Annotated in this window: 51 protein-coding genes and 1 pseudogene (1 of these 52 running past the window's edge); 24 read left to right on the top strand and 28 right to left on the bottom strand. The window is 73.6% G+C overall.

Annotation, left to right across the window (positions count from 1 at the left end):
- Positions 1-309 precede the first annotated feature (309 nt).
- The 3 genes and pseudogenes from ACBI99_RS35145 to ACBI99_RS35135 all read right to left on the bottom strand — a co-directional run.
- A pseudogene (locus ACBI99_RS35145) lies at positions 310-552 on the bottom strand (zinc ribbon domain-containing protein); the annotation flags it as partial.
- 111 nt (positions 553-663) lie between these two features.
- Positions 664-726 carry a hypothetical protein gene (locus ACBI99_RS35140; protein WP_375074458.1) on the bottom strand — a complete coding sequence of 21 codons (63 nt, stop codon included), beginning with the start codon at positions 724-726 and terminating at the stop codon, positions 664-666.
- 504 nt (positions 727-1230) lie between these two features.
- Positions 1231-3969, bottom strand: a complete 2739-nt coding sequence (locus ACBI99_RS35135) for an AAA family ATPase (protein WP_375074421.1) — start codon at positions 3967-3969, stop codon at positions 1231-1233.
- A gap of 66 nt (positions 3970-4035) precedes the next feature.
- Here ACBI99_RS35135 and ACBI99_RS35130 point away from each other — a divergent pair, with 66 nt between their 5' ends.
- Positions 4036-5259, top strand: coding sequence for a GNAT family N-acetyltransferase (locus ACBI99_RS35130; protein WP_375074420.1), 1224 nt, complete (start codon positions 4036-4038; stop codon positions 5257-5259).
- A gap of 70 nt (positions 5260-5329) precedes the next feature.
- The gene (locus tag ACBI99_RS35125; protein WP_375074419.1) at positions 5330-6319 is read left to right on the top strand and encodes an aldo/keto reductase; all 990 of its coding nucleotides are present in this window, start codon (positions 5330-5332) and stop codon (positions 6317-6319) included.
- Here ACBI99_RS35125 and ACBI99_RS35120 read toward each other — a convergent pair.
- Positions 6254-7066 carry a DUF2637 domain-containing protein gene (locus tag ACBI99_RS35120; RefSeq protein ID WP_375074418.1) on the bottom strand — a complete coding sequence of 271 codons (813 nt, stop codon included), beginning with the start codon at positions 7064-7066 and terminating at the stop codon, positions 6254-6256. The two genes, ACBI99_RS35125 and ACBI99_RS35120, sit on opposite strands and share 66 nt — an antisense overlap.
- 155 nt (positions 7067-7221) lie before the next feature.
- Positions 7222-7704, bottom strand: a complete 483-nt coding sequence (locus ACBI99_RS35115; protein WP_375074417.1) for a VOC family protein — start codon at positions 7702-7704, stop codon at positions 7222-7224.
- A 226-nt stretch (positions 7705-7930) separates the two neighbouring features.
- Here ACBI99_RS35115 and ACBI99_RS35110 point away from each other — a divergent pair, with 226 nt between their 5' ends.
- Both ACBI99_RS35110 and ACBI99_RS35105 read left to right on the top strand, forming a co-directional pair.
- Positions 7931-8500, top strand: coding sequence for an RNA polymerase sigma factor (locus tag ACBI99_RS35110; RefSeq protein WP_219504127.1), 570 nt, complete (start codon positions 7931-7933; stop codon positions 8498-8500).
- On the top strand, positions 8487-9356 hold the full coding sequence (locus ACBI99_RS35105) for a CU044_5270 family protein (RefSeq protein ID WP_219504130.1): 870 nt from the start codon (positions 8487-8489) through the stop codon (positions 9354-9356). The genes ACBI99_RS35110 and ACBI99_RS35105 overlap by 14 nt, the downstream gene beginning before the upstream one ends.
- Before the next feature lie 19 nt (positions 9357-9375).
- On the opposite strand, the gene ACBI99_RS35100 is transcribed toward ACBI99_RS35105, so the two are convergent.
- From ACBI99_RS35100 to ACBI99_RS35090, 3 genes are all read right to left on the bottom strand, one after another.
- On the bottom strand, positions 9376-12522 hold the full coding sequence (locus tag ACBI99_RS35100) for a S8 family serine peptidase (protein WP_375074416.1): 3147 nt from the start codon (positions 12520-12522) through the stop codon (positions 9376-9378).
- Positions 12523-12615: 93 nt separating this feature from the next.
- Complete coding sequence (locus tag ACBI99_RS35095; RefSeq protein WP_375074415.1) at positions 12616-14268, bottom strand: ABC transporter ATP-binding protein; 1653 nt, start codon at positions 14266-14268, stop codon at positions 12616-12618.
- The gene (locus ACBI99_RS35090; RefSeq protein WP_375074414.1) at positions 14265-15893 is read right to left on the bottom strand and encodes an ABC transporter ATP-binding protein/permease; all 1629 of its coding nucleotides are present in this window, start codon (positions 15891-15893) and stop codon (positions 14265-14267) included. The genes ACBI99_RS35095 and ACBI99_RS35090 overlap by 4 nt, the downstream gene beginning before the upstream one ends.
- 115 nt (positions 15894-16008) lie before the next feature.
- Between ACBI99_RS35090 and ACBI99_RS35085 the strand changes: the two genes are divergently transcribed.
- Genes ACBI99_RS35085 through ACBI99_RS35070 form a run of 4 tightly spaced genes read left to right on the top strand, consistent with a single transcriptional unit; the run spans position 16009 to position 19731 of the window.
- Entirely contained in the window at positions 16009-17019 is a 1011-nt protein-coding gene (locus tag ACBI99_RS35085) for an ABC transporter substrate-binding protein (RefSeq protein ID WP_375074413.1), read from the top strand.
- Positions 17016-17996, top strand: a complete 981-nt coding sequence (locus tag ACBI99_RS35080) for an iron ABC transporter permease (protein ID WP_219504144.1) — start codon at positions 17016-17018, stop codon at positions 17994-17996. Before ACBI99_RS35085 ends, ACBI99_RS35080 begins: the two co-directional genes overlap by 4 nt.
- A complete protein-coding gene (locus tag ACBI99_RS35075; RefSeq protein WP_357583013.1) occupies positions 17993-18961 on the top strand; it encodes an iron chelate uptake ABC transporter family permease subunit in 969 nt (322 codons plus the stop codon). The genes ACBI99_RS35080 and ACBI99_RS35075 overlap by 4 nt, the downstream gene beginning before the upstream one ends.
- Positions 18958-19731, top strand: coding sequence for an ABC transporter ATP-binding protein (locus ACBI99_RS35070; RefSeq protein WP_375074412.1), 774 nt, complete (start codon positions 18958-18960; stop codon positions 19729-19731). The genes ACBI99_RS35075 and ACBI99_RS35070 overlap by 4 nt, the downstream gene beginning before the upstream one ends.
- A 22-nt stretch (positions 19732-19753) precedes the next feature.
- On the opposite strand, the gene ACBI99_RS35065 is transcribed toward ACBI99_RS35070, so the two are convergent.
- The gene (locus ACBI99_RS35065; RefSeq protein WP_219504152.1) at positions 19754-20104 is read right to left on the bottom strand and encodes a metalloregulator ArsR/SmtB family transcription factor; all 351 of its coding nucleotides are present in this window, start codon (positions 20102-20104) and stop codon (positions 19754-19756) included.
- Between the two features lie 144 nt (positions 20105-20248).
- On the opposite strand from ACBI99_RS35065, the gene ACBI99_RS35060 reads away from it, so the two are divergent.
- Entirely contained in the window at positions 20249-22129 is a 1881-nt protein-coding gene (locus ACBI99_RS35060; protein WP_375074457.1) for a heavy metal translocating P-type ATPase, read from the top strand.
- Here ACBI99_RS35060 and ACBI99_RS35055 read toward each other — a convergent pair.
- Positions 22126-24180 carry a M48 family metalloprotease gene (locus ACBI99_RS35055; protein ID WP_375074411.1) on the bottom strand — a complete coding sequence of 685 codons (2055 nt, stop codon included), beginning with the start codon at positions 24178-24180 and terminating at the stop codon, positions 22126-22128. The genes ACBI99_RS35060 and ACBI99_RS35055 overlap by 4 nt on opposite strands.
- Positions 24177-24569, bottom strand: a complete 393-nt coding sequence (locus ACBI99_RS35050) for a hypothetical protein (protein WP_219504156.1) — start codon at positions 24567-24569, stop codon at positions 24177-24179. Before ACBI99_RS35050 ends, ACBI99_RS35055 begins: the two co-directional genes overlap by 4 nt.
- Before the next feature lie 246 nt (positions 24570-24815).
- Here ACBI99_RS35050 and ACBI99_RS35045 point away from each other — a divergent pair, with 246 nt between their 5' ends.
- Positions 24816-25523, top strand: coding sequence for a sulfotransferase family protein (locus ACBI99_RS35045; RefSeq protein ID WP_375074410.1), 708 nt, complete (start codon positions 24816-24818; stop codon positions 25521-25523).
- 1 nt (position 25524) lies between these two features.
- On the opposite strand, the gene ACBI99_RS35040 is transcribed toward ACBI99_RS35045, so the two are convergent.
- The 3 genes from ACBI99_RS35040 to ACBI99_RS35030 are packed head-to-tail and all read right to left on the bottom strand — an operon-like array spanning position 25525 to position 27374.
- Positions 25525-26133: an NAD(P)H-dependent oxidoreductase gene (locus ACBI99_RS35040; RefSeq protein ID WP_375074409.1), complete on the bottom strand. Its 609-nt coding sequence runs from the start codon at positions 26131-26133 to the stop codon at positions 25525-25527.
- Positions 26134-26169: 36 nt separating this feature from the next.
- Positions 26170-26601, bottom strand: coding sequence for a nucleoside deaminase (locus ACBI99_RS35035; protein ID WP_246644556.1), 432 nt, complete (start codon positions 26599-26601; stop codon positions 26170-26172).
- Complete coding sequence (locus ACBI99_RS35030; protein WP_375074408.1) at positions 26598-27374, bottom strand: LLM class flavin-dependent oxidoreductase; 777 nt, start codon at positions 27372-27374, stop codon at positions 26598-26600. Before ACBI99_RS35030 ends, ACBI99_RS35035 begins: the two co-directional genes overlap by 4 nt.
- A 106-nt stretch (positions 27375-27480) precedes the next feature.
- Between ACBI99_RS35030 and ACBI99_RS35025 the strand changes: the two genes are divergently transcribed.
- A complete protein-coding gene (locus ACBI99_RS35025) occupies positions 27481-27927 on the top strand; it encodes an Lrp/AsnC family transcriptional regulator (protein WP_219504158.1) in 447 nt (148 codons plus the stop codon).
- On the opposite strand, the gene ACBI99_RS35020 is transcribed toward ACBI99_RS35025, so the two are convergent.
- Both ACBI99_RS35020 and ACBI99_RS35015 read right to left on the bottom strand, forming a co-directional pair.
- Complete coding sequence (locus tag ACBI99_RS35020; RefSeq protein ID WP_219504160.1) at positions 27903-28388, bottom strand: MarR family winged helix-turn-helix transcriptional regulator; 486 nt, start codon at positions 28386-28388, stop codon at positions 27903-27905. The genes ACBI99_RS35025 and ACBI99_RS35020 overlap by 25 nt on opposite strands.
- A 76-nt stretch (positions 28389-28464) precedes the next feature.
- Positions 28465-29493: a sensor histidine kinase gene (locus ACBI99_RS35015; RefSeq protein ID WP_219504162.1), complete on the bottom strand. Its 1029-nt coding sequence runs from the start codon at positions 29491-29493 to the stop codon at positions 28465-28467.
- A 121-nt stretch (positions 29494-29614) separates the two neighbouring features.
- Between ACBI99_RS35015 and ACBI99_RS35010 the strand changes: the two genes are divergently transcribed.
- Entirely contained in the window at positions 29615-30610 is a 996-nt protein-coding gene (locus ACBI99_RS35010) for a hypothetical protein (RefSeq protein WP_219504164.1), read from the top strand.
- Here the strand turns inward: ACBI99_RS35010 and ACBI99_RS35005 are convergent.
- Genes ACBI99_RS35005 through ACBI99_RS34995 form a run of 3 tightly spaced genes read right to left on the bottom strand, consistent with a single transcriptional unit; the run spans position 30585 to position 34872 of the window.
- Positions 30585-31379 carry an SGNH/GDSL hydrolase family protein gene (locus tag ACBI99_RS35005; protein ID WP_357582997.1) on the bottom strand — a complete coding sequence of 265 codons (795 nt, stop codon included), beginning with the start codon at positions 31377-31379 and terminating at the stop codon, positions 30585-30587. The genes ACBI99_RS35010 and ACBI99_RS35005 overlap by 26 nt on opposite strands.
- Positions 31376-31936, bottom strand: coding sequence for a PadR family transcriptional regulator (locus tag ACBI99_RS35000; protein ID WP_219504167.1), 561 nt, complete (start codon positions 31934-31936; stop codon positions 31376-31378). Before ACBI99_RS35000 ends, ACBI99_RS35005 begins: the two co-directional genes overlap by 4 nt.
- A gap of 41 nt (positions 31937-31977) precedes the next feature.
- Complete coding sequence (locus ACBI99_RS34995; protein ID WP_375074407.1) at positions 31978-34872, bottom strand: BTAD domain-containing putative transcriptional regulator; 2895 nt, start codon at positions 34870-34872, stop codon at positions 31978-31980.
- A 266-nt stretch (positions 34873-35138) separates the two neighbouring features.
- On the opposite strand from ACBI99_RS34995, the gene ACBI99_RS34990 reads away from it, so the two are divergent.
- Complete coding sequence (locus tag ACBI99_RS34990; protein WP_375074406.1) at positions 35139-36227, top strand: ThiF family adenylyltransferase; 1089 nt, start codon at positions 35139-35141, stop codon at positions 36225-36227.
- 3 nt (positions 36228-36230) lie between these two features.
- Positions 36231-37436: a hypothetical protein gene (locus tag ACBI99_RS34985; RefSeq protein WP_375074405.1), complete on the top strand. Its 1206-nt coding sequence runs from the start codon at positions 36231-36233 to the stop codon at positions 37434-37436.
- Here the strand turns inward: ACBI99_RS34985 and ACBI99_RS34980 are convergent.
- The gene (locus ACBI99_RS34980; RefSeq protein WP_375074404.1) at positions 37414-39726 is read right to left on the bottom strand and encodes a M20/M25/M40 family metallo-hydrolase; all 2313 of its coding nucleotides are present in this window, start codon (positions 39724-39726) and stop codon (positions 37414-37416) included. The two genes, ACBI99_RS34985 and ACBI99_RS34980, sit on opposite strands and share 23 nt — an antisense overlap.
- Before the next feature lie 111 nt (positions 39727-39837).
- On the opposite strand from ACBI99_RS34980, the gene ACBI99_RS34975 reads away from it, so the two are divergent.
- Positions 39838-40584, top strand: a complete 747-nt coding sequence (locus ACBI99_RS34975) for a PIG-L family deacetylase (protein ID WP_375074403.1) — start codon at positions 39838-39840, stop codon at positions 40582-40584.
- Here ACBI99_RS34975 and ACBI99_RS34970 read toward each other — a convergent pair.
- Positions 40499-42673: a polysaccharide lyase 8 family protein gene (locus ACBI99_RS34970; RefSeq protein WP_375074402.1), complete on the bottom strand. Its 2175-nt coding sequence runs from the start codon at positions 42671-42673 to the stop codon at positions 40499-40501. The two genes, ACBI99_RS34975 and ACBI99_RS34970, sit on opposite strands and share 86 nt — an antisense overlap.
- 47 nt (positions 42674-42720) lie before the next feature.
- On the opposite strand from ACBI99_RS34970, the gene ACBI99_RS34965 reads away from it, so the two are divergent.
- A complete protein-coding gene (locus ACBI99_RS34965) occupies positions 42721-43419 on the top strand; it encodes a phosphatase PAP2 family protein (protein ID WP_364183158.1) in 699 nt (232 codons plus the stop codon).
- On the opposite strand, the gene ACBI99_RS34960 is transcribed toward ACBI99_RS34965, so the two are convergent.
- The gene (locus ACBI99_RS34960; RefSeq protein WP_375074401.1) at positions 43395-43856 is read right to left on the bottom strand and encodes a DUF6194 family protein; all 462 of its coding nucleotides are present in this window, start codon (positions 43854-43856) and stop codon (positions 43395-43397) included. The two genes, ACBI99_RS34965 and ACBI99_RS34960, sit on opposite strands and share 25 nt — an antisense overlap.
- A 63-nt stretch (positions 43857-43919) precedes the next feature.
- Between ACBI99_RS34960 and ACBI99_RS34955 the strand changes: the two genes are divergently transcribed.
- Together ACBI99_RS34955 and ACBI99_RS34950 are read left to right on the top strand one after the other, a co-directional pair.
- A complete protein-coding gene (locus ACBI99_RS34955; protein WP_375074400.1) occupies positions 43920-44636 on the top strand; it encodes a MerR family transcriptional regulator in 717 nt (238 codons plus the stop codon).
- A gap of 19 nt (positions 44637-44655) precedes the next feature.
- The gene (locus ACBI99_RS34950) at positions 44656-45132 is read left to right on the top strand and encodes an MSMEG_6728 family protein (protein ID WP_219504193.1); all 477 of its coding nucleotides are present in this window, start codon (positions 44656-44658) and stop codon (positions 45130-45132) included.
- Between the two features lies 1 nt (position 45133).
- Here ACBI99_RS34950 and ACBI99_RS34945 read toward each other — a convergent pair whose 3' ends face one another.
- Together ACBI99_RS34945 and ACBI99_RS34940 are read right to left on the bottom strand one after the other, a co-directional pair.
- The gene (locus ACBI99_RS34945; protein WP_375074399.1) at positions 45134-46591 is read right to left on the bottom strand and encodes a multicopper oxidase family protein; all 1458 of its coding nucleotides are present in this window, start codon (positions 46589-46591) and stop codon (positions 45134-45136) included.
- Positions 46588-46956, bottom strand: coding sequence for a hypothetical protein (locus ACBI99_RS34940; protein WP_219504199.1), 369 nt, complete (start codon positions 46954-46956; stop codon positions 46588-46590). The genes ACBI99_RS34945 and ACBI99_RS34940 overlap by 4 nt, the downstream gene beginning before the upstream one ends.
- A 188-nt stretch (positions 46957-47144) precedes the next feature.
- Here ACBI99_RS34940 and ACBI99_RS34935 point away from each other — a divergent pair, with 188 nt between their 5' ends.
- From ACBI99_RS34935 to ACBI99_RS34925, 3 genes are all read left to right on the top strand, one after another.
- On the top strand, positions 47145-48296 hold the full coding sequence (locus tag ACBI99_RS34935; protein WP_219504202.1) for a sensor histidine kinase: 1152 nt from the start codon (positions 47145-47147) through the stop codon (positions 48294-48296).
- Positions 48293-48958: a response regulator transcription factor gene (locus tag ACBI99_RS34930; RefSeq protein ID WP_219504206.1), complete on the top strand. Its 666-nt coding sequence runs from the start codon at positions 48293-48295 to the stop codon at positions 48956-48958. Before ACBI99_RS34935 ends, ACBI99_RS34930 begins: the two co-directional genes overlap by 4 nt.
- Before the next feature lie 144 nt (positions 48959-49102).
- Entirely contained in the window at positions 49103-50500 is a 1398-nt protein-coding gene (locus tag ACBI99_RS34925; protein WP_219504210.1) for an LCP family protein, read from the top strand.
- Positions 50501-50503: 3 nt separating this feature from the next.
- On the opposite strand, the gene ACBI99_RS34920 is transcribed toward ACBI99_RS34925, so the two are convergent.
- The gene (locus ACBI99_RS34920; RefSeq protein ID WP_375074398.1) at positions 50504-50866 is read right to left on the bottom strand and encodes a hypothetical protein; all 363 of its coding nucleotides are present in this window, start codon (positions 50864-50866) and stop codon (positions 50504-50506) included.
- A 125-nt stretch (positions 50867-50991) separates the two neighbouring features.
- Between ACBI99_RS34920 and ACBI99_RS34915 the strand changes: the two genes are divergently transcribed.
- Together ACBI99_RS34915 and ACBI99_RS34910 are read left to right on the top strand one after the other, a co-directional pair.
- Complete coding sequence (locus ACBI99_RS34915) at positions 50992-51663, top strand: response regulator transcription factor (RefSeq protein ID WP_364183136.1); 672 nt, start codon at positions 50992-50994, stop codon at positions 51661-51663.
- Positions 51660-52889, top strand: a complete 1230-nt coding sequence (locus ACBI99_RS34910; RefSeq protein ID WP_375074397.1) for a sensor histidine kinase — start codon at positions 51660-51662, stop codon at positions 52887-52889. Before ACBI99_RS34915 ends, ACBI99_RS34910 begins: the two co-directional genes overlap by 4 nt.
- Here the strand turns inward: ACBI99_RS34910 and ACBI99_RS34905 are convergent.
- On the bottom strand, positions 52884-53693 hold the full coding sequence (locus ACBI99_RS34905) for an MBL fold metallo-hydrolase (protein ID WP_357582965.1): 810 nt from the start codon (positions 53691-53693) through the stop codon (positions 52884-52886). The genes ACBI99_RS34910 and ACBI99_RS34905 overlap by 6 nt on opposite strands.
- 28 nt (positions 53694-53721) lie before the next feature.
- Here ACBI99_RS34905 and ACBI99_RS34900 point away from each other — a divergent pair, with 28 nt between their 5' ends.
- Positions 53722-54153: a VOC family protein gene (locus ACBI99_RS34900; RefSeq protein WP_219504222.1), complete on the top strand. Its 432-nt coding sequence runs from the start codon at positions 53722-53724 to the stop codon at positions 54151-54153.
- Here the strand turns inward: ACBI99_RS34900 and ACBI99_RS34895 are convergent, their stop codons facing one another.
- Entirely contained in the window at positions 54154-54795 is a 642-nt protein-coding gene (locus ACBI99_RS34895) for a response regulator transcription factor (RefSeq protein ID WP_219504224.1), read from the bottom strand.
- Positions 54783-55911 carry the 3' portion of a histidine kinase gene (locus ACBI99_RS34890; RefSeq protein WP_219504226.1) on the bottom strand. It continues 26 nt past the right edge of the window, so 1129 of the gene's 1155 nt are visible here — the last part of the coding sequence; its start codon lies off the right edge, out of view; its stop codon occupies positions 54783-54785. Before ACBI99_RS34890 ends, ACBI99_RS34895 begins: the two co-directional genes overlap by 13 nt.

Here is a 55911-nt window from a genome sequence, read left to right as displayed (position 1 = left end):
TGGGATCAGCCCCATGACCTCCTTCTTACGGTTGACGGCCCGCAGGCTTCCTTCCGCTTTGAGCCGCTCGGCCCGGGTCTCGGCCATCCACCTGCCGATCTCCTCGGGACCTCCGCCCGCGTCCAGCGTTGTCCGGTAGCGGGCCATCCGACGGTCGCAGTCGTCGACGGTCCGCTTGGCCGTCTCGATCACGGCCCGGTCTGCCTCACTGTCCCGCGCATCCAACAGGGTCTCGACCGTTCGCCGGAGGTTTACGGGCGCGAAGACCTGGCACAGCCAGGTGTCCAGCTCGCCAAGGATGTGGTCCTCGCGGACGTAGACCGTACGCGGGTGCTCGATCTTGTTGGCCAGGGCGTACTCGGTGGGAAACTTGCACCGGTAGTGCGTGCGGCCGTTGTTCCATGAGGCTTCCATCCGGCGGGCACAGACACCGCAGTGCAGCAGGCCGCGCAGGACGTACGCTCTCGGACTGCGACGGGGCTTGCGCTCGACGGCGGGGCGGCCTTTCGCCGACAGCAGCTTCTGAACACGCTCGAACGTCTCCGTGTCCACGATCGGCTCGTGCGCGGTCTTCTCCGACCAGACCCACTGGCTCTCGGGATTCCACTTGAGCTTGGTGATGTGGCCCTGAGTGACGTCCTGGACGTCCAGGAGCTCTTCTTGCTAGCGCTGCTTGTTCCAGACCTGACGACCGGTGTAGCGAGGGTTCAGCAGGATGGCCTGGATGGCTGATTACGTGGTCCTCCAGCTCCCGTCGCCGGCAAAGCCATGCGGCCAGGTATCTTCGGTATCGTCCTTCTGCTACGGGCGTCAACAGAGATACCTCTCTCCGGAGATCAAGGAACGCAGCAATGCGACATTCAGCTCAGCTACCGAAGGAAACCACCCCCTGAGCTCCTAAAGCCCCAGGTGAACAAGTGTCGGCCCCGCGCATGCGGGGATGGTCCATGTTGGGGGGCAGCCGGAATACGGCAGAAACGGGCCGCCTACTTGGCAACAACTACCTTCCGCTGCTGGATCAGCACTACGGCTCGCACCGCTCGGCCTTGTTCACCCTGGTGGCCTCGATCGAGCTGGAGTCGACCGCCGTAGTGGCTTGTGCCCTCGTCGCTGCTTGTTCTTGTTGCATCGAACGCTTCTTGTCGTCGCCTGGCGTACCCGAAGTGGATGCCTCATCCTGTCGCTTGGGCCACCGCGAACGGGCGTTGGCGATGTGTAGGAGACGTCACTCTAAGAAGAGAAAGGCCCTGTCAACCCTTCGCGGAAGGCGATGGCCGCCGCCTCGGTGCGGGTTGCCGCGCCCAGTTTCGTCAGGATGTGAGAGACGTGCACGCCTGCCGTGCTCGGCGAGATGTGCAGCTGAGAGGCGATCTGCCGGTTGCTCAAGCCCTCGGTGATCAACCTGAGCACCTGGTGCTCGCGTTCGGTGAGCCCGTCCTGAGCCGGTCGGGGTCGTCCAAGCAGGGCGATCTCCCGGGAGAGCGGCGCGGCGCCCAGGTCCTCGGCCAGCCGGGCGGCTTGCCTTCCTCGGGTGGTCGCGCCGGGCTTGTCGCCCGCGGCCAGCGCCGCCCGCGCGCCGTGGTACAGGCTCAGCGCCAGTTCGTACGGCTGCCTCAGCTCCCGCCAGGCCGCGGCCGCCTCGTCCCAGCCGGTGTCCTCGATCAGGGCGTGCAGCATGATCTGCCAGGCGCGGTCGAATGGCCCGTCGACCCCGAGCGTCGCGTCGGCCGTGGTGAGTTCGGCATGACGTTCGGCGACCTGCCCCCGCACGTCATCGCCGGTGTCGTGGTCGAGTCGGGCCCGTTGTGCCAGCGCGCCGGCGACCAGGACCGGACGAGCGTCGCTACTGTAGACGCGGGTGAACTCCGGGTCGGCCAGTGCCCGCTCCAGGAGCCGATCGGCGCGTTCCGGGTTGCCCTGGGCGACGGCGAGCAGGCAGAACAGCTGATGGCGGGGGAACAGGCTTCCGCTGTCGGCGTGCTCCACGGCCGCCGCGGCGTCGGCTGCCGCGGCCACATCCCCGCGCAGCAGGGACAGGTAGCCGTCGAGGACGAGCAGGATCTGCCGCGACAGCGGTGGCGGATTCTCCGTGATGCTCTCACGCAGGATGGCGGCCGCTTCGTCCCACCGCCCGGCCAGGATCAGCGCGTGCCCGGCGTAGCGCGCGAGCTCGGCGCCCCGGCTGCGGCCCAGCCCGTACCTGCGGGCGTGGCGCATGCCGTCGCGGGCCGCTTCGATGGCGCGCTCCTGGTCGCCGGTCCTGGTGTACATCGTGGCCTCGTACATCGGGATGGTCATGAGCAGGTCGTGGCTGTCGAGCCGTTCGGCGAGCGTGCGGGCCTGCGCCAGCAGGCCGAGGTCGCCTGTCATGGATCCGACCCCTAGCAGTCCGCGGATGGTGACCGTGGGGTCGCCGGTGCTCAGGCCGACGGCGAGCGCCTCCTCGAACGCCTCGCGTGCCTTGCCCAGCTCGGGCAGCAGGCCCATGGCCAGCACCCCGAGCAGCCGCCCCCGCTGGATGCTGCCGGGGTCGGCGGGCAGGAGTTCGAGGGCTCGTTCCCAGTCGGCGACGCCGTTCGCGTTCAACCGGTGCCGCAGTCTGCCCCGCAGCTCCAGCAACTGGGCGGTGCGTTCGGGCTCGCGCCGTTCGTCGATCGCGCTCAGCCCCGTGGTGGCGTAGTCGATGCCGCGTGCGTAGTCGCCGCTGAGCATGCAGGCCTCAGCAGCCCTTGTGAGGATGTCGATCCTGTCGACGTCCAGCCCCGCGTGGGGGTCCCAGAGTTCGAGGACTTGGTCAAGCAGGCGCACCTGCTCTTCGTAGGCGTAGAACCCGTGTGCCTGGTCTGCGGCCAGGTAGGCGGCGCGCAGGGCCTGCCTGCGGTTCCCTGCGGCGTAGGCGTGCGCGGCCAGTTCGGCGTGGGCCCCGACATCGCGCAGGGCGTCGGCGTAGCGGGTGTGCAGGCGGGCCCGCTCGCCGGGCAGCAGATCCTCGTACACGGCCTGCCGGATCAAGGCGTGGCGGAAGTCGTAGCCGTCGCCCGTGGTGACGAGCAGGCCGCGGTCGACGAGCTCGCGCAGCAGGGTGTCCAGGTCGGGCCCGTCCTGCCCAGCCACCTGCGCCAGCAGCCGGTGGCTGACCCGCCCGCCCGCCGCCGAGGCCAGGCGGGTCAGCTCGCGAGCGGGGCCCGGCAGCGAGCGCGGTCCGTGCAGCAGCAGGTCACGCAGGCTGTCCGGGGTTCGCTCACCGGCGCGGGCGAGCGCCTCAACAAATAGCGGGTTGCCCTCACTGCGTTCGTGGACGCGGCGTGCCACGGCCGCGTCCGGCTCGTCGCCGAGGATCGCGGCCAGCTGGCGCCCTACGTCCTCCCGGTCCAGGCGTTCCAGGCGCAGCGTGGTCACGCGCGGGTGGCGGGACAGCTCGGACAGCGGCGTTTCCACGGGACGGTGGGTGATCACCAGGAGCACGCCTGCCTGGGTCACGTTCCTGGCCAGGAAACTCAGCAACTCGCGAGTGGCGGCGTCGGCCCAGTGCAGGTCCTCGATCAAGACAACCAGCGGCTGGTCCGCGGCCACCCGCTCGATCAGGGACAGGACCTCCTCGAACAGCCGGTGCTTGCCGCCTTCCCCGCCGCCCGCGTCGCCGAGCTCCGGGAACCAGCGTGCCAGTTGGCGGTAGGGGCCCGGCAGTATCCCTTCGACCCGGATCAGCCTGCGCAGCACCGTCACGAACGGCGCGTACGGCAGGCCGTCGCTGCCCAGTTCCGCGCAGGCACCCGCGACCACCCGCACCTCCGGCCCCAGCGTGCGCGCGAACTCGGCCAGCAGTCGCGACTTGCCGATCCCCGCTTCCCCGGCCACCAGCGCCACCGCAGGCCCCTGCTCGACCGCCGTGTCCAGGGCCGCTGCCAGGGCCGCGAGCTCCTCTGCCCGGCCGACGAACCTGGGACTGACCACGCGCTCCGCCACCACGGCACCAGCATAAATACCCAGATCGCCAGATGTGTCGGGGGTGTTTACCCGGCCAGGCTCGAACCCATGACAGCCACCTACCCGCTGCGTACCATCGGTGCCGACGAGCTCGACGCGTGGGCGCGCATGATCACCACGACCTACGGCCAGGACTGGGTCGATGGCGGCCTACGGAACGCCGCCGTCTCCATCGAGCCCGGTCGCACCCTCGCCGCCTACGACGGTACGGAGATCGTCGGAGGCGCGTCGATCTACGGCCGGGTCATGACCGTCCCCGGCGGGACGACACCCGTCGCCGGCATCACGCTCGTCGCGGTCCTGCCCACGCACCGGCGCCGCGGCATCCTCACCGCGATGATGCGCAGACAACTCACCGACCTGCACGAATCGGGCGGCGAGCCGATCGCCGCGCTCAACGCCGCCGAGGCCACGATCTACGGACGCTTCGGGTACGGCATCGCCAGCCACGTGGCCGAGGTCCGCGGCGAGAAGCGGCTCATGGCCCTGCGCCCCGGCACCGAACTCGGCGACGGCACGATCAGGCTGCTCTCCCGCGAGAGGGCGCAGCCGCTGCTGGAGAAGGTCTACGACACCGCCCGCCGTACCTCCGTGGGCTGGGTGGACCGTACGGGGAAGTTCTGGGAGGCCCGGCTGGCCGACGGCGAGGGCGCCCGCGACGGCGGGACGGCCCTGCGCTTCGCGGTCCATCTGGAGGCGGGCGGCGAGGTCACCGGCTACGCTCTCTATCGCTCCAAGCAGGACCTCGTGCACGTCGTCGAGCTCGCGGCCACCACCAGGCAGTCGTACGCCGCCATGTGGCGCTTCCTCATCGACCTCGACGCGCACACCGGGCTGGTCTACGACGGCGCCCTCGACGAACCCCTCAAGCACCTGCTCACCGACCCACGCGCGGCTCGCACCACGCTGATCGACAATTTGTGGGTCCGCCTCGTGGACATCGGCCGCGCGCTCACCGCTCGCCGCTACGCGACGCCCCTGGATCTGGTGCTGGAGGTCCAGGATCCGTTCTGTCCATGGAACGCCGGTCGCCACCGGCTGCTGGCCGATGGCGACACCGTCACCTGCGAACGCACCCGGGCACGGCCGGACCTGCGCCTGACGGCAGGCGAGCTGGGCGCGGCCTACCTGGGCGGCACGTCCCTGACCTCCCTGGCGGCGGCGGGGCGCGTCGAGGAATTCTGCCCAGGTGCGATCGCCGCCGCCTCGCTCGCCTTCCGCTGGGAACGCGAGCCCTTCCACCCCTCAGGCTGGGCTTTCCCCGCCTTCTGACCTGGCGCGGAGTCTTGCACAACACGCCTCCGGCCGGATGCCGGAACCGCTGACAAAGGAGACACACCACATGCGTACGCATCGGCTCGGACGCAGCACCACGACGGTCACCGAACTGGGCTTCGGCGGCGGGCCTCTGGGCGGCCTGTTCGATCCCCTGGACGACGACACCGCGGCGCAGACGCTGGAGGCCGCCTGGGACTCGGGAATCCGCTACTTCGACACCTCGCCGCACTACGGCATCGGGCACTCCGAGCGCCGCATCGGCGAGCTGCTGCGCGGCCGGCCGCGGGCGGATTTCACGCTGTCGACGAAGGTCGGCCGGCTGCTGATCCCGCAGGACCCGCGAGGGCGGATGGACGAGAGCTTCGCCGTCCCGGCCACCCATCGCCGGGTCTGGGACTTCTCCCGCGATGGCGTCCTGCGCAGTGTCGAGGACTCGCTGACCCGCATGGGCCTCGACCGGATCGACGTGCTGTATCTGCACGACGCCGAACAGCACTTCGAGACTGCCCTGCGCGAGGGCTATCCGGCGCTGGCCGAGCTGCGCGCCCAGGGTGTGGTCACCGCCGTGGGCGCGGGCATGTACCACCCTGGCAAGCTGGCCCGTCTGGTGCGGGAGACCGACGCGGACGTCGTCATGCTGTCGGGTCGCTACACCCTGCTGGACCACACCGCCTTGGACGAGCTGCTGCCCGCATGCGCCGCACACGGCGTCTCCGTCGTTGCCGCCTCCGTCTTCAACTCCGGTCTGCTGGCCACCGACAGGCCCGCCGAGGGAGCGCGGTACGACTACGGACCCGCCACCCCTGAGCTGCTGGAACGGGTCAACAGAATCGCGGACGTCTGCGCGGAGCACGGTGTGAGCGTCCCGCAGGCCGCGATGGCCTTCCCCTTGCTGCACCCGGTGGTGGCGGGCGTCGTCGTGGGCATGCGCTCGCAGGAGGAGGTACTGCGCAACAGGGAGGCGTTCTCGGCGCCGATCCCCGCGGGGCTATGGTCCGACCTGTGCGAGGCGGGCCTGCTGGACGAACGCGCCGTGGTGCACGCCGGACCGTGAGTCGATCGAGTCACAGTGCGGGCGTGCCGGGCTGACCACTGGGGATTGGCGTCGGCGGCCCGTTTCTGCCGTATTCCGGTGGCACCCGATGTTCTGCCTCCTGTCCGGGACAGCTGGGACGGTCGGCCCCGCGCCTGCGGGGGTGGTCCGTCGCATGCTGGGGTGGTCCCCCACTCCGGCGGCAGTGTGCCCGGCCTCACCTCGTTGGCCCGCCCTACATGAGGGTGGTCCCGCTGCGTATTTCCTCGGCTCATAGATTTGAAGTCCGCCCCGCACCCTGCAGGGGCTCGGCATCCGCGCCGTCTGGAGCACTGTGGCGGAAGCGAGTGCCTCTTGGGCGTGCGCCAGCTCGCCCGCTGCCCAGCGGATCTGGGACATCAGCAACTCGTAGCTACCGATAAGGGCGGCGCTCGGCCAGGCTGCGATGACTCTGCCGATCACACTCGGCTCCGCGACGGCGACGTTGGCGCCGAGCCTGGCCAGGCTGCCGACCACGAGCAGGGTCCAGGCCAGGGCACCACCGCGGGAACCACATCGGTTGGCCAGCAGTATGGACATCGAAGCGACGACGATCAGCCCGTCAACCGCTAGCGGAATGAGTACCGCCGCGAAACGGTCCTCACCGTGGCGCAGGCAGAGCTCATGCATATGCCTGAAGGAAACGACCGCCGCGACCAGCGCGAGGAAGGCAACGCCGGCAATGGTTGTCCCCTGAATGCGACGAACCGCGAGAGTGCGTGCCGCCATCGCTGTTCACCCCGTCCGATCAGGGAGAACGAGAGTGGTGGAGGCACTGAAGGGCATGTACGTATCGGCGGTGTCCCCCCTCGGACGCACACCTTCGTACATGATCGCCCGAGCTCAGCTTGGGCGATCGCTGCGTTTACGGGCCGGTTCACGGCTCAGGGCGCAGGCCGGTCTCGGTCTCGTTCCTCCGGGCTCGCCTGGGCGGCGCGGTGTGAGACGAAGACGCAGAACGGGTGGCCGGCCGGGTCGGCGTACACGTGGAGCGGCTCCTCGGGGTCGTCGGCGCGGTCCAGCAGCGGCCGGCCGCCGAGGCGCAGGACGCGTTCGTGCTGGGCCAGCAGGTCCTCGACCGAGGCCACGGTCAGGTCCAGGTGCAGCTGCTGGGGGATCCCGTCCTGGGGCCAGGTCGGCTCGGGGAGCCGCTCGACCTGCTGGAAGGCGAGTTGCGGAGCGCCCTCGGGGGTTCGCAGCACCAGCCAGTCGCGGCCCCGCTCGTCGTCGCCGCCCGCCTCGGGCGGCTCGTCGCCCGGCCGGTAGACCAGGCCGAGCAGGTGGCGGTAGAACTCGGCCAGGGCTCTGGCGTCGGTGCAGTCGAGCACCACCTGGCACAGCGTGGGCCTGACGTCCTGTCCGGTCAATCGAACGCGCCTCCTCGTGATGTGACGTGTCTTCTGCACCTGCCGCCCCGGTTCAAACGAGCGGCCCACCGCCGGCCGCCCGCGGCGCGGTCGCAGAAGAAGCGGTCGCGGGAAGAAGCGGTCGTGGGAAGAAGCGGCCGCGGGAAGAAAAGGCGCGGGTGCCGTGAAGGGTGGATGAAAGTAGCGTTCTCCATCCGGAAGGCACACTCATGACAGAGACGGCCACATGACCGCCGATGTGGGCGAGCAGGTGACCGATGCCGATCTCGTCGCCGGCTACCGGCGGAACCCTGAGCTGTTCACCGCCGTATATGACCGGTATTTCCACGACATCTACCGCTACGTAACGGGCCGCCTGGGCAGCCAGGCGGCCGAGGACATCACGGCGGAGACGTTTCTGCTGGCGTTCGACCGGCGTGACCGGTTCAACCTGGAGCGAGGCGGCCTGCGGCCCTGGCTGTTCGGCTTCGCCACGAACCTGGTGGCCCGGCATCGCCACAAGGAGGCCCGGCGCTACAAGGCGCTGGCCCGGCTGGATCCCGCGCCGGTCGTGGAGGGGCACGAGAACCGGGTCGTCGCCGCCGTGACCGCGCAGCCGTACCTGGCCGTGGCGCTCGCCTCGCTGAACGGCGGCGAGCGTGACGTGCTGCTGCTCCTCGCCCTCGGCCAGCTCAGCTACACCGAGATCGCCCAGGCGCTCGGCATTTCCCTCGGCACGGTGGGCTCACGGCTCAGCCGGGCCCGCGCCAAGATCCAGGCCCTCACCGACAAGGAGACCACCCATGAACGACCTTGACGAGATCGCCGCCCTGCTGAGCGGGCCGGAGCCGTCCGCGGCGGCGGTCGCGCGCGGGCGGGAGCGCCTGCGGCGCAGGGCGCGGACGAGCCGGATGCGCCGGCGGGCCGGGTGGTTCGTCCCGGGGATCGCGCTGGTCGCCGCCGGCGCCACGGCGGCGGTGGTGTTCGCGGCGGGAGCGCCCGCGAACGACGGCGCGCCGGTCACGGGCAGGGAGGTGCTGCTCATGGCCGCCGCCACGGCGGAACGCACGCCCCAGGGTTCGGGGACGTACTGGCACGTCAGGCATCAGCGGCTCCAGTCGGACATCCCGCCGATGGAGACCTGGACCAGGCGTGACGGCAAGCGCTGGACCAGGGGGGTGCCGGGGGATCCGCCCGACGCCGTCGTCCCGGCGCCGGCCTGGAAGACGCTCCGGCTCAAGGGCGCCGAGATCGGCTTCGAGGAGCTCGAAAGGCTGCCGACGGACCCGGAGCCGCTGAAGGCGTGGATCGCCGCGCGCACGGGCGACGAGAAGGACATGTTCGGCTCCGAGGTCCGGGGCGATCCCACCTTCACCCTGCTCGCGCTGATCACGGGCCTCCCGGCGCCGGCGGAGGTGCGCTCGGCGGCGTTCCGCGCGCTCGCCGCGACGCCGGGGGTGGAGAACGCGGGCCCGGCCGAGGACGGGCAGCGGGTGCGTTTCCCCAGCCCCGACGGCGGCATGGACATCGAGCTGGTCATCGATCCCGGGAAGGCCCGGGTGGTCCGTGCCAACCTGGTCATCGTCGACGACGGCGACCTGTCGTTCAGCTCCGGGTTCATCTCGGTGTCCACCGGGTGGACGGACGAGCTGCCTCCGGTGCGGAAGGGCTGACAGGGCTGAAAGGGGATCGTCAGCCGACGGCGTAGGCGCGGATCACGGTCTGGGTGACGGCGTTGCCCGCCCGATCCTTGACCGTCGCGCGTAGCGAGACGTGCCCGGGGGTCGCGGGGTTGGACAGCCGGGCCGTCCAGCCCGACCGGGTCACCCGGACGGGCGCCGGTCGCCACGTCTTCCCGTCGTCGGCGGACGCCTCCAGCCTGACGGACGAGACGGCCGCCCCTCGGGCGCCGGGGGCCCGCTCGACCCGGATCGGCAGGGTGGTCCGTGACCCCGGCTCGGCGCGGTTGGCGTCGTCGAGGCCCTGCGGCGCGTAGCGCACGGCCATCAGCGGCAGGGGCTCGGGCTCGGCCGTCCGGGCGGAGCGGAAGGTCCAGACGGCCTCGACGCCCGTGGACAGCGCCGCTTCCGGCCGTCGGGAGGAGGCGGTCAGCGTGTAGGCGGTGTCCGTCTCAGGCACCGTGGCCGTGAGCGTGCATTCCTCGCTCCGGTAGGGGAGGCAGCCGGTGATGCCGGTCGTGGCGATCCGCTTCCCGTTCGCAGTCAGGGTGAGGGCGCCGGTCGCGGCCGCGTCCATGCCGGTACGGCCGGCGGCTCCGCTGCTGTACAGGCCGACGGCGGGGAAGTCCAGCGTGTCGCCGGTACGGCTGCCGCCCGGCGAGGCGAACGACGGGCCGGTCACCGCGGCGTTCCAGACCTGGGTGAAGTCCTTGTCACGCACCGGACCGGTGCCGACCTCCGTCAGAGTGCCCGTGCTGAACTCCTCGTTCCACGCGAACCCCGGGGTCAGGTACCGCGTCCGGCTGCCCGGTTGCGGGATGTCCCACGTGCTCGCCCCTCCCCCGACGTCGCTGCCGGGCAGCACCGGCCCCGAGTGCAGCGCGCCCGTGGCGCCCGACGCGGCCGAGCGGAACGTCTCGGTCGCCTTGACCATGTCCCGGGTCCGCGCGGCGTACCCGGGGTCGTCAGGGAAGCCGTCCGTACGGTGGTCCACGAGGTCATAGCGGTACGGGCTGAACGCCGTGTCCTTCTTGACCCAGGCGACATGGGCCAGGTAGGCGAGGCCCGGCTGCCGCACCGGGACGACGTAGTAGCCGCCGGCGTAGTTGTAGGCGAACATCGCGGCCTTCCAGGGGCCGTTGACCAGGGAGAGGCCGAACGTGGGGTCGGGGACGGCGGTGGGGTCGTCGACCGTGAACGCGAACCGCTTCGCCTGGCGGCCGTCGATCGTCAGCGACACGTCGGCGTCGTCGATCTCGAACGGCTGGTGCGCGAACGTCAGGCTGTGTTCCGCCCTGCCGAAGACGGTGGTGGAGACGTTCCAGCGTCCCTTCGGCAGCCTGATCCTGGCCACGTTCCCGTGGAAGACGAGGCTGCGCTGCGCGCCGGTCTCCTGGTCGTAGACGACTCCCCGGATCCCGTCGGCGGCGGCCCCGTCCCTGCCCAGGACGGTCACCGTGGCGTCGTAGGACTCCGGCTCCACGTAGGCGCCGGCCGGGGTGCGGATCACCGTGTCACCGGCCGTGGCGGTGACGATGCCCGGATGGTCGCCGGGGCTCCTGCCCCCGGCGTCGATCGTCACCGTGACCGACGCCTCCCCGCCCGCGGGCACCTCCAGGCGCTGCGGCGACAGCGTGAGCACGTCCGAGTCGGCCGCGAGGTCCAGGATGACGGGCGTGCTCCCGGTGTTGGCGTACGTGATCGTCCCGGCGGCCTGCCGCTCGCCCGGGTGCTGCCAGGGGAACACGGCCCACACGCCGGTGGGCGTGGCGAGCACCTCCTGGGCCAGCGAGCGGGGCACGTCCACCCGCCCGGTGCCCTGCTGGTACGGCGTGGCGCCACCGGTCGGCCTGGCGCTGCCGACGAGCGCCGCCTTGAGCTGCTGCCCGCTCCAGCCGGGGTGGCGCTGGGCGAGGACGGCCGCCGCGCCCACCACGTGCGGGGTGGCCATCGACGTGCCGCTCTTGGCCACATGGGTCCCGTCGGCGGTGCCCGTCGCGGCGGCGGCCACGATGTCCACGCCGGGGGCGGTGACGTCCGGCTTGACCGCGTGGTCGCCGACGCGCGGGCCCGTGCTGGAGAAGTCGGCCACCTGGTCGGCGTGGTCGACCGCGCCGACGGTCAGCGCGGCGTCCGCGCTGCCGGGGGAGTACAGGGTGCCGACGCCCTGGTCACCCTCGTTGCCCGAGGCCACCACGAACAGGGTGCCCGTGTCGCGCGACAGCGTGTTCACCGCCTCCTCGACCGGGTCGAGGCCGGGTTCGTCGGGGCTGCCGAAGCTCATGTTGACGACCTTGGCCTTGACCTCCGTGGCGGCCCACTCCATCCCGGCCAGGATCGCGGAGTCGGTGATCCCGGCGGCTCCGCCCACCTTGCCGAGGGCGATGCGGGCTCCCGGCGCCACGCCTCGGTACTTCTCCCCTGCTCCGGCGATGATCGAGGCGACGTGGGTGCCGTGTCCGAGACGGTCCTCGATGCCGGGCTCGTCGGAGAAGTTCCGTGACTGGGTGACCACGTCCTTCAGGTCCGGATGCGTGGGGTCGTACCCGCTGTCGAGCACGGCGACCGTGACGCCCTGCCCGGTCAGGCCCTGCCGCCACGCCTCGGTCGCGCCGATCTGCTCGGTGCTGCGGTCCAGGGTGTACGAGCGCCGGCCGTCGACCCAGATCCTGCTCTTGCCCTCGGCCAGGGTGGACGCCCCGGCGAGCAGGCCCCGCCACGCCTCGGCGGCGCTCTTCTTGGCCACCCGCTGCGCCGTCATGCCCAGGCTGTTCAGCCGCCGGGTCGCCGCGGCGCCCTTCAGCGCGGGCGCCGTTCCCTCGGGCGACCGGGTGATCAGCGGGATGTCGGCCGTGTCCGCGTCGCCGTAGCGCCAGGCGAGCAGCTGGGTGACGTCGAACAGCCGCTCGTCCAGCACCCCCTGGTCGATCAGGGGCGCGGCGTCGGACGGGATCACGTACAGGTGCCCGTCGCGGTACCCGGACGTGAAGTGCACCTCCCGCTCCGCGCCCGGCTCCACCCGGAACCTCTTGCCCGTGACCACGACCCGGTCGCCGGTCAGCAGCGTCACGCTGCCCGCCGCGTCCAAGCTCGCATGCCCGGCCGCGGCGGCCGCCGGTGTCGCGCCCGCGCTCAGCGTGCCTGCCAGGACCGCTGCCACGAGTTTCTTGCCTGATGTCATTGACCCTCGCAAGATGAGAAATCGATTCGCTTTCCTCCCCTGTTCCTTCGAAGGTCGTTTTTTCTTCCACGGCTATCGGGCGAACAGCTGGGACAGCCTCTCGCTGAGCTGGTCGTAGGGGCCTTCGGCGGCGACGCGTCCCTCCTCCAGCAGCACGATGTGGTCGGCTTCCCGGATGGTGGAGAGCCGGTGGGCGATGACGAGCGTGGCCCGGCCCGCGGCGGCTCGCCGGAGCGCCTCGGTGAGGCGGGCCTCGTTCTCGGGGTCGAGGTTGGCCACCGCCTCGTCCAGGACGAGCACCGGGGCCCGCGTGGCCAGCGCCCGGGCGACCGCCACCCGGGCACGCTGGCCGCCGGAGAGCGTGACGCCCCGTTCCCCGACGGGCAGCTCCGGGTCGATGGCGAGCTGCGCGGTGCGCAGCGCCCCGGCCACGTCGGCGTCGGGCGCGCCGAGTCGCACGTTCTGCCCGACCGTGCCGGCGAACAGGTGCACGTCCTGGGGCACCACCGTGACGTGCCGGTGCGGCTCGGCGATGTTCGGCAGGGGCACGCCGCCGACCAGGATGCGCCCGTCGTCCGGGTCCCAGTGGCGCAGCAGCAGTGACACACAGGTGGACTTGCCCGCCCCCGACGCGCCGACCAGGGCGACGGTCGTGCCGTACGGGATGCGGAACGACACTCCGCGCAGCACGTCGGGCCCCTCGGGCGTGTAGCGGAACCGTACGTTCTCGAAGACCACGTCCGGGCGGGCGGCGACCTCGCGCGGCTCCTGCGGCGGGGGCACGTTGGCGGGTGCGGTGACCAGCGTGTGCACCCGGTCGGCGGCCGCGCGCAGCGTGCCGTACTCCTTGAGCAGCAGCGCCACCTGGGCGGCCGGGCCCAGCGAGCTGGCGGCGAGGATCATGGCGAGCGGGGCGTCGGCGGGGGTCCGGATGACGGTGACGACCAGGAGCAGCGTCCCCGCCGCCGCGACGGCGAGGAGCAGGTCGGTGAGCGCCGCCTCCAGCCCGCCGCGGGCCGCGTTCGCCGCCTGGGCGCGGGCCAGCCGGCGGGTCTTGCGGGCCAGCAGGTCCCTGCGGCGGTCGAGCGCGCGGAAGGCGGTGAGCTCGCGCATGCCCTGGACGGTGTCGACCACGTCGGACGTCAGCTCGGCGGTGGCGGCCCGCAGTTCGTCGCCGTGCCGGCGGGAGGTCTTGCGCAGCCACAGCGGCACGGCGAGCACGCACGCGGCCAGCGGGAGCGAGACGGCCAGGAGCAGGGGGTCGATCATCGCCGCGGCCAGGGTCCCGGCCGTCAGCACCGTGCCCGCCGTGATGAGCTGCGCCAGGGTGTGCGCGAACAGCCATTCCAGGGTCTCGATGTCGGACAGCGCGGCGGCGGACAGGTCGCCGCTGCGGCGGCCCAGCAGGCGGGCGGGGGTGATCCTGGCGACCGCGTCGTACACCTGACCCCGGAGCCTGGCCAGCACCAGGTACGCCAGGTCGTGCGCGACGTAGGTCTCCCACCAGGCGGCCAGTGTGGCGACCACGACGAGCCCGCCGAGCACGGCGCCGGCCAGGCCGAGGGGCGCGCTCTGGCCGGCGATCGCCCGGCCGGTCAGCCAGGCGCCGGTCACGGCCGCGCCGAGCACGGCGAGCTGCCCGATCAGGTTCGCGGCCAGGGTGGAGAGGAAGGCCCGGCGGTGCGCGCCGACGGCGCCCGCGAGCCAGCGGATGGACGGGGTCATGCCACGCTCTCCAGGATGGTGCCGTTCTCCAGGGTGACCACGTGGTCGGCCTGCCGGATGGTGTCGGGACGGTGGGCGATCATCAGGCAGGTGCGGCCCTCGCGCACCTGTGCCAGCGCCTGCTCGGTACGCGCGTCCACGTGTGAGGTGGCCTCGTCGAGCACCAGGACCGGGGCGTCGGCCAGCAGGGCCCGCGCGATGGACAGGCGCTGCCGCTGCCCGCCCGACAGCGTCGCCCCGCGCTCCCCCAGCGGCGTGTCGTAGCCGGCGGGCAGTTCGGTGATGAAGTCGTGGGCGGCGGCCGTCCTGGCGGCGGCGACCAGTTCCTCGTCGGTGGCGTCGGGCCTGGCCAGGCGCAGGTTCTCGGCCACGGTGCCGTGGAAGAGGTACGTGTCCTGCGCCACGACGGCGACGCCGCCGCGCAGCGCGTCGAGGGTGAGGTCGCGTACGTCGACCCCGCCGATGCTGATCCGCCCCTGGTCGGGGTCGTGGTGCCGCTGGAGCAGGGCGGCCAGCGTGCTCTTGCCCGCGCCGGACGGGCCGACCAGGGCGACGGTGCGGCCGGGCTCGACGGTGAGGCCGACGCCGCGGACGGCGGGGCGTCCGGCGCCCGGATAGGTGAAGCTGACGTCTTCGAACGTGATGGCGGGCGGCGCGGGGAAGTCCCGCCGCGTCCCCCGGTCCTCGACGGCCGGGGAGGCCGCCAGCAGCGCCTCGATGCCGTCGACCGCCGTTATCCCGAGATATCCGGCGTGCCAGGCGTCGGAGAGGTTTCTCACCGGCCGGAAGCACTCGACGGCGATCACCAGCACCGCGAACACCTCCCACGCGCTGCCCGAGGCCGTCGCGGCGAGGACGGCCGCAGCCGTGCCCGCCTGCACGAAGAACGCGCTGATCCCGGTCTCCACGAGGGAGATCCTGAGCTGGCGCATGGTGGTCAGGTAGAGGTCGTGGGCCCGCCCGGCCAGCCGTGCCCCCAGGGCGGCGACCGCCCCGAACGCCCGCAGCGTCGCCATGCCCTGCATCGCCTCCAGGTAGTCCGAGGCCAGCGCGGCGAACGCGGCCCACCGGCCACGCCCCCGGCGCAGCAGGGTCGCGTCCCAGAACCTGGGCACGACCAGGACCCCGGCCACGGCGACGGCCAGGACCGCGGCGGCCGCCGCGTCGACCGTGAACAGCCAGCCGACCAGCGCCACCGGCACGCAGAAGGTGACCACGACCTGCGGAAGGTAGCGGCTGAAGTAGGGGTCGAGCCCTTCCACGCCGTCGACCAGCGTGGTCTGCACGTTCCCGGTGCGGGCGCCGGACAGGTGCGCGGGACCCAGCCTGCCCAGGTGGACGATGAGCCGGTCGCGCAGCCTGGCCTTGATCAGCCCGCCCGCCCACACGGTCACCGCCTCCCTGGCCCACAGGAGTGCCGCCCGCGCCGCGATCACCGCGAAGGTCCAGGCCAGCAGGCCCACCGCGGCCGGAACGTCCCCGCGTACGAGGGCTGCCAGGGCGGCGGCGAGCAGGACCGCCTGGGTCACGTACGCGGCGCTGACCGCCAGGCCGAGGGCCACGCAGGCCGCGATCGGCCCTCTCACGCTGCCGGCCAGCTGCAGCAGCCGGCGATGAACGATCACGCGCTGTCCTTCCGGGTCCTTGAGGCACGTTGTGCCGACTTGATGGGAAGCGAGCGTAAATGATAACTATTTTCATCGTCTAGAGACGACAATGATTTTCACTCCTGGAGGTTCCATGCGCCGCGGCGCTTTCTCCCTCGGCCGGCATCGCGCCCGGCCCGCGCTGAGGCGCTCACTCCTCGCCCTGATCCCGCTCGTCCTGGTGGCGTCCTGCGGTCAGAGCGACCCCCGTCCAGGCGCCACGGCGTCCCCCAAGGCCACCGCCACCGCCGCCCCGGTCGCCCCCGTCAGCGCCGCGCTGACCGTCACCGACCCGCACGGCGGGACGTTCACGCTGAAGAAGAAGCCCGAGCGCGTCGTGTGCCTGACCGGGCTGTGCGACGACGCCCTGGTCGAGCTGGGCCTGACCCCCGTGGCCACGACCACGCCCGCCCTGCTCTCCCGCTCTGACTACCTGGGCGCGAAGGGCGCCGGCGTCCCCGTCATCCCCGGCAGCTTCGGCGGCGAGGACGTCGCGAAGATCGCCGAGGCGAAGCCGGACCTGGTGATCGGCCTGGCCGGGGTGCACGACCAGCTCAGGACCGCCGTGGAGAAGTTCGCGCCGCTGTGGGTGGTCCAGGTGAAGTCGTACGACGACTCCATCGGCTACCTGCGCGCGCTCGCCCAGCTCACCGACCGCGGGCGGCAGCAGGCCGAGGCCGAGAGCCGCTTCCGCGCCAAGCTCACCGAGGGAGCCGCCCGGGCCAAGGCGGCGGGGCTGGACCGGACGCCGGTCCTGGCGATGTACGGGGGCACCTCGGTAGGCGTCAACACCACCGAGGACGTACTGGGGCATTTCCTGTCGCAGTTCTTCGCCTACCCCTGGCCCAGCAAGGGCGGCGGCTTCGAGACCGCGCAGGCCTACAGCATCGAGGAGATCCTGGCCAAGGCCCCTCAGGTCATCTTCATCCAGTCGTTCGGCACCAAGGTCAGCGACCACTACAAGGACAACCCGGTGTGGAAGCGCGTTCCCGCCGTGTCGGCAGGCAGGGTGTTCGAGGTGCCGACCGAGCTGTGGGCGTCCGGCCGGGGCACCAGGGCGTTCGGCATCATCCTCGACGAGGCGCTCGCCAGGGCCGCCGGGTGAGCGCTGCGCTCGGCGGACGCCCGGCGATCGTCACCGGGCTCGGCCTCGCCGTCGCGGCGCTGGCCGGCCTCTGCCTGGGCACGCCGTTCGTGGCCCCGCAGGACCTGCTCACGACGTCCCCGGAGTCGATCGCGCACCTCGTGGTCTGGGAGCTGCGCGTGCCCCGCGTGCTGATCGGCCTGGTGGGCGGCGCGGCGATCGGCGCCGCCGGGCTCCTGCTCCAGGAGTCGCTGCGGAACCCGCTCGCCGTGCCCGAGATGCTCGGCGTCTCGACCGGGGCCGCGCTGGCGGTCAGCGTGTGCGTGATCTGGGCGCTGCCCGTGCCGCCGTCGCTGTACCCGCTGGCGGGCCTGCTCGGCGCCGCGCTCGGCGGGCTCGTCACGCTGGCCGCGGCCAGGTCGGGCCGCAGCGCGGGCGGCGTCCTGCTGATCGGCGCGGCGGTGTCGACCGGCATCCAGGCGCTGCTGCTGGCCGTGATGGCCACCGCCGACCGGCTCCAGTACGACATGCTCTTCCGCTATCTCGTCGGCAGCCTGTCCGGCCTGATGTGGGAGCAGACCTCGGAGACGCTGCCGTGGTTCGCCGTCGCGCTCCCCCTCGTCGTGCTGTGCGTGCCCGCGCTCGGCCTGCTGCGCCTCGGTGACGACGCGGCCGCCTCGCTCGGCAGCCGGGTCGGCCTCGCCCGGCTCGGGGTGCTCGCGGTGTCGACCCTGCTGATCGGGGCGGTGACGGGGCCGTGCGGCCCGATCGCCTGGGTCGGGTTCCTGGCACCGGTGCTGGCCAGGCGGTTGCGCCCGCACGCGGGAGCCCGGGGCTGGCTCCCGTGGTCGGCCGCGCTCGGGGCGCTGATCACCTTGACGGCCGACCTGGCCGCGCGGCTGGCGTTCGACCCGGTGGAGACTCCGCTCGGGGCGTGGACGGCGCTGGCCGGCGTGCTGGCCGGAGCCGCCCTGCTGCGCAGGCGGGCGGCCTCATGACGACGAGGCCCGCGCGGGTCGTCGTGGCGGCGGCCCTGCTGCTGCTGGTCGCGGCCACGCACCTGCTCGTCTCCGGCCAGCCGCCCGGCGCGATCTCCGGCCTGCTCGACGGGGCCGCCGACAGCCAGGCCGAGAAGATCGTGTGGGAGCTCGGCGTGCCGAGGCTGCTCACCGCCCTGCTCACCGGCGCCGCCCTGGGCGTCGCCGGGTACGTGCTCCAGGCGACGCTGCGCAACGCGCTGGCCGCGCCCGAGTTCTCCGGCGTGAACCCCGGCGCGGTGCTCGGCATCCTTGGCGGGCTCACGCTCGGCCTGTTCCCCGCCGACTCCGCCGCGGGGGCGCTGCTCGCCGCCCTGGCCGGAGGCGCGCTGGGCGGCGGGCTCACCTGGCTGCTGTCGGCGGGCCGCGACCCGGCCAACCTGGTGGTGCACGGCCTGCTCGGCAGTGCGCTGCTGGCCGGGCTGACCACGATGCTGCTGGCCTACCAGCCGAGCAGGTTCGGCAACGCGCTGCGCTGGCTGATCGGCTCGGTGGAGGGACGGGTGTGGGAGCACCTGGCCTTCGCCTCCTGGTGGATCGCCGGGGGCGTCGCCGTGGCGTGGGCCTGCTCGGGCATGCTGGCCGTCCTGTCACCCGGTGACGACCACGCTGCCTCGCTCGGCCTGCGTCCCGGCCTCGGCCGGGCGGTCGCGCTCACTGTGGCCATCGCCCTGACCGCCGGCGCGGCCGCCCTGTCGGGGGCGATCGCGTTCGTCGGCCTGGCCGCCCCGCACGTCGCGCGCAGGCTGGGCGGGCGCGTCCCCACCGTCGCCGTCGTCGGCGCCGTCGCCCTCGCGGGCGCCGACAGCCTCGCCCAGCTCGCCGGGCACCTCCTCGACGGCACGCACCGGCTCGGCGTCCCGACCGGCGTGATCACCGCCCTGGCCGGCGCCGCCGTCCTGATCAGACTGGGAAGATCGCAATGAGCATCAAGGTCGAGGACCTGCACTTCTCGTACGCCACCCGCCCCGTCCTGACCGGCGTCGACCTCACCGTCGAGCCCGGCGAGTTCGTGGCCCTGGTCGGCGTCAACGGCTGCGGCAAGAGCACGCTGCTGCGCCTGATCGCGGGCCTGGTCAAGCCGTCGTCCGGCCGCATCCTGCTCGGCGGCGCGGAGCTGACGTCGCTGTCGCGCCGGCAGGTGGCCCAGCGGCTCGCGGTGCTGCACCAGAGCCTGCCGCCCGTGCCCGCGCTGACTGTCCGCCAACTCGTCCGCCAGGGCCGCTACCCCCACCAGGGGCCGCTCGGCCTGCTGCGGGAGTCGGACTCCATGGACGAGGCGCTGGAGGTGGCCGGGGTCGCCCACCTCGCCGACCGCGTCCTCGACACGCTGTCCGGCGGCGAACGCCAGCGCGTCCGGCTGGCGCTCGCCGTGGCCCAGGACACCGGCATCCTGCTCCTGGACGAGCCGACCGCCCATCTGGACATCCGCCATCAGCTGGAGGTCCTCGAACTCGTCCGCACCCTGCGCGAGATCCGCGGGCTCACCGTCGTGACCGTCCTGCACGAGCTGGACCATGCGGCCCGCTTCGCCGAACGCGTCGTCGCGCTCCACGAGGGCCGGGTCCACGCCGACGGCGAGCCGGCACACGTGATCACGCCGGAGCTCCTGGCCGACGTGTTCGGCGTGGCCGGGCGGGTGGTCACGGACGAGCTGCACGGCTCGCCCCGCTGCCTGCTCGACGCCGCCCTCTGACCGCCGCCCTGGCCGGGGTCCGCTACTCCTCGCGTACCAGCTCGTGGTCCTCGCCGCGGTCGATGCGGTCGGCGTGGTAGAGGCCCTGGGCGAGCAGGCGGCGTACGTGCTCGTCGGCGGCGGTGTAGTAGACGAACGTGCCTTCCCTGCGTCCCTTGACCAGGCCGGCCAGGCGGAGCTTGGCCAGGTGCTGGCTGACGGCGGTGGGGGCGGCGTCGGCGAGCTCGGCCAGGCAGGCGACCGACGACTCGCCCTGGAGGAGCGCCCACAGGATCTTGATGCGGGTGGGGTCCGACAGCAGCCGGAACGACTCGGCCGCCAGGTGCACCTGCTCTTCGGACGGCATGTCGAAGCCGGACAGCGACGTGTGCATGGTCTCAGCCTAGCCACAGCCCGCCCTGCTTGCCTGTCTGCGTATATACGCATATACGATGACCCGGTGATTACCGATCTGAGCGCCGCCCAGGCCGCCGCCCCCGCCCCCGGGCACCGGCGCGTCACGCCGTGGAGCGCCGGCATGTGGACGCTGCCGGAAGTGCGCTGGGCCGCCGTCGCCGTCGCACTGTTCGCCGCCGGCGGCCTCTGCCAGCTGGCCGGGGCGCCCCCGTGGCTGTGGTGGACCCTGTACCTGACCTGCTACGCCGCCGGCGGCTGGGAGCCCGGGCTGGCGGGGCTGCGGGCGTTGCGCGAGCCCCGGCTGGACGTGGACCTGCTCATGGTCGCCGCGGCGATCGGCGCCGCCGCGATCGGGCAGGTCTTCGACGGCGCGCTCCTCATCGTCATCTTCGCCACCTCCGGCGCGCTGGAGGCGGTCGCCACCAAGCGCACCGAGGACTCCGTACGCAGCCTGCTCGACCTGGCCCCCACCACGGCCAGCCGCCTCACCGAGGAAGGCGGCGAGGAGACCGTCCCCACCGAGCGGCTCGCGATCGGCGACGTGATCCTGGTCCGGCCCGGCGAGCGCGTCGGCGCCGACGGGCGCGTGCTCGACGGGGCCGGCGAGGTCGACCAGGCCACCATCACCGGCGAACCGCTGCCCGTGACCAAGCAGGCGGGGGACGAGGTGTTCGCCGGCACCCTCAACGGCAGCGGCGCCCTGCGCGTACGGGTCGAACGGGACCCGGCGGACTCGGTGATCGCCCGCATCGTGGCCATGGTGGAAGAGGCGTCGAGGACCAAGGCGCCGACCCAGCTGTTCATCGAGAAGGTCGAACAGCGCTACTCCATCGGCATGGTCATCGCCACGGTGGCGCTGTTCGCGCTGCCGCTCATGTTCGGCGCCGACCTGGAGCCGACCCTGCTGCGCGCGATGACGTTCATGATCGTCGCGTCGCCGTGCGCGGTCGTGCTGGCGACCATGCCGCCGCTGCTGTCGGCGATCGCCAACGCCGGGCGGCACGGCGTACTGATCAAGTCCGCGGTCGTCATGGAACGCCTGGGCCAGGTCGACGCCGTCGCGCTGGACAAGACCGGCACCCTCACCGAAGGCGCCCCGCAGGTCGCCGACATCCGCCCGGCCGCCGGTCTGTCCGCCGACGAGGTGCTCGCCCTGGCCGCCGCGGCCGAACACCCCAGCGAACACCCCCTCGGCCGCGCCGTCACCGACGCCGCCCGCGAACGCGGCCTCGACGTGGCGAGAGCCGAGAACTTCGCCTCCACCCCCGGCCTCGGCGTGACCGCCACGGTGGGCGGCGCCGAGATCACGGTCGGCAGCCCCGACCGCCTGCCGCACGGGCCGGGCGTGCCGGACACCGCCGACCTGAGAGCCCAGGGCCGCACCACCGTCCTGGTCACCCGCGACGGCGAGCCGATCGGGGTGCTCGGCATCACTGACCGCCTCCGGCCCGACGCCGCCGCCACCGTCGCCTCACTCACCGCGCTCACCGGCAGCGCCCCCGTCCTGGTCACCGGCGACAACGCCCGCGCGGCCGCCCACGTGGCCGGCCAGGTCGGCATCACCGACGTACGCGCCGGACTGCTCCCCCAGGACAAGGTCGGCCTCGTACGTCAGTTGCAGGACACCGGCAGCAAGGTGCTCGTCGTCGGCGACGGCGTCAACGACGCTCCCGCGCTGGCCGCCGCCCACAGCGGCATCGCCATGGGCCGCGCCGGATCGGACCTCGCCCTGGAGACCGCCGACGCCGTGGTGGTACGGGACGAGCTCGCCGCCATCCCCGCCGCGGTGGCCCTCTCCCGCCAGGCCAGGCGCCTCATCGTCCAGAACCTGGTCATCGCCGGCGCCTTCATCACCGGCCTGGTCATCTGGGACCTCACGGGCGACCTGCCGCTGCCGCTCGGGGTGGCCGGACACGAGGGCTCGACGGTCATCGTCGGCCTCAACGGGCTGCGCCTGCTCCGCGAAAAAGCCTGGCTCCAGGCACGGGCCGGTCGGGGCTAGCCAGGCGTTTCCCCCACGGGCACGGCTGCGGCCGCGGCCGGTTCGCCGCGGACGGGCAGGAGGCGGGTCAGCAGGGCCGTGGCCAGGCCGGCGATCAGGGCGGCCTCCAGCATGCGCTCCAGGATGAGCATGTGGATCGTCCACGGGAGCGCCGTCCGCAAGGGGAGCACCACCAGCTCCAGCACGAGGGCGTGGACCACCGCGCCGGCCAGCCCGGCCAGCATGCCCTTCGCGACCGGGGACGTCCGGGACAGCCCGGCCGCGACGGCGGCGAGAGCGGCGGCGAACGCGGCTCCGACGGCAAGGTGGTCCGACAGGGTGGTGCCGGGCCGCTGGAAGACATAGGCGTTGACCGTGCCCGACACCAGCACCGTGATCAGGGCCGCGGCGGCTGCGGAGCCCACGGCCAGGGCGACGCGGCCGGTGCGGCGGGGCGCCGGCGGCCGGGGCTCGCCGAGTGTGGTGAAGCGCACCGCCATCGGGACCAGCATGAGCAGGACGACGGCGACCAGGAGCAGGGCGCCCGTGGACAGCCGGCTGTCCAGCGTGATCTGCGCGCTGATCAGCACATGGGCCAGCGGGTCGGAGACGGCCGGATAGTCCTGGACGTGCGCGATGATGATGTCGCTCTGGACGCGGTAGAACGTGCGCGCGGTCAGCGTCACCACGGCCGCGATGAGCAGCAGCGGAGCCAGCGCCGACCGCAGGTCGCGCACCCTCGGCGCCCACACCCGCGCCACCCACCGCACCCAGACCCCCAGCAGCAGGCCCGCCACCGCCAGCAGCACCAGCCCGGCGAGCTGCACCGACACGGGGAACGGGGCCAGTGCGTGGTCCGTCATCCTGCTGGGGGCGAGAAGCCAGCCACCGGCCAGCCCCACGGCCAGGCCGAGCGGCACGTGCACGGCATCGCTCGGCGCCTCCACGGCCCGTAACGCCCGCAGCCCCAGCACGACGGCCAGCAGCAGGGCGAACACCTCCGCAGGCCACGGCAGCGTGTTGGTGCGTCCCAGCGCGGTGAACGACGCGGCGGGGTCCATGGTGAGGGAGAAGCAGCCGCCCAGGGCCACCGGGAAGACGAAGCCCTGGCGTACCAGCGGTCCCGGCTCGTCCAGGGCGGCGCGGCGTACGGCGAGATGGGGGTGGGTGCGCACCCGCAGCGACACCGGCCACCGGCGCGGGGCCGGCGCGTCCTCGAACAGGCGGCGCAGCGGCGTCGCGTCCTCCTGCCACGACAGCACGCGGGCGTCGGCCATCAGCTCACGCGACTGCAGCACCGCCGAGCGGGTCAGCCACGACAGCACCGCCAGCCCGATGATCTGGGCGGCGAACAGCCACGACAGCACCACGCTCGAGCCGAACGGCATCTCCAGAGGCCGCAGGAACGGCGCGTGCCCCGACAGCACCCCGATCACGGCGGCGAGCAGGCCCGGTACGAGGATCACCGCGGCATACGACCGCCACATCGCCAGCGTCACGGCCGTGATGCCCAGGTCCCTGTTGCGCACGTGCGCCAGCTCGTGCAGCACCACCGCGCGGAACAGCGGCCGGTCGCGCTCGTACAGCATCCAGGTGCCCCGGCTGATCACGACGTAACTGCGCCCGGCCCGGCCGAACGCCAGCCCGGCCACCGCGGGGTTGAGCACGTCGAGCAGGAAGACGACCCGCCGTCCGCCGAGCACCTCCTGCGCCATCCGCGCCAGCTCGTCGTGGACCTCGCCGGCGACCGGGCGCAGCCGACGGCGGCGGATCCGCCAGGCCGGGCCGAACCAGTACTGCAGCCCGGTGAGCAGGACGAGCGTCGCGAAACAGAGCAACGTGCCCAGCCGGAGATCCTGGTCGGCGGCCCGGCCCAGCACTTCGCACGCAGGGTCGTCCCGGCCCTTCAGCGCCGCCAGCAGGCACGCCTCCCTGACCTTCGGCGGGACCGGCGAGCCGTGCGTCGACAGCCGGTCGAACACCCCCGGCCGGTAGATCGCGGTCGTCGCGAACGCCAGGCTGATCAGCAGGACGAACCCGGACGCGGTGGCCGACGGGACGCGGCCGGTCATGAGGGCTTGCGAGCGAGCTCACTCACCACCGCATCGGCCAGGGCGTCGGCCTGGGCCTCCGACATGCCCATCCGGCGCGCCTTCCGGTAGGCGACCTTCCGGATCTCGGTCAGCCGGGCCGGCGGCAGCGGCGGCGGGCCCTCGGTCAGCTCCTTCGGGCGGCGGCGCAACCGGCCGATCAGCCGGCCGGTCCACGAGCCGACGTCCTTGCCCACGTCCATGAGCACCGTGGTCACGACGCCGGAGACGATCGCCGTCACCAGCATCTCGTCCACCCCCGGCAGCCCGAACCCGAGTGGCTCCCGGTGGGATCTCGCCCTGTTGCCGCCGCCGAGCGCGTCCCAGGTCTGATCGAACAGCGGCAATTCGGCAGGCGCGATTCTCGTCACGACTCGGCGGCTGAGATCCTTGGCGAACACATCGGACACCTGGGCCTCCAACGCGGGATTCTGTTTTCAGAAATATAGGCAGCGCCGAGGCCGGCTGTCTGTAATTCATCATGCATCGGAACAGCGACACCATAGACATTTCGCTCGCGAAATCGCCGGGCCGCGGGTATTGGTTTTGGGGGATTGCCAGGTTCGGGATTGCACCACCATGATCGGGACCAGCCGACACCTCATGGAGGAAGCAGCATGCTGACCGTGATCGGCGCGGGGTTCCCGCGCACCGGTACGAGTTCGATGAAGGCGGCACTGGAGCGGCTCGGGTTCGGGCCGTGCCATCACATGTTCGACGTGGGGTCGAACTCCGACCGGGCCAAGCGGTGGGCGCCTCTGGCCAGCCACGACACGGTCCCGGACTGGGAGTATGTGCTGGAGGGGTTCCGGTCGTCGGTGGACTGGCCGGCCTCGTTCTTCTGGCGGGAGCTGGCGGAGGCGTACCCGGAGGCCAAGGTGGTTCTCACGGTCCGCGACCCGCAGTCCTGGTTCGCGAGCATGCGGACGCTCATCGACAACGGGCCGGCGCGTTTACAGAGCGAGAAGCTGGCGCCCGAGATGGCCGGTCTCGTGGAGAACATGATGACCACGCGCCCGCTGCTCGAGCGGATGATCCGGGAGGGGCTGGGCAGTGACAGCCCCTTCGGCGTGGTCCCGGACGAGAAGGAGACCATCGCGGCGTTCGAGCGGCACATCGTCACGGTGCGGGAGAGCCTGCCGGCGGAGCGGCTGCTGGTGTTCGACGTGCGGGAGGGGTGGGAGCCGCTCTGCCGGTTCCTGGGCGTGGACATCCCTGAGGGGGAGCCGTTCCCGCACCTGAACGACAGCAAGATGATGGAGGAGTCCATCGAGCGGCTGATGAAGGGCGAGAAGGTCGGGCTGCCGTTCCACCCTGTGGAGTGAGCTAGGCGTCGAGCAGGGCGGCCGCGAGCTCGCGGGCTTCGCGCAGCCAGGCGTCCCGCTGCGGTCCGTCGGAGCCGGTCACCGTACGGAAGACCTTGCGGCGTACGTCCACGACGCCGACGTAGGGCAGCACGCAGGCTGCCCAGATGCGCTCCAGCGGGTCGCCGAACTCGTCGCGTTCGCGGTCGGCCGGGGTGTCGGAGGTGTTGAGCACCAGTGCCCGCCCGGCCTTGAGCAGCCCGGCGGGTTCGCCGTCGGCGGTGCCGAGCTTGTAGGCGACGCCGGGGACGAGGACGCGCTGCACCCATCCGGCCAGTATCGCGGGCGGCATGCCCCACCAGTTGGGGTGCACGAACACCACGGCGTCCAGTTCGGCGACCTCGGCCCGGTGGGCCTGGACGAGGTCGTCGGCGGACGGGGTGCCGTCGGCCACGGTCTCGGTCTCGGCGGCGGCCAGCGCCGGGGCGAAGCCCTCCGCGTAGAGGTCGTGCGCGCGGACGTCGGCGCCCCGTCCGCGCAGTTCGTCCACGACGGCGTCGAAGAGGGCGCCGTTGAAGCTGTCGGGCCTCGGGTGGGCGAGGTAGACGCCGATGCGCATGCGCGAACCCATTCAGATGTGGCTATTGGAGGGAAAAGTCTCCCACAGCTAGGGCCGGTAGTAGCTCTCGATGGGGACGCGGGCCGCCTCGAACAGCGCCGGGCCGTCCTGCTGGACCTCCGGCCAGCCCGAGCCGGGGTTGAGCTCGGCGAGCTGTTCGGTGGACAGCGCGTAGACGACGCGGCCCAGCCCGGAGCGGACGATGCCGCCGGTGCACATGCCGCAGGGCTGGCAGCTCGTGTACATGGTGGTGCGGGCGGCGGTGTCGGCGTCGAGCTCGCGGGCGGCCCAGCGGGCGAGCTTGAGCTCCGGGTGGGCGCTGATGTCGTTGTCGCGCCGCACGGTGTTGTGGGCCTCGACCAGGATCTCGCCGCCGGGCCCCGCGAGCAGGGAGCCGTAGGGGGCGTCGCCCAGGGTGACGGCGTGGGCCGCGAGGTCGATGGCGCGGCGCAGCAGCTTCTCGTCGGCGGCGGTGATCATGTGCGGTTCCTCCAGTGGGTGGCGACGGCGGTGAGCGCCCGCCACGCCGGCTGCGGGCTGCGGGTCTCCTCGGGGTCGCCGTGGTACGGGTCGAGCACGACGCTGGTGGCGCCGAGCTGCCGGAGCCGGTCGAGGTCGTCGAGGATCTGTTCCAGCGTGCCGACGCCGGCGAGGCGTTCCGGGTCGTCGACGGGCGTGGTCGTCAGCCGCAGGGCGATGCGGGGGACGAAGCCCGGCAGGGTGTGCCCGGCCACGACCGAGGCCATCCAGGGCATGGTGCCGCGCAGCGGGTGCCAGGGGTGGCCGTTCTTGACGGCCCGCCGGATGCCCACCTCGCTGTTGCCGCCGACCCAGATGGTGTGCCCGGCGTCGCGCAGCGTGGCCAGGTAGTCGTCGGTCAGCCTGCCGCGTTCGGCGAACGGCACGCCGAGCGCCTCGAACTCCTGCCGCGCCCAGCCGACGCCCACGCCGAGCACGAGCCTGCCCCCGCTGAGCTGGTTCAGGTTGGTGGCCATCCGCGAAACCAGGAGCGGATGCCGGTAGGGCAGGATGAGCACGGTGGTGCCCAGCTTGACCGTGGTGGTGAGCCCGGCCAGCCAGGACAGCGTGGTGAACGGCTCGTAGAACGGCTCCGGGTAGCGCACGGCGACGTCCGGGGTGATCGTCACGTGGTCGGACATCATGAGGAGGTCGAAGCCGAGCCCTTCCACGATGCGCGCCCATTCGCGCAGCACGCCCGGATCGGTGCCGGGCCCGAAGTTCGGTACGTTCACCCCAAGTTCCATAAAAACGAGGCTATAGCGGTCACCAGCGCCATTGGAACCGATTTCTCCCGGCTATTCACCCCTAAGCCCGGGAATTTACCGATAGATTCTCCATATGGCCGCGAAGCTTGACGAGGTCGACTGGGCGATCATCACCCAGCTCCAGCAGGAAGCCCGCATCTCACTGAGCGAGCTGGGCCGGCGCGTCAACCTCAGCCCGTCGGCCACCACCGAACGGGTGCGCCAGCTTGAGGCGCAGGGCGTCATCACCGGCTATCACGCCGCGGTCGACCTGGACAAGGTCGGCTACCCGGTGCTCGCCCTGGTCCGGCTGAAGTATCCGGGCAACCGCCACCAGCCCCTGCGCCAGTTGCTCGCCGACCGGCGCGAGATCCTGGAGTGCCTGCGCACGACCGGCGACGACTGCTACACGCTCAAGGTGGCCGCGACCTCCATGAGCCACCTGGAGGCGCTCATGGACGAGCTGGCCGGCCTCGGCAGCACGACCACGAGCATCGTCTACAGCCGGCCCCTGCCCTACCGCGGCCCCGACCGCCCCTGACCGAGCAGGTCGCCCAGGGACGCGAGAGCGGAGGCCAGGCCGGGGTCGGCCCCGCCGGCCTCCGCCAGCGCGGCGCTCAGCGTCTCCTCGTAGGTGCGGCTCGCCTCGGCGTGACGCACCCGGCCGCTCTCGGTGATGACCGTGTAGACGCCGCGCTTGTCGTCGGGGCACAGGTCCCGGTACGTGAACTCCGCCGCGTTCAGCCGGGCGACCAGCCGCGTCACGGAGCTCTGGTTGAGCCCGAGCTTGTCGGCGAGCTCCTGCATGCGCAGTTCGCTGTCGGGCGCGGCGGCCAGGTGGCCGAGCGCGCGATACTCCGACAGGCCGATGCCGTGCCGCCGCTGCAACGCGGTGCCGAGCCTGGCCTCCACCCGGGCGTGCAGCAGCAGCAGATGGTTCCAGGTCGCGGCGAGCTCCGCCACCGACGGGTCCGCTGGGGCGTTGGGGGCTGCGGGTGTCATCGACCCCTCCTTGTGCTGGTTTCTCGGCCGCTGGACAGAAATATACATGCACATACATAATTCTGGCCAGCCCGGGCTACAGCGGCAGCCACGCGGTCAGTGACCACCCGTCCGGCACGGCCCGCGAGACCAGCTCGCCGCCCTGCGCCTCGACCAGCGCGGCCAGCCCCGGCAGGCCCGCCCCGCCGGTCCGCCCGCTCCGCGACGGCGTCACGCCGTCGTTGGTCATCGTGATCTCCAACCGCCCGTCCGCCACGCTCACGTCCAGGTCGACGCGCCCCGCCCGCGCGGCGTGCCGCCGCACGTTGGTGAGGCCCTCGACCACGATCCGGTACGCCAGCGCCGCGCTGCCGGCCGGGACCTGGAGCGCCGGGTCCATGCGCAGGCGGACCCGGGCGGGACCGGCGGCCGAGAAGCGCTCGGCCGCCTCGCGGATGTCCTTCAGGCCGCCGGCGGAGGTCGCGGGCCGGTCGTGGTGCAGCATGTCGAGCGTGCGATCCAGCATCGACAGGGCGCGCTGCCCCGCAGCCTCGACGCGTTCGAGCGCCCGTGCCGGGTCGCCCGTCACCCTGCCCGCCTGGGCGTGGGCCACCATCTCGCTGATGTCGTGGGCGAGGAAGTCGTGCAGGTCCCCGGCCAGCCGCAGCCGGAGCGCGGTGCGGGTGTCGTCGAGGGCGCGGCGCTGCCGTACGCCGAGAAGGCGCAGGTAGCCGCCCAGACCGGCGGCGAGGAGCGCGCCCAGCCCCCAGAACGCGCACGCGCCCACCGCCTCCAGCGGCGAGGCCGGCTGGAGGAAGCGCAGCAGCCAGGTGGCCGCGGCCAGGCCCGCCGCGGGCGCCGCCACCGCGGCGCGGCGGGCGGGCGCGTCCCGGACGATCAGCCCGGCCAGCACCATGAACGCCAGGCTCTCGGCCATCCCCAGGGCGGCGGCGGGCTGCTCGGACGGCACGACGCCGTACAGCTGGGCCAGCGTGACGGCCAGCGAGACCACCGCCGCCACGCACGTCAGCTCCGGCAGCCGCGCGGCGAGCGGCGTCCGCGACAGCGCCACCAGCGCCACGGGGAGCAGCAGCGACGCCGACACGGCGATCCACAGGAGAGTCACCGCACCGACGATACGGCCGCCGGGAGACCCGGCCGCAGGTGCCGTTCGGCACGGGCGCGGGTGGCCGAGGGTGCCGAACGGCATCTGGTCCGCGCCGTCGCCGCGCCGCGACGCTGAACACATGAAATCCTTCACTCCTGCCTCGCGCGCCCATGCGACGGCGCTGTGGGCGCTCGGCTATGGCGGGCTCGGCGCGGCGTGGGCGCTCGGGCTGCCCGGCTACCCGTGGGGCGCCTCCGATCCCGACCCCGACGGGGCGCTGTCCCTCCTGGCCGGGACGACACCCCGGTTCGGGTGGTGGATCGCCGCGTTCGCCCTGCTCACCGCGGTGACGGCGGTGGCTCTCACTCGCCGGGGCGATCGGCGGGCGCCGCTGCTCCTGGCCTGGCCGATCGCCGCGATCCTGGTCCTGGTGATCCCCGACTCGCGCCTGATGATGGGCGTCGCGTACACGCCGCTGCTGCTGGTCGCCCCCGTCTTCGGCTGGAGCCTGGGCGGCGCCACCTTCGCCGACGCCTGGCCGTGGCCGGTGCTCAACCAGCTCGTCTGCGTGCTCGGCGGGCTGCTGCTGGCCGCCGCGGCGCTCGCGTACGGCCGTGACCGAGGGCGGGCGCGCTGGTTCACGCCCGAGCGGGGGCGCACGGCGGTGTACGTGGCCGTGGCCGTGCCTCTCGTGTACTGCGCCACCCGGTGGGCGTGGGCGCTGGGCATCCCGCTCGGCGTGAGCCCGGAGTTCCTGGCCGAGGGCGAGGACGGGCTGTGGCTGGCGGGAGCCTACCTGGCGACGTTCGGCGCGCTCGGCGGCGTGCTCACACTCGGGCTGACCCAGCGCTGGGGGGAGATCTTCCCCAGATGGATCCCCGGGCTGCGCGGCAGGCGGGTGCCGCCCCTGCTGGCGGTCATCCCCGCCGGATTCGTCTCGATCATCGTGACCGTGGCGGGGCTGTCCTACGTCCGGTGGACGGTCGCGGGCCGGTTCGCGCTGGAGGAGTGGGGCGCCTGGCTGCCGGAGTGCTTCTGGCCGGTCTGGGGCGCCGCCCTGGCCACCGCCACCGTCTCCTACCACCTGCGGCGGCGCGACGGCACGCGGCTCAGGACGGGCGAGCCGGCGGCGTAGGCGTCGCCCAGGGCAGGAGTTCGGGGCGTTTGGCGGTGCGGCCGTCGCCGGAGGACCTGCCGCGCAGGCGGCGGCCGATCCACGGGCCCGCGAACGTGGCCAGCCAGCGCGCCTCCGCCGCCGCGACCCGCAACGGGCCCGGCGCGGGCAGGGCGGGCAGGGGCTGCATCCAGGCGTCGTCGCTGCCGGGCAGCCCCAGCGTGTGGGCCATGGCTGCGGCGATGCGGGCGTGGCCGGCCGGGCTGGCGTGCAGGCGGTCGACGCACCACATGCGGGCGTCCGTGACGAACTCCAGCGGGAACGTGTCGACCACCGCGACCCCGTGCCGGGCGGCGGCCTCGCGGATGCGGGCGTTGAGGTCGAGCACGCGGGGCCGGAACCGCCTGGCCATCGGCGCGATCTTGCCGATGTCGGGGAAGGTCACGGTGACCACGTGCGCGCCCGCCCCGGTGAGCGCGGCGAACATCGCCTCCAGGTCGGCCACCACCCGGCCGGCCTCGAAGCCGGGCCGGATGAGGTCGTTCATGCCCGCCATGACCGTGGCCAGGTCGGGGCGGAGCGCCAGCGCGACGGGTAGCTGCTCGGCGCGGATCTGCCCGGCCAGCCGGCCCCGGACGGCGAGGTTGGCGTAGTGGAGCCCGGGTTCGGCGGCGGCCAGGTGCTCGGCGAGGCGGTCGGCCCAGCCCCGGTGGCCGTTGACGTCGTCACCGTCGCCCAGGCCCTCGGTCTGGCTGTCGCCGAGCGCGACGTAGCGCGTGTAGGTGGTCATGGCGTCTCCACTCGTGCGGCCAGGGTCAGCGCGGTGTCGCGGCACCAGTCGCGCATCTCGCGTTCGAAACGGCAGCCGGCCAGGCCGGACAGGTAGGGGCCGATGTGCTCGCCCTCGCGCAGGAACGTCTCCTCGTCCAGGTCGCCGCGCAGGCCGGCCAGGAGCTGCTCGAAGATCTCCAGCTTGGCCACGGCCTCCCGCTCCCGCTCGCGGAGCTGCTCGATCAGCGGGGCCCGGTCGAGCAGGTCCGCGGCGTGCACCTTGACGACCAGCTCGTCGCGGAGCAGCAGGGGCTTGGCCGGCCGGGCGGCGAAGGCGGCCAGCTCGGCGAGCCCGGCCTCGGTGACCTTGAAGACGCGCTTGTTGGGGCGGCCGGTCTGGACGACCTCACGGCCGGTGACCAGGCCGTCGGCCTCCAGCTTGGCCAGCTCGGCGTAGAGCTGCTGCGGGGCGGCGTACCAGAAGTTGGAGACGCCGATGTCGAAGATCTTGGTGAGCTGGTAGCCGCTGTATTCGCCGTCGAGCAGCGCCGCCAGCACCGCGTGTCGGAGCGCCACGGCTCAGCCGTACTCATGAAGGCGACTAGTCATGGATATGACTATAGCCCGAGCGCGGCCCGGGAGCGGGCGATCTGCTCGCGGGCGCGGGCCGACCAGATCAGCTCGCGGTGCGCGCTCAGCACGGTGTGGCAGGTGGTGAAGTGGGCCAGCGCGGCCCGCTCGTCCCCTTGGCGGCGGCGCACGTCGCCCAGCGTGTAGGCGGTCAGCGCCTCCCCCAGCTCGTCACCGGCGCGGGCGCACATCTCGGCGCACTCGGCGAGCATGCGCTCGGCGCGACCGAAGTGCCCCAGCGCGCCCTCGGCCTCGGCCAGCCGGCGCAGCGCGATCCGCTCGCCGTTGTTCCAGCGCAGCTCACGGCTGAGGTCGAGGCTCGCCCGGTAGTGGCCGACGGCCTCCTCGGTCCGGCCCGTCTCGTGGCAGGCGACGCCCAGCGAGCGCAGGAACCTGGCGCGGTGGACGGCGCTCTCCCCGGCGGCCAGGCCCAGCGCCCGGCGGGAGGTGGCGGCGGCCTCGTCGTAGCGGCCCAGGTAGAGCTGCACCACGGCGACCTCGGTCCACGCGGTCAGCAGCCCGTTCGCGTCGCCGAGCGCGCGGAACCGGCCCGCCGCCCGGACGGCGGTGTCCAGCGCTGCCTCCAGGTCGTCGACCAGCGAGGCGGCGACGCCCAGCAGCGCGTAGGCGGCCGAGTGCTGGTCCCCCGCCCGCTCGCTGCGCGCCAGCAGCCCGCGGAACTCCGCACCCACGGCATGGGCGCGCCCCCGGTCCATCTCGGCGTCGGCGCGCACCAGCCGCAGGCGCGTCTCGGCCGCGTCGTCGCCCGCCGCCCCGGCCGCCTCGACGGCAGCGTCCAGCATCGTCACGGCGTCCTCGTGGAAGCCGCGTACGACGAGGAAGGGTGCCAGGGCGTGGGCGAGGCCGGCCGCGGCGGACGCCAGCCCGGCGCGGGCGGCGGCGGCGACCAGCGCGACGAGCAGGCCGCGCTCCGCTGCCAGCCAGGCGCCGTCATCGGGCGAGGGCGGCGTGCGCGCCGGGGCGCCGGGCGGCGGCGGGGCGGGGGCGAGCGGCAGCTCACGCGCGGCGGCGGTGACCCGGGCGCACGCCTCGGCGGTGAGCCGGGCCAGCGCCGCCGCCCGGCCGTCCTCGCTCTCCTCGGCCGCGAAGAGCTCGGCGGCGAAGCTCCACAGCAGGTCGTGCATGCGGTAGCGGGTCTGCTTCGCGGCGTCGACGTCGCTCGCGCTGATCAGCCCGGCGGCGGCGAGCTCCTCCAAGGAGTCGTCGACCTCGCGCACGCCGGCCCCGGCCAGCGCGGCGACCGCCCAGGCCGCCACGCTGTCGGCCGCCACCGCGCCGAGCAGCCGGAACGCCAGCCTGGCCGGCGGCGACAGCGACGCGTAGCTCGTCGCGAACGTGGCGCGCACGTCGAGCTGCCCCGCGTGCAGCTCGTTCAGCCGCGCCGACGTGTCCGCGAGCCGCCTGGCGAGCTCGGCCGGCGGCCACGCGGGACGGGTCACGAGACGCGCCCCGGCGATGCGCAGCGCGAGCGGCAGCCGCCCGCACGCGCGCAGGATCGCCTCCGCCGACTCCGGGTCGGCGGCGAGCCGGTCGGCGCCCACCACCCGGGCGAGCAGGTCGCGGGCGTCGGCGGGCGGCGGCACGTCCAGGACGAGCGCGAACGTGCCCGGCACCGTCGGCAGCGGCCCGCGCGACGTGACGACGACCCCCGACCCGGGCGTCCCCGGGAGCAGCGGCTCCACCTGCGTCTCGTCGCCCGCGTCGTCGAGCAGCACCAGGACGGCCCGGTCGGCGAGCCTGGCCCGGTACATCGCCGCCTGCTCCTCGGTCGCGGCGGGCAGGATGCCGGGGTCCACGCCGAGCGCCCGCAGCAGCTCGGCGAGCAGGTCGGCCGGGTCGCGGGGGTTCGGCGACGCGCCGCCCAGCCGGACGAACAGCTGCCCGTCGGGATAGCGATCGCGCAGCAGGTGGGCGACGTGCACGGCCAGCGTGCTCTTGCCGACGCCCGGCGGGCCGGACACGGTCACGATCGCCGGCGCCGCGCCGCCGGTGTCACTCAGCGCGGCGATCATCTCGCCCGTCTCGGACTCGCGGCCGACGAACCCGGCGAGGTCGGCCGGCAGCAGGCAGATGCCCGCCCACGCGGGCTCCCGCTCCGGCGCGGCCGGCTCCACCGGCACCACCGCCGGCCCTGGCGGCTCGACGGGGGCGTCGTTCAGGATGGCCGCGTGCGCGTCGCGTAACTCCTGCCCCGGCTCCACGCCCAGCTCGGCGACCAGCACCGACCTGGCCCTGCGGTACGCCTCCAGCGCCTCGGCGCGCCGGCCCGACCGATGCAGCGCCAGCATGAGCCGGTGCCACAGCCGCTCGTTGAGCGGGGCCGTCTCCACCAGCGGGGTCAGCTCGCCGACCAGCTCGTCGTGCAGGCCGAGCCGCAGCCGCACGTCGATCCAGCCGAGCCTGGCGCTCTCCCGCCGCTCCTCCAGCTCGGCGATGCGGGCGCTCACCTCGCCGCTCAGCGGCACGTCCTCGGCCGGCCGGCCGCGCCACAGCGGCAGCGCCCTGGCGAACAGGCGGTGGGCCTCGGCCAGGTCGCCGCGCGCCGACTCCAGCCGGGCCCGCCGTACGTCCTCGTCGAAGGCGAGCAGGTCGAGCCGGTCGGTGCGCAGGCACAGCCGGTAGCCCTGCTCCTGCGTCTCCACGTCGATCGCGGCCTTGCGCAGGACGGAGACGTAGTTCTGCAGGTTGGCCAGGGCGGAGCGGGGCGGCTCGTCCCAGACGGAGGCGATCAGCCGGTCGCTGGAGACGACGGTGTTCGGGTGGAGCAGGAACACGCTGAGCACCGCGCGGGGCTTGCCCACGAGTCGCACCGGTCTTCCCGCTTCGGCGACCCGGACGGGACCGAGGATCGCGAAGTCCACTTCCGCCTCCCGAGCACGATCAGCGAAACCCCGACGGGGGGACCTGCTATGGCGACGCTATGGGCATCCTATGGGCCCGAAGAGGAGCTTGATCGAGGACATCCGGAAGGAGGTGCACCCATGAAGATCGAGGTTCGCAAGGTCGAGGCCGTCAAGGCCACGCAGTTCGTGACCTGAGGCACCGCCTCTCAGCGGACCGGGGGGCGGCGCGCCCGTCCCCCGGTCCTCCACAGCCGACGAGATCCCCACGAGCGTCCGGAGCGGCGATGCGAGTGATGTTGAAGGAATGCGCCTGGGAGCGCCTCGGCGACGAGCTCATCGTGGTCCACGACCCGCGCGAGGCGTTCACGCTGGCCGACCCGGAGGGCCGGATCACGGCGCTCCTGGACGAGCTCGGCCGCGGGCCGGCGACCGCGGAGGAGCTGGCCGCCGCGCTGGCGGCGCGGGACGTGGCCGTCACGGCCGAGGAGGTCCGCGACGGGCTGGCCGGTCTCGACTCCCTCGGCCTGGTCGAGGACGCCGCCGGGCGCTGGCTGGGCGACCCGGGCGCGGACGAGCGCCACTTCTCCAATCTGACCTTCTTCGGCGCCTTCGCCCGGCTGGGCACGTCGCGGGCGGAGTTCGTCCGGCGGCTGCGCGAGGCGCACGTCCTGGTGCTCGGCGCCGGGGGCGGCGGCTCCTCGCTCGTGCAGTGCCTGGCCGGGCTGGGCGTCGGCGCGCTGACGCTGGTGGACCGCGACGACATCGCGCCGCGCAACTTCGCCCGCCAGTTCCTGTACCGCCACGCCGACATCGGCCGGTCGAAGGTGGAGCGCGCGGCCGAATGGGTGCGCGAGTACGACCCCGGCATCGAGGTGCGGGCGGTGGACCGGTGGATCTCCGGGCCCGAGGACCTGAAGGACCTGACCGAGGGCGTGCACGTGATGGCCGGCGGCCTGGACGGCGCCCCGGACGCCAACCTGTGGGTGAACGAGGCGGCGCTGCGCGCGGGCGTGCCGCTGGTCGCGGGCGGGATGACGCGCACGCAGCTCATCTACTTCTCCGTCGACCCGGGCCGCAGCGCCTGCCTGCGCTGCGACGAGTCGGACCTGCCGGGGCCGGAGGAGCGCACCTCCGCCGGGGTGGCCCACCGGCTCACCCGGGGGCTCCAGCTCGCCAACGGGCTCACCGGGCCGATGGCGATGCAGGTCGGGTCGCTGGTCGCGTACGAGGTGATGCGTTATCTGACGGGGGTCGAGCCGCCGCGCGCGGCGGGGGCGCGGGTGGTCCTCGACCTGCGTGACGGGCTTGTCCCGGTCCGGGTGCCGTTCCCGCGCGATCCGGACTGTCCGGCGTGCGCGCTGGCGCGGCGGTGAGGCGTGGACGTCAGGCTGCGCCCGCTGACGCTGGTCGAGGAGGGTGACGAGGTCCTGGTCGGCGACCCCGGAACCGGCACGTTCGTGACGATGCCCGCCGTGGGCGGGGTGGTGATCGCGGCGTTGCAGCGCGGCGCGAGCGCGGAGGAGGCCGGGGCCGAGGCGGAGGCGTTCGCCGGGGAGCCGGTCGACATGCCGGCGTTCGTGGCGACGCTCGCCGAGCTCGGCTTCGTCGACGACCGGCCGGGCGAGGAGCGCGAGGCCGTGCGCACCGCGCCCATCCAGACGCGGCGCTGGCTCGCCGGGGTGAGCAGCCAGGCGGCGCGGCCGTTCTTCGGCCCGGTGGCCTGGACCCTCTACGGCCTGCTGGCGCTGGGCTGCGTGGCCGTTTTCGTGGCCAGGCCGTCGCTGCTGCCGAGCCCGGCACAGGACGCGTTCCTGCTGGACGACGTGGGGCTGAGCGCGCTGCTGCTGATGCCGTTCGTCATGGTCTCGACCGCGCTGCACGAGTGCGGGCACTGGCTGGCCGCGCGGGCGATCGGCGTCCGCTCCCGCTTCGGCGTGGACCGGCGGCTCATGCTGCTGGTCTTCGAGACCGACCTCACCCAGGTGTGGACGGTGCCGCGCCGTCAGCGTTACGGGCCGCTGCTCGGCGGGCTGGCGGTGGACGTCGTCCTGCTCAGCGTGCTGCTGGGCGCCCGCCTGCTGATCCACGAGGGGGTGTGGGCGGCGCCCCCGGCGGTGGACGCGACGCTCGCCGTGTGGGTGTTCCTGAAGCTGGCGGGCATGCTGTGGCAGTGCATGATCTTCCTGCGGACCGATCTGTACGCGGTGCTGGTCAACGCGCTCGGCTGCCGTGACCTGTGGCGGGTCAAGACGCTGCTGCTGCGGCGCGTGTTCGGCCGCCTGACCCCGGCGCAGGCCGCCGAGCTGGTCCGGGCCGCGCCCGCCGACGTGCGGGCGGGGCGGTGGTTCCGGTGGGTGTGGCTGGCCGGGCTCGCCGGGGTGCTGGCCTGGTTCGCCGTGTTCGTGCTGCCGGTCGTGGTGGCCGTGCTGGTGTGGGCGGCCGGCGGGCTGGCCGCCGGGCCGCTCAGCCTCCGGTTCTGGTACGCGCTGCTGTGCGCGGCGCTGCTGCTCGGCCCGACGGCGCTCGCCGTCGCCCTGGCCGTCAGGGAGCGGCTGACGGTCAGAGCCGGTACGTCCGGGTGATCGCGACGATGCCGCCGTCCTCCCTGGTGGCGGGGATCAGCCCCGGCGGCCGGGGCGCGAACCCGGGCACCGACGACAGCCCGTCCGTCTCGGAGATCGCCGTCAGCCGGAACCCGGCCTCCGCGCCCGGCACGCGCAGCGTGATCTCCGCGCCGCTCTCGGGCAGGCCGCGGAAGCGGACCTCGCCGGGCCAGGTCTTCGCCCGCGTCCCGGTCACGGGCACGGTGACCGGCCGCGCCCCGGCGACCCCAGCGCCTGCCTCGGTGATCGGCCGCTCGGTGCGGAGCGTGATCGAGCGCGCCCCCTTCCCGGCGACGACCTTCAGCCGGTACGTGTCGCCGTCACGCGAGAGCACGGTGACCCTCGGCCCTCGGGCGTCGACGGCCGGGGCGCGGCCCGTCCACAGCTCGCCCCTGGCGTAGCCGGGCGGCAGGAAGGCGGTGTCGCGGCCCGACACGTACCGCCTGGTCCAGGCCGGCGGGTCGAGGTCCCCGCTCACCCAGCCGGCGACCCGGGTCTCGGCGTCCATCACGTACGCCAGATGGGTGCGGCGCGGGTTGGCCGCGTCGAAGTCGTCGACGGCGAGCCCGCCCGCGACCAGCGCCACCGCCAGCCCGGCGGCCACGGCGGGCACGCCCGCCGCCACCGGCCGGCCCAGCCGGGCCCCGGGCTCCGGCAGCCACAGCTCCACCAGCGGCAGCGCCGTCAGGCCGAAGAGCGCCAGCGTCACGGCGCTCACCCCGCCGAGCGCGAGCCCCATGCCATCGAACGCGGTCAGGGCGAGGGCGGGCAGCAGGGCGGCGGCCACGACCGCGCCCGCCGTGATCGCCGCGACCCGCCAGACGGCGCCGCGCAGCAGCAGCGCGCCCAGCCCGCCCAGCGCGGCGGCGAGCGCGGGCAGCGCGAACATGAACGACGCCCCCGGCGCGATCTGCGCGCACACCGCGCCCACCAGCGCGGGCCAGGCCAGCGCGCCGATCGCCAGCGCGGCGGGCCCGACCCTGCGCCGCAGCGCCAGGTACCAGCCCAGCACGGCCAGCGCGACCAGCGCGGCGACGGCCGCGCGGAACGCCTCCGGCCGGTGCAGCAGCCCGCCCATCCCGTAGTAGTCGGACCGCACGGCCACCAGCAACTCCCACAGCCCCTGCGCCAGGACCGCCGACAGCGCGACCGGGACGACCCCCGACAGCGCGCCGGCGGCCGTGCGCGGCAGGCTCGCCAGCCCCCTGCGCCGGGCGAGCAGCGCCAGGGCGGCCACCGCCGCGACGGCGAGCCCGGCCAGCGGCCAGACCAGCGCGTTCGGGTAGGTGATCAGGAAGCCGAAGAACCGGAAGTACGTGACGTCGTGCCCGGCCGCGAGCGCGGGCAGGTCGGCGCCGCCGAGGGCACGGGCCAGCGCCAGCATGTTCGTGCCGTGGTGCTGGAGGCTGCCCCGGTTCAGGAAGGCGAGGGAGTCGTCGGCCGTGTGATAGCGCGAGGAGTCCTGGATGTAGGCGAAGTTCATGCCGGAGAACCCGGCCTCCGTCATCGGGGTGAAGTCGGTGTTGTTCGGCAGCAACCGGTACAGCTCCACCATCATCGAGTCGCCGCGCGGGTGCGGCACCGCGTCGGCGAACGTCTCGACCAGCCCGGCGTTGTCCCGCGACGTCTCGAACATCAGCGACGGCCCGCTGACCCCGCGCGCCTCCCAGTTCAGCAGCACGCCTCCGGCGCGGCCGAGCGGGTGCTCCCTGACGAACGCCTCGGCGCCGAGCACGCCGTCCTCCTCGCCATCCGTCATCAGGAACACCAGGTCGTTGCGGAGCTCGGCGTCGCCCAGCGCGCGCACGGTCTCCAGCATCGCCGCGACGGCCGCCGCGTCGTCGGAGGCGCCCGGCCCCATCGCCGCCGAGTCGTAGTGCGCGGCGATCACCACGGTGCCGGTCGGGTCGCCGCCGGGCCGGGTGGCCACGATGTTGTGGACCTGCCCGAACGACGCCAGCCCCGTCGAGGGGTTGGCGCCCACCGCCCGCTGCACCCGCACGTCGAGCCCGGCGGCGCGCAGCTCCTTCACCAGGTAGTCCCGGGCCCGCGCACCGGCCGGGCTGCCGATCGGGCGCGGCTCGGTGGCGAAGCGCTCCAGGTGCCGCATCGCCCGCCCGGCGCTGAACTCCCCGGCCGGGGCCGAGGCGGGCAGCGGCTGCATCGTGCTGTTGGCCAGCGCGGTCAGCACGACCACGGCGACCAGCACCAGCAGGGCCGTCACCGCCGCCGGGACGCGGCGCGGGACGTCGAACAACTTCTCGGTCATGGCCGGGAACGCTACGGTCGGCGGCGGGATGTCCGGAATGATGTTTGCGGCCGTTCTCGCCTGTGGTTTTCCACAGGTCGTGGACACGAGAACCGACAGAAAGGTGTCCAGATGGGGTTCGCGGTGTTGGGCGTGCACGCGCATCCGGACGACGAGGCGATCTGGACCGGCGGGACGCTGGCCAGGTTCTCCGCCGAAGGAGCCCGGACGGCGGTCGTGACGTGCACGGGCGCGCCGGGCACGGTCCGGGCCGGTGAGCTGGAGCGGTCGCTGGAGATCCTCGGCGCGGGCGAGCCCCGGCTGCTCGGCTACGGCGACGCCCGCGACGCCGGCGCCGCGCCCGGCGCGCCGCGCTTCGTGGACGTGCCGCTCGACGAGGCCGTGGGGCGGCTGGTCGCCCACATCAGGGAGTTCCGGCCCGACGTGGTGCTCACCTATGACGGGTACGGGTCCTACGGGCATCCGGATCACGTGCACGCGCACCGGGTGACGCTGGCGGCGGTCGAGGCGGCCGGCTACGACCAGCTCTTCCCCGAGGCGGGCGAGCCGTGGCGGCCCCGGGCGCTGTACCTGGCGACGATCCCCAGGTCGGTGGTGGCGGCGCAGTGGGAGGCGGTGTTCGGCGCGCCGCCGGAGCCGGGCCACGTGCTGCCGGGCATCCCGGACGCGGACGTCTCGGTGCGGCTGGACGTGGGCCCGTGGGCCGAGCGCAAGTGGGCGGCCATGCACGCGCACGAGTCGGAGCTCAGGCGGGGCGCGTCGCTGACGATGCTCACCTCGCTCCCCGAGCAGGCCCGCGACCAGATGCTCCAGAACGAGTGGTATCGCCTGGCGAGCGGTCAGCCCGTCCTGGGGTGAGCCGCAGGGTGACGCTCTCCGACGCGCCGCCCCGGCCCGCCAGCCCGCCGAACGTGAGCACGGCCCGCGCCCCGACGGCGACCCGGGCCGGCGGCCGGTCTGCCCTGATCACCGCGCTGACCGGCCGGTCCCACGTCACGGTCAGCTCGCCGAGGTCGCGGCGCGGGTCCGACACGGTCACCGTGGCCGTGCCGTCGCCCGGCTCCCGGACCAGGACCGCGCAGGGCGCCGAGGCGGTGAGCGGCCCCGCCGTGCCCCCGGTCCAGAAGTTGACCGCGGTCAGCCCCAGCGACGGCACGTGCACGCCCTGCTGCCGGGCGGTGTTGGCGAGCACCCGCGCCCAGCCGGGATCGGCCGCCCGCGCCCGGGTCTCCTCCTCGGAGGCGTTCGGCAGGAGCTGGTAGACGTACCCGGCGCCAACCGGGTTGAGCCCGTGGTCCAGCCAGAGGACCACGTGCCCGCCGGCCCGCCGGGTGCGCGCGCCGGTCACCACGTAGCCGCCGTGCCCGTCGAGGTGCGCCCACCCGTCACCGGTGGCGAGCCGGGCGCCGGTGCGCCGGTTGTCCACGACGGTCTCGACCACCGCCCCGTCGAAGCAGGTGATCCCGGCCCCCAGGCACAGCACGGCGTCGTCCAGGAAGAACCACGACTTGAACGCGTCGAGCGTGCTCTCCAGCCCGAGCAGGTGCTGCCCGACCGTGGCGTGCACGCCGTCGGTGGCTCCGCCGACCCAGCGCGCCTGCGGGCACGGCTCGCCCCACGCCCCGCCCGCGCCGTCGGGCAGCCGCCGGGACGAGACCGTCGTGCCCGGCAGCCGGTAGGGGTCGACGCTCTGCCAGAACGTGCCCGAGTACTGGTCCCGGTGCCCCTCGCCCCACCAGTAGAGCATCCCTGAGCCGGTGTGCCAGCCGCGCCGGTTCTCGCCGTTGCCGTGCTCGTAGTGGGCGATCCGGTCCGAGGCCATGCTGAGGGCAGCGCACCAGCCGGGCCTGCGGTGCACGGCGCGGGCGCTCATCGGCAGCAGCCGGTGCCCGACCGGCTCGGCCGCCGCCGCCACCCCGCCGTCGGCCACGACCCGGCCCACGCGGGCGTCGTTCAGCAGGTAGGGGTTGCGTGCCGCCCAGCCCTTGACCACGGCCCGCCAGCGGGACCGCTCGGCGGGCCGGGCCGACTCGGCCAGCAGCAGGATCGCCGAGGCCAGTCGCAGCCCCCGGGCCTGGTCGCCGTCCGGCCCCCGGGTGATGCCGCGCCCGCTGACCAGCGGCATGCAGACGCCGTCGCGCACGAACGGCGCGAACGAGCGCTCCACGCTGTCGAACACGACCTGCCTGCCCGGGTCCGTGATCTCCCACGGCGAGCCGCGCAGCACCGCGAACAGGGTCGCCAGCCCCTCCAGCAGGACCGCCCCGTAGCCGCCCTGGTAGGGGACGGTCGTGTGCTGGATGAACGAGCCGTCCCGGTAGAACCCGTCGCCTTCGGTCACGTACCGGAAGACGGGTGACAGCGCCCGGGTGGCGAGCCGGGCCCTGGCGGGGTCGGCGGTGAGGATCGCGCGCAGCAGCGTCACCCTGCACAGGTCCACCCGGTTGGCCCCGGTGCTGGTGCCGCTGTAGTCGGCCAGGCGACTGACCGGGACGAAGTGGTCCACGGCGGCGGCGAGCGCGTCGTCCCGCAGGCCGGTGAGGAGCGCGGCGTCGAGGAGCTTGGCCGGGACGCCGATCTGCCAGTCCCACCAGTTGCCGCCGGGGTCGGCGCCCGCCGCGTAGACGTGGCGGCAGTAGTGGGCGATGCCGGTGGCGACGGCGGCGGCCGGTTCCGGGTCGCCGGTCAGGGCGTGCGCGCGGGCCAGGGCCAGCAGGCGGGCAGGGGTGGCCTTGAGCGAGGGGTAGGGCAGGCCGGGCCAGAGGTGGCCGGGGGCGGGGGCCATCGTGCGGGCGTGCGCGGCCGCCGCGCCGGGCGCGCGGCCGGACAGCCCGGCGAGCGTCACCTCGCGCCAGCGGCGGCGCAGCGCCTCGAAGGGGTCGCCCGCGGGGATCAGCGGGCCGGCGGCGGCGAGCTGGAGGAACGACCGCCTGGACAGTTCCGGCACGATCGCATTATCGGACTGATCTCCCCGCGATCGGGTAGCCGCGGGGCATGCGGGACGAGATGGGGCTGGGGGTGCGGCTGACGATCGCCTCGGTCACGGTGGCGGTCGTCATGGTCCCGTTCATGCTGCTGCTCGTGGTGGCCAGGATGCCGCTCAACGACCTCGACGAGGGGGTGGCGCGGCAACTGCACGCGTACGCGCTGGCCAACCCGGACGTGACCACCGCGCTCATCGTGTGGACGGACGCGTTCGGGCCGATGTCGTGGCGGGTGGCGGTCGCGGTGCTGGCGATCTGGCTGGTGCGGCGCGGGGCGCGGCTGCTCGCGCTGTGGGCCGTGACCACGATGGCCGTCGGCGGGCTGCTCGGCGCCCTGATCAAGGTCATCGTGGACCGGGCACGGCCCGACCTGCCCGATCCGGTGGCCCTGGCCGACGGCGACTCGTTCCCGTCGGGGCACGCGCTCAACGCCACGCTCGGCGCCGGGATCATCCTGCTGACCGTGATGCCGCTGCTCCGGCACCGGGCGGCGGCCTGGGCGCTCGCCTGGTTCCTGGTGGTGACGGTGGCGTGCACGCGGGTGGCGCTGGGCGTGCACTACGTCAGCGACGTCGTCGCGGGCGTGATGCTGGGCGTGGCCGTGATCGCCGCCACCGTGGCCGGGTTCGAGCGGTGGCGGCGATCCGGCGCGTCCCCGCCCTCGGCGGGCCGCCCGGCCGCCGATCAGTCCTCGGCGCGGCGCTCGTAACGCGCCCTGGCGAGCTCGTACGCCTTCCGCAGCAGGCCGCGCAGCGCCGTCTCGGTGCGCGGGCCCGGGTTGACCACGGCCAGCCAGCCCTGCGTGCCGTAGACGGGGTGCGCGATCACGGTGTCGGCGACGCTCGGATCGGTGGTGGCGGGCTCGCGGGGCGTGTGACCGGTCCACTCGACGAACGCGTCCTTCCCGGCGGCGACGTTCACCCGGTAGGCCCCGGGCCGGTCCAGGCGCGACGCCTCGTCGTCCGGGTAGTTCTTGGTCACGACGGTGGCGAAGGGCTGGATGTTGGCCGGGATGACGCCGTCGGGCGAGTAGTAGAAGAACGCGTCGCCCCAGGCGAGCTCCGGCATGCCGTCGCCGGGCTTCGGCGTGAGGGCCAGGACGCCCTCCAGGTCCGACACGAATGCGATGATCTCGTCTTTCTCCATGCGTTCCAGCGTTACATTGAAGTCCTTGTGGAGGCTTTCGAGCAGACGACAAGGGGATTCAGGGTGCCAGGTCTCCATTTGCGTACGGTCGACGTGGGGCGGCGGGCAGGCTACTCCGTGCAGCAGGTGCGCAACCTGGAGCGTGACGGCGTGCTGCCCCCGGCGGCACGAACGGGCACCGGCCACCGCGTCTACGGGGAGGTCCACGTGCGCTCCGCGCTGGCCTACCGGGCGCTCGCGGCGGGCGTGGGACCGGTCGAGGCCAAGAAGATCATGCGCGCCGCCCACCGCCATCCGGAGCCCGGCGTGCTCGCCCTGCTCGACGCGGCGCACGCCCGGCTCGACGCCGAACGCGCGGACCTGCGGCGGGCGCAGGCGGCCGCGCGGGCGATCTCCGGCGAGCCGATCGCTGAGGTGCGGCCGTCCGACGCGATGACCGTCTCCGAGCTGGCCGCCGCGCTCGGCGTGCGCCCGTCGACGCTGCGCCACTGGGACGCCGAGGGCCTGGTCGTCCCCGACCGCGACCAGCCGCGCGGGCCCCGCCGCTACACGCCGGACCAGGTGCGCGACGCCCGGATCGTCCACCAGCTCCGGCTGGCCGGCTACCGCATCGCCCAGCTCAGGGACCTCATGCCCGAGCTGCGGCGGGCCAGGCGCTGGGACGACGTCTCCGCCGCGCTCGCCACCCGGGAGGCCGCCGTCGAGGCCAGGTCACGGGCGCTGCTCGGCGGCGCGGCCGCGCTCTCCGCCATCCTCGACGCCCACATGCCCGAGCCGTGATCGGGGAAGCACACACAGTGTGCAGACGTTCCTGCCCTTTCCCGACTTCACCCGCACCGCCCGGGTGCTCGACCCGCTGCGCCTGGGCAAGCAGCGGGTCGAGGCGCTGCAGATCCTGCGCGCGCTCACCGTCCCCGGCTACGGCTGGCGCCACCACCCGGCGGTGAAGATGTGGGCCGGCTACGAGGAGGCCCTGGTCCGCTACGGCCTGGAGGTGTGCGGCCACTGGTGCTCCACCGGCCGCGCCGACACCTGCGCCGCCACGATGACGCGCGAGCTGGCCGACACCTGCGGCGCCCGCGACGTGCGCACCCAGCCGGAGCTGGCGCTGGCCGGCGAGCTGCCACCGTGGCTGGGCGACCCCGACCTGCACCTCAGCCACCGCTCCGCGCTGCTGCGCAAGGACCCCGGCTTCTACCGGCCGCTCTTCGGCGCCGACCCGGACGACCTCGGCTACGTGTGGCCGCCCTCCGACCGGCCGCCCGCCTGCCTGTGACTCACACGACCTCGAAGTTGGCCATCATCGCCATGTCCTCGTGCTCCAGGTTGTGGCAGTGGAAGACGTAGCGCCCCTTGTAGCCGGTGAACCGGGTGACGATCTCCACCGTCTGGGCGTCACGCAGCTCCACCGTGTCCTTCCACTCGGGCGGCCCCGCCGGGCGCTCCCCGTTCACCGACAGCACCTGGAAGTGCGACAGGTGCAGGTGCACCGGATGGGCGACGTCGCTGGACAGCCGCCAGATCTCGGTGTCGCCCAGCTTCGGCCTGGCGTCCATCCGCTTCGGGTCGAACGGCTTGCCGTTGATCAGCCAGCCGGTGCCGCCGTGCATGCTGCCGCTGCTGAACTCGAAGTCCCTGGTCACCGTGGCCTTCGCCGGGTCCAGCCGCTCGACCGTGGACAGCTTGGCGGGCACCGCCGAGTCGTCGCGGGCGTCCCGGTCCACCACGAACCTCATCACCCTGGCCTGCGACCCCTCCCCGGCCAGGTTGCGCAGCTCGACCCGGTCACCGACCTTGTGGGCGGCGAAGTCGACGACCACGTCCACCCGCTCGGCCGGGGCCAGCCGCACCTGCCGCACGGTGACGGGCCCGGTCAGCAGCCCGCCGTCGCTGCCGATCCGCACGATCGGGCCGCCCGTGGACAGCTCGTACGTGCGCGCGTTGGAGGCGTTGAGCAGCCGGAACCTGTAGCGGGCCCGGGCCACGCGCAGCTCCGGCCAGGGCGCGCCGTTGACCAGGATGACGTCGCCGAGCACGCCGCCCATGTACGGTTCCAGCGCGCCCGGCTTGTCGCCGTAGCCGGGGTAGGGCATCTGGCCGTCCTCGGAGAAGGACCGGTCGCAGATCATCAGCGGCAGGTCGCGCTCCCCCGAGGGCAGCGGCAGCGCCTCCTCCTCGGCGTCCCGCACCAGGAAGAACCCGGCGAGGCCGCGCCACACCTGCGGGCCCGTGTAGTCCATGCGGTGGTCGTGATACCAGAGCGTGGCGGCCCGCTGGTCGAGCGGGAAGTCGTAGTCGCGCCGCTGGGCGGGCTGCACCAGGTCCGTCGGGTAGCCGTCGGACTCCGGCGGCGTGTGCCCGCCGTGCAGGTGCATGACGGTCGGCACGTCCAGCTCGTTGGCCAGGCGCACCACGGTCCTGCGGCCGGCCCGCGCCTCGATCGTGGGGCCGGGGAAGCTGCCGCCGTAGCCCCAGATGCGGGTCTTCATGCCCGGCAGGATCTCCACGTCGGCGGCGCGCGGCGTCAGGTCGTAGTAGTCGACGCCGGCGGTCGTGCGGGACGGCTTGGCGATCTCCGGCACCGGCAGCGGCACCGCGTACGGCTTGGGCAGCGGCGCGGTGCTGGTCAGGAGCTGGGGCTGCGGCGTGCCTTCGAGCAGCGAGCAGCCCGGCAGCGCGGCGGCGACGGCGCCCAGCCCGAACAGCTGGAGCGCCCGCCGTCTCGACAGCGTCATGCCGGCACCGGGGAGCGGCTCGGCAGGACCCGGCTGAGCTGCATGACCGTTCCGCCGAACAGGAGCACGCCGAGCGGCAGGTGCAGCACCTTGAGCCCCATGACGCCCAGGACCGCCGCCACGCCGGTGAACACCAGCAGGCCGACCGCCGGCGCGACGAACATGGCGGGGCCGCCGCCCGGACGCCACACCAGAATTGCCGCCACCAGGTGCGCCAGCCCGAGGACCAGCAGCACGCCACCGGACAGCATGTGCATCTGCCGCCCGTCCGGCGACGACAGCAGCAGCCCGGCGGTCACCGCCTGGGCCAGCATGGCGAGCATGTGCAGGACCACCACGACCCGCAGGACAGGGAGGAATCTCATCGCGTTTCCTTTCGACGGCTGTGCCACATCGTGGCCTCCGCGGCCCGCCCCGGTCGTCCTGCGTGGGATGGCATTGCGCGCTACGGCGGGGGGAGAAGCGCGGCGGGTCCCGCTACCACGCGGGGAGTAGCGGCAGGTCAGACCTGGGTCCGATGACGGCGGCGCGGGGCGGGTTCTACGCTGCTCGAATGAAGTTCGAGCACGGTCGGCGCCCGGGCGCCGCCGACGTGACGCTGGCGGTGGCCGTCGCCGCCGTCCTGCTGGCCGTCGTGCTGCCCGGCAACGACACCGGGCCGCTCGGCCAGGCCGCCGTCGTGGCCGGCTCGCTCGCCCTGGTCGCCTGGCGGTGGGCGCCGCTGCCGGCGCTCCTCGTCTCCGCCTGCGGCATGCTGCTCTACGCGACGCAGGCGCAGCCCACGCCGCCGACCGCGTTCCCGGTGCTGCTGTGCCTGTTCGCCACGATCCGGTCAGGCCGCCGGGTGACGGGCATCGCGGTGAGCGCGGTGTTCCTGGCCGGGGCGCTGGCCGCCGGTCTGGCCGGCGACACCGGGCAGCCCGATCAGGAGATCATGCAGGACACCTCGCTGCTGGTCGGCTGGTTCGTCGCGGCGGGCGTGGCGGCGACCGTGAGCAAGCACCGGCAGGCGTTCCTGGAGCAGGCCGAGCAGCGGGCGGCCGAGGCCGAGCGCACCCGCGAGGAGGTGGCCCGCCGCCGCGCGGGCGAGGAGCGGCTGCGCATCGCCAGGGAGCTGCACGACTCGCTCACCCACAGCATCTCGGTCATCAAGGTCCAGGCCGGGGTGGCCATCCACCTGGCGCGCAAGCGCGGCGACGAGGTGCCCGCCGCGCTGCTGGCCATCCAGGAGGCCAGCGGTGACGCGATCCGCGAGCTGCGGGCGACGCTCGACGTGCTGCGCGAGTCCGGCGTCGAGCCGGCCGGCAGCGGCCTCGACCTGCTCGACGACCTGGTCGAGCGGGCCCGCCGCACCGGCCTGGCCGCCACGGTGACGCTCACCGGCGAGCGGCGCGAGCTGCCGCCCGACGTCGACCGGGCCGCCTACCGGATCGTCCAGGAGGCGCTGACCAACGTGTCCAGGCACGCCGGCCAAGCCGCCGCGCTGGTCCGGGTCGACTACCGGCCGGGCGTGCTGGTCGTCCAGGTCGACGACGACGGCTGCGCCGATCCGGGCCGGGCGCCCGTCCCGGGCAACGGGCTGACCGGCATGCGCGAGCGCGTCACCGCGCTCGGCGGCAGCCTGCACGCCGCCCCCCGCCCCGAGGGCGGGTTCACCGTGCGGGCCGAGCTGCCGCTCGCCCGGGAGCTGGAGCGGGCGTCATGATCCGGGTCCTCATCGTCGACGACCAGGCGCTCATCCGGGGCGGCTTCCGCGCCCTGCTGGAGGCGGAGGACGACATCGAGGTCGTAGCCGAGGCGGTGCACGGCGAGCAGGCCGTCGCCCTCGCCCTGGAGCACCGGCCCGACGTGGCGCTGATCGACGTGCAGATGCCGGTGATGGACGGCATCGAGGCCACCCGCCGCATCGCCGCCGACGAGCGGCTGTCCGGCGTGCACGTGGTGATCCTCACCAACTACGGCGTCGACGAGTACGTCTACGACGCGCTGCGGGCGGGGGCCGCCGGGTTCCTGGTCAAGGACACCGAGCCCGATGACCTGCTCCAGGGCGTCCGGGTGGCGGCCAGGGGCGACGCGCTGCTGTCGCCGTCGATCACCCGCCGCCTGATCGGCGCGTTCATGGCCAACCGGCCCGAGCCGGAGCCCGTCGGCCTCGACACGCTGACCAACCGGGAGCGGGAGGTGACGGCGCTGGTGGCGCGCGGCCTGTCCAACGACGAGATCGCCGCCGAGATGGTGATCAGCCCGATGACCGCCAAGACCCACGTCAGCCGGGCCATGACCAAGCTGGGCGCCAGGGACCGGGCGCAGCTCGTCGTCTTCGCCTACGAGTCGGGGCTGGTGACCCCGCGCTCCACGGTCACCTGACCGCGCCCGCTGCCGGATCGACCCCGGCTGATCTGCGCCGATCCCCCGTGCCCGGCGGGCTCGCTGAACTACACTCGCACCGGCCGGAACCCGTTTACGAGCCTAGGGCGCTCCTGCCCGCGGCCCCGAACGCCTGGGAGTCACGTGAGCAGCGGGCTAGTCGACGCACCGCCGACCCCGTCCACCACCCGGCCACGACGGCGCTGGCTGCGCCGGGTGATCGTGGCCGTGACGGCGCTCGTGCTGCTCGTGACCGGGGCTGCGGTCGCCGTCGCCGTGCGGCTGACCGGCAACGTGGAGCACACCGACGTGGCCGGTGACCTCGGCACCGCCCGCCCGGCCAAGGTCGCCGCGAGCGCGCTCAACGTGCTGATCGTCGGCTCCGACCAGCGTGACGGCCGCAACGCCCGCTACGGCCGCCGCATCACCGGCGAGCGCACCGACACGATCATGCTCGCCCACCTGTCGTCCGACCGCGAGAACGCGATGGTGATCAGCTTCCCGCGCGACTCGATGGTCCAGCTCCCCGCCTGCCGCGCCAAGGGCGGGCTGCCCGGCCAGCAGCCCCACGTCGGCATGATCAACGAGTCGTTCAACTCGGGCGGCATCGGCTGCACCTGGAAGACCATCGAGTCGCTCACCGGCATCCACATCGACCACTTCGTCAAGGTCGACTTCAGCGGGTTCAAGGACATGGTCGACGCCGTCGGCGGCGTCGAGGTGTGCCTGCCGGAGCGGGTCGACGACGACAAGGCCATGCTCCACCTGCCCGCGGGCCGCCAGACGCTCGGCGGCGAGCAGGCGCTCGGCTACGTCCGGGCCCGCTACAGCTTCGGCGACGGCTCCGACATCGGCCGGATCCAGCGGCAGCAGATGTTCATCGCCTCGATGGCGAAGAAGGTGATGAGCGGCGAGACGCTCACCGACCCGGTCCGGCTGTTCGGCTTCCTCGACGCCGGCACCAAGGCCGTCACCACCGACCCCGGCCTGACGCCCGGCGTGATGAAGGACCTGGCGGAGAGCCTGCGCGGGCTCACCGCCGGGAAGATCCGGTTCATCACCACGCCGTGGCACTACTCGGTCAGCCAGCCGGGCCGGGTCGAATGGGTGCAGCCCCAGGCGAACCAGCTCTTCCGCATCGTGGCCAAGGACGCCGAGCTCACCGGCGTCCAGGGTGGCCAAGCCAAGATGCCGAGGTCGAAGGTCGCCGTGGAGCTGCGCAACGGCACCTACCGCACCGGTCTCGGGGCCCAAGTGGCAGCCGTGCTCGAACAGCGCGGCTATCACATCGTCAAGATCGCCGATACCGTCCGGAAGCCGTACCGGAAGTCGATGATCCTTTACGGGCCCAACGGCGAGGCGCGGGTGCCGACACTGGCCAAGGACCTGCCGAGGAGCAGGCCGAGGCTGGTGCCGGCGGCCCGGACGGCGCGGCTGGTGCTGATCCTGGGCGACGACTGGCGCGGGCTCAAGCCGCTCGACCCGGCCGACGGCGAGGCGATCAAGGGGTTCGACGCCACGCACGACACCTGCGCCGGCTGACCCCTACTGCTTGCGCACGCAGGAGATCGTCTCCAGCTGCACGACCTTGGTGGGGCCCGCGCCGGCCTCGGTGCCGGCCTCGGTTGCGGGCCGGGCGGGGGCGAACTCCACCTCGGTCGCCGCCTCCGCGTCAAGCACGTCCGTCGGGATCGCGCCGGGTTCGTCCGCCTTGACCCAGTCCTGCCCGGCGGGCTCGGCGGGGATCGCCGGGACGGCCTTGGAGACCTCCAGCTCGACCGTCTTGCCGTCGGGCGTGGTGCAGGTGACCTGGTGGGGCACGTCGTCGGCGGCCAGGGCGGAGCCGCCCAGCCCGGCCAGCGCCAGCACCGCGACCGCGCCGAGCACCGCGAACCGTCGTCTGATCATGTGCTTCTCCTCTGTGGATGGGACGTTGCGGGGTTCAGGCTGGCGGGCCGCACCTGAAGCGACCCTGAACGCGCCCTAAGTGATCTTCAGGTTGGCTTTAGGCGCGATGCGGCACGCTGGCCGGTGTGCGGGTGCTACTGGTGGAGGACGAGCGGCGGCTGGCCGAGCTGGTCAGGAACGGGCTGACCGGCGAGGGGTTCGCGGTCGACGTGGCCCACGACGGGCGCGACGGGCTGTGGATGGCCACGGAGAACGCCTACGACGTGATCGTGCTGGACGTGATGCTGCCCCGGCTCAACGGCTACGCGCTCTGCTCGCGGCTGCGCGAGGCCGGCGACTGGACCCCGATCATGATGCTCACCGCCAAGGACGGCGTCCACGACGAGGCCGAGGCGCTCGACAACGGCGCCGACGACTACCTGTCCAAGCCGTTCTCGTACGTGGTGCTGCTGGCCAGGCTGCGTGCGCTGGTGCGGCGCGGCGGCCGGGAGCGGCCCGTGTCGCTCACCGTGGGCGACCTGGTCGTCGACCCCGCCGGGCTGCGCTGCCGCCGGGGCGCGGCGGAGATCGCGCTGACGCCCAAGGAGTTCGCGGTGCTGCACGGGCTGGCCAGGCGGGCCGGTGAGGTGGTGTCCAAGAGCGAGCTGCTCGCCCAGGCGTGGGACTTCTCCTACGACGGCGACCCGAACATCGTCGAGGTGTACATCAGCGCGCTGCGCCGCAAGATCGACCAGCCGTTCGGCCGGTCCACCCTGGTCACGGTGCGCGGCGCCGGCTACCGGCTGGAGGCGGAGTGAACCTGTCGTCCGTGCGGGTGCGCGCCACGGCGGCGGCGACCCTGATCGTCGCGCTGGCGCTGGGCACCGCCGCGATCGCGCTGGTGACGGTGCTGCGCGGCAGCCTGGAGGGCAGCGCCGGCATGGAGGCGGCCAGGAAGGCGGCCGCCGTCGCCCCCGCGCTGACCGTCGAGGCCGTGCCCGCCCTCCCGGCCGAGCCGCTGACGGTGGCCGACCCCGACGTGTGGGTCGGCGGCGAGGACTCCCTCGGCACGTGGGCGCCCGCGGGCGAGTACGCGGTCGCCCGGCTCCAGGTGCCGACCGCCGACGGCGACACCACCGTGTGGGGCAGGGCCTCGCTGGAAGGGGCCGAGCAGGCGCTGGCGACGCTCAACGGCGTGCTGCTGCCCGGCCTGCCCGCGCTGCTGGCCGTGGTCGCCGGGATGACCTGGTTCGCGGTCGGCCGGGTGCTGCGCCCGGTGGCGGCGATCCGCGCCAAGCTCGCCCACATCACCGCCCGCGACCTGTACGAACGGGTGCCGGTCCCGCGCTCGCGCGACGAGGTCGCCGCGCTGGCGGTCACCGTGAACGGGACCCTCGACCGGCTGGAGACGTCCGTCGAGACGCACAAGCGGTTCGTCGCCGACGCGGCGCACGAGCTGCGCAGCCCGATCGCCACCCTGCGCGCCCGGCTGGAGCTCGCCGAGCCCAGCGAGCTGACCGCCGAGGCCCTGGCCGACGTCGACCGCATCCAGACACTGGCCGCCGACCTGCTGCTGCTCGCCCGGCTCGACGCCGGAGAACCGCTGCCCGCCGCCGACGTCGACCTCGGCCAGGTGGCCGTGGAGGAGGCGCTGCGCGCCCGGCGCCGCCCCGGCGTCGAGCTCGACCTGGAGATCGAACCCGACGTGGTGATCAGCGGCTCGCCCGGTCACCTCGCCCGCCTGGTCACCAACCTCGTCGACAACGCCGCCCGGCACGCCGGCTCCCGCGTCCGGGTCAGCGTCCGCGCCGACGGCGGCGGGGCCGTGCTCCAGGTGCGTGACGACGGCCCCGGCATCCCCGCCGAGCATCGGGAGGCGGTGTTCGCCCGGTTCACCCGGCTGGACGAGGCGCGGGCCAGGGACGCGGGCGGCGCCGGGCTGGGCCTGGCCATCGCCCGCGACATCGCCACCCTGCACGGCGGCACCCTCACGGCGGGGGTCGACGGGCTCACCGCCCGCTTCCCCCGGCCGCCGCGCTCATAGCGTCTGGTCGAGCTGCAGGAAGGCCCGCTCGATCACCTGCCGGGTCACCTGCTCGTCGTACGGGAACCGGTGGACGAGGTCGCGCAGCCCCTCCACGTGGGCCTGCCTGGCCAGCTCCGCCACCGCCGTCAGCTCGGCGTGCTGCCTCACCACGAAGTCGCGGTCCACGACCGCGCCGTGGCCCGGCACGTACACGAGCTCGCGCGTCTCCTCAAGCATGCGCGCGGTCGTGTCGGGCCAGTCGAGCGGGTACGAGTCGCCGAACGCCGGCGGCGCACCCTCCTCCACCAGGTCACCGGCGAACACCACTCCTGCGTCGGGCACGTGCGCGACGATGTCGTTCGAGCTGTGGCCCAGCCCGAAATGCCGCAGATGGACCATCCGGCCGCCGATGTCGAGCGTCGCCGTCGAGGTGAACGTGTGATCCGGCGGCACGATCTCCACCTCCTTTACCTCGGCACGCCGCTCCTCGGGGACGAACCCGGCGACCTTGGCCCGCTGCTCCCGGCCGTCCCGCTCGATCTCCTCCGCGCACCTGACATGCCCCCAGATCTCCGCGGGCTGGAACAGGGCGTTGCCGAAATAGTGGTCGAAATGCGCGTGGCTGTTCACGACCGTCCACGGGCTGGTGGTGATCCGCCTGATGGCCTCGATCAGATCGGCGGCCTCCCGATGCGACATGCGGGTGTCGAACACCATGCAGTGCCCGTCCCCGACGACCAGCCCCACGTTCAGGTCGTACGACGCGTGCCGCCGGACATAGACCCGGTCGCCGACCTCTGTCCACTGCTCAAGTGCCGTCATGGCCCACGACCCTACTTAGGATCAGGACATGGCATTCGATATCCAGATCGTCATCGACTCCCAGGCCCCGCACCCGCTGGCCGACTGGTGGGCGGAGGCGCTCGGCTGGCAGGTGGAGCGGCAGGACGAGGCGTTCATCCGCAGCCTGATCGAGAAGGGCCACGCGACGGAGGACGACACCATGTTCCACCGCGGCAACCTGGTGTGGAAGGACGGCGCCGCCATCCGCCACCCCGGCGGGCTGGAGCGGGCCCCGCGCGTGCTGTTCCAGCTCGTGCCCGAGGCCAAGACGGTCAAGAACCGGGTGCACCTGGACGTCCGGGTGGGCGCCGACAACATCGACGCCGAGGTCGAGCGGCTGGTCGCCCACGGCGCCACCGTGCTGCACAAGGGCCGCCAGGGCCCCACCTGGTGGGTCACCATCGCCGACCCCGAGGGCAACGAGCTCTGCCTGGCCTGATCACGCCCGGAGGTAGGCCAGCACCGCCAGGACCCGGCGGTGCCCGTCGGCGGCGGGAGGCAGGTCGAGCTTGCTGAAGATGTTGGCGATGTGCTTAGCCACCGCCGCCTCCGTGACGACCAGCTCGCGGGCGATCGAGGCGTTGGCCCGCCCCTCCGCGATCAGCGCCAGCACCTCCAGCTCCCGGGGCGTCAGCCGCTCCAGCGGGTCGCGCCGCCGCCGCAGCAACTGCCGCACCACCTCGGGATCGACGACCGTCGCGCCCCCGGCCACCCTGACCAGCGCGTCGACGAACTCGCGCACCTCCCCAACCCGGTCCTTCAGCAGGTAGCCGATGCCCGCCCCGCCCCCGGAGTCGAGCAGCTCGGCCGCGTAGGTCTGCTCGACGTACTGGCTGAGCACGAGCACCGCCAGGTCGGGCCGCTCCGCCCGCAGCACCAGCGCCGCGCGCAGCCCCTCGTCGGCGAACCCGGGCGGCATCCGCACGTCCGTCACCACCGCGTCGGGCCGCAGCTCGCGCGCGGCCGCCACCAGCGCGTCGGCGTCGCCCACCGACGCGACCACCTCGTGCCCGAAGCGTTGCAGCAGCCCGGCCAAACCCTCACGCAGCAGGACGGCGTCTTCGGCGATCACCACGCGCACGGGATCTCCACTCTGAGCAGGGTCGGCCCACCGGCCGGACTTCGCAAGGACAGTTTCCCGTCGACGACGGCCAGCCGGTCGGCCAGCCCCGTGAGGCCGCTCCCACGGGCCGGATCGGCCCCGCCGCGCCCGTCGTCGTACACCTCGACGACCAGCGTGCCGTCATGGACGTGCCCGGTGACGCGGGCCCGGGACGCGCCGCTGTGCTTGGCGACGTTGGCCAGCGCCTCGCTGATCACGTAGTAGGCCGTCACCTCGACCGCCTCCGCCGGCCTGCGGGGCAGCTCGATCGCCACCTCGACCGGCACCGGCGACCGGCCGGCCACGTCGTGCACCGCGGCAGCCAGCCCGCGCCCGGTCAGCACCTCCGGATGCACGCCCCGGATCAGCTCGCGCAGCTCGGCCAGCGCCCGCTTCGCCTCGTCCTGCGCCAGCCCCACCAGCCTGCCCACCGGAGAGTCGTCCGGCAGGTCGAGCCGGGCCATGCCCAGGCTCATCGACAGCGCCACCAGCCGCTGCTGCGCGCCGTCGTGCAGGTCACGCTCGATCCGCCGCCGCTCCAGCTCGAACGCGTCGACCAGCCGGGCGCGCGAGCGCAGCACCTCGGCGAGCTCGGTGTCGTACGGCGCCAGCATCGCCCGCGCCATCGCGCCCCGCCCGCCGGCCCACGCGGTCACCACGTACGCCGCCACCGGGACCAGCACCACCCCAGCCACGCTCGCGGCCGCCCCCACCCCCGGCGTCACCAGCGGCTGGACCAGCGGCGTCAGGATCAGCAGCACCGGCCCGACCGCCGTCAGCAGGATCATCAGCAGGTCGATCCACCACAGGGCCAGCGCCACGAGCACGGCCAGCCCGAGCTCCCGCCCGCGCGCCACCGGCCCCAGCGCCCTGCCGTCCACCAGCCGCAGCCGCCGCCGCTCCAGCCACCCCACCAGCGGCAGCGTGCCCACCAGGAGCACCACCGCGCCGACCAGCCGCACCTCGACCGGCAGCACGTCACCCGTGATCCCGGCGAACAGCACGATCACGCCGGGCAGCTGCCCGGCCACCAGGTACGCCAGCGACCGCCACGGCCACGCCGACGTCAGGAAAGCCACCGGCCTCCTGCTGAGC

It is taken from the genome of Nonomuraea sp. ATR24 (assembly GCF_041950485.1).
GTDB classification, from domain to species: domain Bacteria; phylum Actinomycetota; class Actinomycetes; order Streptosporangiales; family Streptosporangiaceae; genus Nonomuraea; species Nonomuraea ceibae.
The sequence above is the reverse complement of the archived record's forward strand: the minus strand, read 5'-3'. Positions and strand labels throughout refer to the sequence as shown.

Bases quoted from the DNA above. Each gene is read 5' to 3' on its own strand.
- ACBI99_RS35130 (WP_375074420.1), top strand. From the start codon at position 4,036: ATGACAGCCACCTACCCGCTGCGTACCATCGGTGCCGACGAGCTCGAC.
- ACBI99_RS35125 (WP_375074419.1), top strand. From the start codon at position 5,330: ATGCGTACGCATCGGCTCGGACGCAGCACCACGACGGTCACCGAACTG.
- ACBI99_RS35120 (WP_375074418.1), bottom strand. From the start codon at position 7,066: ATGGCGGCACGCACTCTCGCGGTTCGTCGCATTCAGGGGACAACCATT.
- ACBI99_RS35110 (WP_219504127.1), top strand. From the start codon at position 7,931: ATGACCGCCGATGTGGGCGAGCAGGTGACCGATGCCGATCTCGTCGCC.
- ACBI99_RS35105 (WP_219504130.1), top strand. From the start codon at position 8,487: ATGAACGACCTTGACGAGATCGCCGCCCTGCTGAGCGGGCCGGAGCCG.
- ACBI99_RS35095 (WP_375074415.1), bottom strand. From the start codon at position 14,268: ATGACCCCGTCCATCCGCTGGCTCGCGGGCGCCGTCGGCGCGCACCGC.
- ACBI99_RS35085 (WP_375074413.1), top strand. From the start codon at position 16,009: ATGCGCCGCGGCGCTTTCTCCCTCGGCCGGCATCGCGCCCGGCCCGCG.
- ACBI99_RS35075 (WP_357583013.1), top strand. From the start codon at position 17,993: ATGACGACGAGGCCCGCGCGGGTCGTCGTGGCGGCGGCCCTGCTGCTG.
- ACBI99_RS35070 (WP_375074412.1), top strand. From the start codon at position 18,958: ATGAGCATCAAGGTCGAGGACCTGCACTTCTCGTACGCCACCCGCCCC.
- ACBI99_RS35065 (WP_219504152.1), bottom strand. From the start codon at position 20,104: ATGCACACGTCGCTGTCCGGCTTCGACATGCCGTCCGAAGAGCAGGTG.
- ACBI99_RS35060 (WP_375074457.1), top strand. From the start codon at position 20,249: ATGTGGACGCTGCCGGAAGTGCGCTGGGCCGCCGTCGCCGTCGCACTG.
- ACBI99_RS35055 (WP_375074411.1), bottom strand. From the start codon at position 24,180: ATGACCGGCCGCGTCCCGTCGGCCACCGCGTCCGGGTTCGTCCTGCTG.
- ACBI99_RS35045 (WP_375074410.1), top strand. From the start codon at position 24,816: ATGCTGACCGTGATCGGCGCGGGGTTCCCGCGCACCGGTACGAGTTCG.
- ACBI99_RS35040 (WP_375074409.1), bottom strand. From the start codon at position 26,133: ATGGGTTCGCGCATGCGCATCGGCGTCTACCTCGCCCACCCGAGGCCC.
- ACBI99_RS35035 (WP_246644556.1), bottom strand. From the start codon at position 26,601: ATGATCACCGCCGCCGACGAGAAGCTGCTGCGCCGCGCCATCGACCTC.
- ACBI99_RS35025 (WP_219504158.1), top strand. From the start codon at position 27,481: ATGGCCGCGAAGCTTGACGAGGTCGACTGGGCGATCATCACCCAGCTC.
- ACBI99_RS35020 (WP_219504160.1), bottom strand. From the start codon at position 28,388: ATGACACCCGCAGCCCCCAACGCCCCAGCGGACCCGTCGGTGGCGGAG.
- ACBI99_RS35010 (WP_219504164.1), top strand. From the start codon at position 29,615: ATGAAATCCTTCACTCCTGCCTCGCGCGCCCATGCGACGGCGCTGTGG.
- ACBI99_RS35005 (WP_357582997.1), bottom strand. From the start codon at position 31,379: ATGACCACCTACACGCGCTACGTCGCGCTCGGCGACAGCCAGACCGAG.
- ACBI99_RS34990 (WP_375074406.1), top strand. From the start codon at position 35,139: ATGCGAGTGATGTTGAAGGAATGCGCCTGGGAGCGCCTCGGCGACGAG.
- ACBI99_RS34980 (WP_375074404.1), bottom strand. From the start codon at position 39,726: ATGACCGAGAAGTTGTTCGACGTCCCGCGCCGCGTCCCGGCGGCGGTG.
- ACBI99_RS34975 (WP_375074403.1), top strand. From the start codon at position 39,838: ATGGGGTTCGCGGTGTTGGGCGTGCACGCGCATCCGGACGACGAGGCG.
- ACBI99_RS34965 (WP_364183158.1), top strand. From the start codon at position 42,721: ATGCGGGACGAGATGGGGCTGGGGGTGCGGCTGACGATCGCCTCGGTC.
- ACBI99_RS34960 (WP_375074401.1), bottom strand. From the start codon at position 43,856: ATGGAGAAAGACGAGATCATCGCATTCGTGTCGGACCTGGAGGGCGTC.
- ACBI99_RS34945 (WP_375074399.1), bottom strand. From the start codon at position 46,591: ATGACGCTGTCGAGACGGCGGGCGCTCCAGCTGTTCGGGCTGGGCGCC.
- ACBI99_RS34940 (WP_219504199.1), bottom strand. From the start codon at position 46,956: ATGAGATTCCTCCCTGTCCTGCGGGTCGTGGTGGTCCTGCACATGCTC.
- ACBI99_RS34935 (WP_219504202.1), top strand. From the start codon at position 47,145: ATGAAGTTCGAGCACGGTCGGCGCCCGGGCGCCGCCGACGTGACGCTG.
- ACBI99_RS34930 (WP_219504206.1), top strand. From the start codon at position 48,293: ATGATCCGGGTCCTCATCGTCGACGACCAGGCGCTCATCCGGGGCGGC.
- ACBI99_RS34920 (WP_375074398.1), bottom strand. From the start codon at position 50,866: ATGATCAGACGACGGTTCGCGGTGCTCGGCGCGGTCGCGGTGCTGGCG.
- ACBI99_RS34905 (WP_357582965.1), bottom strand. From the start codon at position 53,693: ATGACGGCACTTGAGCAGTGGACAGAGGTCGGCGACCGGGTCTATGTC.
- ACBI99_RS34900 (WP_219504222.1), top strand. From the start codon at position 53,722: ATGGCATTCGATATCCAGATCGTCATCGACTCCCAGGCCCCGCACCCG.